Source organism: Emticicia fontis (assembly GCF_054779675.1).
The window spans coordinates 1-57,671 of record NZ_BAAGXU010000020.1; the positions used below are offsets into that span (position 1 = coordinate 1).

Sequence of the window (57,671 nt, forward strand, 5' to 3'; positions counted from 1 at the left end):
TATAGACTTACCAAAATCTATGCTTAACTTTATTCGCCCCACAGGTTTTAGGCTTGACCCAAAGTTGGGGCCAATACTATTGAATGAATCAAAGCTTCCCTTTTCGACCTGATCCCTAGTCTGCACCATTGAACAGATGTTTGTAACACCTAATAACCATTTTTAAGGGCTCCTTTATGTCAAAAATGCTTCAGATTTAGCAATTTTATTACTGATTGAATTCTATTTAATCATTGCGATTGTTATTATTAGACCCAGAACAATTTACAAAATCCATATACACACTGCTTCACAGAATTAAATTTAATTCATAAAGTACTCAACCCTTAAATCTAGTCGATTTTCCTCCTATTCTGTCCAAACATAGAAAACCTAAGCTTTCATTTTACTATTCTTTACAACTTTGCAAATTCAAGTATGGCTAAACTCATAGTTGAATAAGTCATGTTAATTTTTTATTTTCTCCCTCAAATTGGAATATTTTTTGCATATGATTAAGCTACACACATGGAAATTTAAATACTTCTGATAAAAGTAAAGCCATGAATGTTAATCAAAAATCTACTACTATTATGATCAAAACCAACATCCCTCATTTTTTTCTATCGTGTTTAACAGGTATTATTCTATTTTGTTCAAGTTGCGTTAAAATGGATATTGCTAAGCAAGAACCAGTAAAGGAATCTCCAAAATTATTTACAGATGGTGCAACAATTCCTACAGAGTTTAAATGGTCATCCGTGAAATCCATGGATTTTAAGGTGGCTGTCGATGATAAATTTAACGGAAAGTATTTTTATCGTGTAGAGTTATATGATAATGACCCGAAACTGGGTGCAAAGGCCAATTTGTTAAGTGCAGGTATGGCAAAAAAAGGACAAGATTTTACTGGGAAGATCGTAATACCTACATTATTGCAATATGTGTATCTTAAGCAGACTTCACCAGTTGGGATCCCGTCTGTTACTATGTTAAAGGTTGCTGGAGTTACTTCATTAGTTGCCTTCCAGAATCCCTCACAAAATAATCTTAGAGAAGATAATATACGTGGAATATCTACCTCTAATAGCATATTTTCTTCTGCCAGAATGGCCTCACCAACCGACGTTGTGGTTCCTCCTGCAGCATTACCATTGACTGGTGGTGCAACGGTTGTAGTAGAGTCTGGTAAATCTTATGTGATTAAGGCCGGAATAACTTTTACAGGACAAATTGATGCTAATAACGGCACAAATGGTGCTAAAATATATGTAGAAGGAACGTGGTCTAATCGTAGCTATACAATTACACTTGGCAATAATAACGCGCTTTATACTACTGCTTCAGGTAAACTTGACTTAAACAATGTAGTGCAGAATACGGAAGGTGCTTTCTTAAACTATGGCACTGCTGTTCTGGCAGATTTGAGTACCTCAAATGAGGCTTTATATGTAAACTATGGTACTTTATCAGCCACAAAGGCTACTTTCTCTAATGGTAGCTTTACTAATTATGGTACGACCGTATTTCAGAACCTGACAAGTACTACCGCATCTACGAAAATCCGAAATGAAGGAAGTTTGACAGTAACAACGGCAAATCTTACAAATGCTACACTGGATGCAGCCTGTTATACAAAAATCGGAACACTAACTACTAATAGCGCAATTGTGAATGTAACTGATAAAGCTATATTGAGTATCAATAATGTTGATGGTGCCGGAACGCGATATAACCTTGCTTCTGGCGGTATTCTGGAAGTAACCGGAACAGCTAAATTTAATAGTAACAGAAACTATATGGCTGGCCCGTCGACAGGTAAAGCATTGGCAAGATTGAAAAAGGTAGATGTAGCAAACCAATGGCAGGCAATTACGTATTCAGGAAGTCTGGAAATTGCTTGTTCAGACCATACACCTAATGAACAATGGAGTACGTATTATATCATTGAAAGCCCGGCAACTATTGTGCCTTATGATAAATCAACAGTCGTGATTGCCGGTACAACCTGTAATGCAGGCGGAAATAATGATAAAAGCGCTGGTACTACCCCTACTGATCAGACTGTAACGGATATTGATCTTGGAACCTACTCATATGCATTTGAAGATAACTGGCCTCAATTGGGTGATTATGATATGAATGATGTTGTGGTTAGTATGAATATCATTAAGACTCAGAATTCAGCTAATAAGATAACTAAGGTGACATTGAAAGGAAACCTGCTTTCTGTCGGAGCTAATAAACGCAATGCAGTTGCTGTTCAATTGGATGGTATTCCTACCGCAAACGTAAAATCGGTTACTTATTCACGTACGAATTTAGTGGGATCTGTTTTAAAACTAGGTTCTAATGGTGTAGAATCTGGACAAACTTATGCAGTAGCAACCATTGCTGATGATGCACATAAAGCTTTCGGTGTTTCTGATACACCATTTATTTCTACGCAAAATGGCGGTAGCTACAAACCTGTAGATGTGGCGATTACAATAGAATTTACTACACCACTGGATAATTTTACCTATCAGACATTAAATATGTTTATTGCAAATACCAGCCAAAACAGTAGCGGACGAAGTGAAGTACATATGGTTGGCTATGCTGCGACAAATCTAATAGATAAAAGCTTGATTGAGAGCGCGACAGGTAGTAAATTATCAACTACAGATCCATTCAAATCGGTTAATAATGAGCCATGGGCATTGAGTGTTCCTGTTATTTTTACTTACCCATTGGAATCAAAGAATATTAAGGATGTATATCCTAAGTTTGGAAGTTGGGCAACAAGCGGAGGTACGAAAGATATGGATTGGTATTTAGCAAAATAATTACTAAAATATTTTAATCTATTTATAAATGCCTTTTCCTGCTGTTTGCGGGGAGAGGCGTTTTTATTTATGGGTTAAAATATCAAATTGTTGGTTGCCACAAGAATAAAAGTAAGCTAATCAAACCATTTCTTTGCAAAATTTTGTTATTGTATTGGTTTCCTAATTAAATCCTCTTTTTTCCAGAAAAATCCCCGACATCATCGCTTTTAATAACCTATTAATACTCAGTGTATCTGTCAGTTTTCCATTTTTGATTAATACAAAAAGGGTTTTAAGCTTATTTATATCGATAAGATGAACAAACCTTTGGTTTTTGGATAATACACTTATCCATTCTTCCATTTGTGGCAAATCCTGCTGTATTCTGAAATAAATATCTGCTGATTGCTTTCCTGTTTTCGTTTCACGCAAAACCATTTGAGGTAATCTGCCTTGCATAACTTTGCGTATCAGCGCTTTGTTTTGTCCTCTTGAGTTAAAATGTATCTCGTTTGGTACAGATAAACAGAATTCCAGTAGGCGGATATCGGCGGTGGGATCTCTGTAACTAAAACCGTAATAATTACTTATTTCTCCTATTAAACGATAACGGCGGCAAAGGTCTATTAATTTAAGCATATGATGCTGATGATTATTTAAAGATACAGAATACATATCTGGATTATTCTCTATATCTTCATAAATTCCTGATTCTTTTAAGGCATCCTCATTTACTACTCCATCATTAATTTGGAAATTTATACTTTTAGTATGCCGACGTTGAGTAAGAAATTTATTTAATAACGGACTTACCAACTTTTTTTTTAAAAAAAGCTGAGGGCTTGAAAGGTAATAAGGATGATAAAAAGGTAGTAAATCCGCGATTCCTTTATATGACATCCCCGCGTTGCCATTCTCGCCGGATAATAAAACGCCGAATCCCTGATGAGAAACATTCTCATATAAATCAATAAACCAATAAGCATTACTGGCACCGTGAATAATATTATCAAACGCATCAATAAATTTTTCTATTCCCTTCAGCGGTGAAATACTCCTTGAAGTGAGTTTTACCGAATGAATATTTGGCATTGCTGAAGCATTTGCATCAATGTAGGGTGTTTCATCAAAAAAAACATTTTTTGTCGGAGGGGGTAATTTATCGGGAAATTGAGGAATATGGCTAAATGTAGTAAGCCTGGCTTTTCCTAATAGCTCAGCAGCCAGGATACTGACTGTACCTGAATCGAAGCCTCCGCTTAGCATAGAAGCAAATGGCCTATTACTCCTTAGCCTGCATCTGATTGACTCTCTGAGTATTTCGAAAAATTCATCGGTATAGTCCTGCAAATTGTGATAATTTCTGAGACTTATATTTTCGGGAAACCAGTATTTCTCAAATTGCAATTGCTTATTCCGATAGCTCAGCGTATATCCGGCAGATACTTTATAAATAGAGTCGAAAATTGTTTCATGTTTTTCTTTACGATTCCATTGGCATAGCCTGCCTACAATAAACTTATGATTGGGCTCAGGTTTTGACAGATGAATAAGATGCCTGATTGACGAAGAAAAAGCAAAGATGTTCTCATCCTGATAAACATACAGAGAGGTATAACCATGCTGGTCTCTGGCCAGAAAAATATCCTGGGTTCGGGCATTGTAAGCCACAAATGCCCAATCACCTATCAGCTTATGAATGCATGCTCCTGACCACTTTTTATAGGCTTCATAAATCAGGTGTGAGTCTGGGCAGGAGGGTGGTAGATTCAGAATAGCGGATAATTCAGAACGGTTATCAATCCTTCCCTCTGAGACGAAGAGCAGTTCGTCGGAATAATGAATAAACGATTTCTCTTCCTGATCAGAGATGCCAAATTGAGCATTCCTGCAGGAAATTTGTTCGAATACTCTACTATTAAAAGGCGGTTCTAAATTTAAAAAAAAAGAATTTACCTTTTGATTTACTAACTCAGAAGAAAGGCTGACTAAGCCAAGAATCATGACTGGCTTCCTCCGAGATCACCATAAGCTCCATTACTAAGATTAATCTCAAAGGTAGTAGACTGAGGTTTTATCCACTCTTTTTTTTGATTCGCTTCAGATGCTGAGATTTGTTCAAGCTGTGAATTTTCGTCCATAATATTAATCGTTGAGTTATTATAGTATTTCGGGGTATATGAAAAAAAAGTTTACGTTTTGAATCAGAATTATTCAGAAACAACGCTAAAAAAAATTATCAAATCAATACCAAACCGAGGCCTTTAAATAGATTTTTAGAATGGGTTAATTGCAGTGATTTTTGTCATTTCCCGGTTTCTTTTGCCCAGGTATCTTTCAAACCAACTGTGCGATTGAAAATTAACTTATCCGCAGATGAATCTTTATCCAGACAGAAATAACCCTTGCGCAAAAATTGAACTCTGGTTCCTGCGGTTGCTTCTTTTAAAGAAGGCTCTACATAAGCCGTAATAGTTTGTAAAGAATCACTATTGATATATTCTTTAAAATCACCTTCTTCATTACTTGGGTCTTCTACTTTGAAAAGCCTGTCATATAATCTAACTTCTGCTTCAATCGCATCGGCAATGGATACCCAGTGAATCGTACCTTTTACAGATATACCCGAAGTATCTTGCCCACTCTTAGAGTTTTCTATATATGAACAATGAAGCTCAATTACTTCACCATTTTCATCTTTAATTACCTCATCACATTGAATAATATAGGCGCTTTTCAAACGCACCATTTGCCCTGGAGCCAAGCGGAAATATTTTTTGGGTGGATTTTCTAAGAAATCTTCTTTCTCAATATAAATTTCCCGGCTAAACGGAATATTACGCGTACCTCCCTCAGGATCTTCTGGATTATTTTCAGTAGTTAAAATCTCCGATGATCCTTCAGGATAATTCGTAATTATTACTTTTAGAGGGTCAAGCACGGCCATCACTCTGGCAGCGGCTTTATTCAAATGTTCTCTGATACAAAACTCCAATAGACCTACGCTTATCAGGTTATCACGTTTAGCTACACCAATTCTCTCACAAAAATCACGGATAGCCTCTGGTGTATAACCCCTACGACGCAAGCCCGAAATAGTAGGCATACGAGGATCGTCCCAGCCATTTACATGACCTTCATTAACCAATTGGAGAAGCTTACGCTTGCTCATCACTGTATAGGTCAGATTCAAACGAGCAAACTCATATTGTTTCGATGGGAAAATCTCTAAATTCTCAATGCACCAATCGTATAATTCACGGTGAGGAACGAATTCTAAAGTACAAATAGAATGCGTAATGCCTTCAATAGAATCTGATTGTCCGTGAGCAAAATCATACATCGGATAAATACACCATTTATCGCCTGTACGATGATGTTTCGCAAATTTGATGCGGTAAATGATAGGGTCACGCATCAACATATTCGTTGAGGCCATATCTATTTTTGCTCTTAATACATGAGTGCCTTCTGCAAATGCACCATTTTTCATTTGCTCAAATAAGCTCATGTTCTCCTCAATGCTGCGATTTCTATACGGGCTGTTGATACCTGGTTCTACAGGAGTACCTTTCATAGCTGCCATCTCTTCCGAAGTACTATCGTCTACATAAGCCAACCCCTTATTAATCAGTTTTTTAGCAAACTCATACAATTGCTCGAAATAATCGGATGCATAAAATTCATTGGCCCAGTTAAAACCCAGCCATTGTACATCATTTTTAATTGATTCTACATATTCTGTATCTTCCGTAACCGGATTTGTATCATCAAAGCGCAAATTTGTTTGTCCACCATATTTCTGGGCAGCGCCAAAATTTAAACAAATAGATTTTGCATGCCCAATGTGAAGATATCCATTGGGTTCGGGAGGAAAACGAGTCAATACTCGTCCATCATATTTTCCTGATTCGAGGTCATTTTCAATGATTTGCTCGATAAAGTTTAAAGATTTTTCTGTCGCTTCTGCCATAATCAATGGTGGTATTGTTGCTATGTCTGCGAATTTAATATTTTTTTATTGTAAAGAATTTGAGTTTTATGCCTTAAAATATATTTTATTTATTAAATGTTAAAAAAAATTGGAATCATTATATTTTATATTATTCTTTAATGCTATATCAATTGGGTATTTATAAGCAATAATCTTGCGAAAAGCCGGATTAGTATTAGTATACAATGACCTTGCTTAAGATTATCCTAAGAATGCAATAACTACCAGACAAAAAATATACACCGCCAAAACTATGCTTCGCCAATGCGGCTTTAGTTTTTTTGAAGACTCACCAACCCATACTGGCCGTCGGCGACTGGCTGTCCGCGACTGGCCATTTTACTAAAACTTATGTTATTACATGACAAGATAATTACTATCTATTCTCAACAGTCTGATTTTATTAAAAATCTCGTTGAACACTTTGAAAATACAAGTCAAAGTCGGAAATTTAGAGAACGCTTAGTATTGCATTATCATTCGAAAAACAGCTATTAAAAAGGTAGACGCTACGGTGACTACCTTTTTGCCAGAAGACAGCAGCGCAGGGATATTGTACTGTTTATCAATTGAGATTCCCGGGATACAAGGCAGCCGCAAGGCAGCCGCAAGGCGTCATTTTATAGTTGATCAATTTATACGAATAATAGCTTAAAGCATTTAAAAAATTAGAGCCGTAGCATTTGAATCCCAGATTTAAGAATAAAGATTATTGGTAGCTCTGACTTTTGAGGCATTTTGAATTTTTGTTTTTTCAATTGAAAATCTAAACAACTTTTAAAAAAAAGCCAAATAAAACAATTTGTTAATTCTATTTGATGTATTTTAAGCATTTGTTTAACTACCATAAAATCTTTTCTTTATGAGTCTTAAGGCCACAGCTAATCGTTTTTTTTCTAATAAATATGTAGCTCTTGCTATTACTTTGGTTATTTTTATTTTATGTAGTTTCCCAAATACCAGTCTTCCGGTTATTTCTAGCCTTAGTGATAAAACAGAACATTTTCTAGCGTTTGCCGCATGGGCTTTTTGTTGGCAGGGCGCTTTTGGTAAATATACCCAAACTATACTTTTGGGCTTTCTTTATGGAATACTGATAGAATTCTGGCAAGGCATTTTACCTGAGTCATTTCATAGGAATTTCGATTGGTATGATGCTTTAGCTGATGGCATTGGCGTAGTTATAGGAGTTGCTATATGGAAAATCAAGAGCCTGCTGAACTTATAAAATATCGTCACTTAATTGCCTGTTCATGATTGGGGTATTAATTCCTCATTTAGCTATTACGTATATTTTGAAGCCTTTATTATCAAGGTATGGAACGCTTTTTTCATAAGTATCAGGGATTGAACCCCTTATAAACTTTACTATTATGAAAAATTTCGTTAGCACTTTGATGCTATTGTCGTTGTTTACAACGGCAGTCACAGGTCAGTCCCAACGAGGTACTACCAAACGTTTCAGCCAGGATTTTGTACTTCAAAATACAATATCTGCTTCTACGCCGATGTTACATGTATTTACTAATTATGAGCAGATGAAGTATTTCTTTAAACCTGCTATCATTAATGATGCAAATGCTGCTCCGGTTATTAGTAGCAAAGATTTTGTAAATCATTTTGTAGTGGCTATATCAGGCGCAAAGTCAAGTAAAACCAAGCCTGTTATTACGACCGTGCAACCTAAGAATAATAGCTTATATGTATACTATGAAGAAGTAAAATCTTTGGATGACGATAAATCGGCAGTGATGGCAATAGGAAAAGAAGAATTTAAAGAAGTTGTGTTTGTAGATAGAGTTTCTAATAACCAGAAGCGAATCTACTATAATGATGTACCTCCAACAGTCTCCAAGATTGTATTATCCTATTTAGATATGCCAGCCTCAGATGCATATAAACATGAATACCAGATTTCGATAGATGAAATGGGTGAGGTGATAGTGGTAAAAGATGAAAATGGTGAGATTACAAACCGAACCAATTTTACGGTTCCAGAAAAAACTTTTGAAAACTTGTTAGCCAGTACAGTCAATCTGGATAATGGAGGTGAGAAAGTGGACAGAAGTTTGATTAGAGGTAAAAATTATAGAGAAATATTATTATTGGATGATTCTAATCGGGTAGTTTATTCATTAACCTGGGATAATAAAAATCAGGTAAGTGAATTGACTCAGAAATTTGTACAGGCAATTGAAAACCTGGTACCTGAAAGAGCTATTAGCTTTAACAAAACCAGAGAAGCAGAAGTTGCCAGAAATTAACAGATAAATAATAGATTTTAGCAACTAGGTTTATTGACCATTTAAACTCATACAACTATGGAAAACGAGAAAATAGTAAGAGAAGTGAATTATATTATTATTCACAATCTAGATGCCCAGGAAGCATATACCGATGCAGCAGGCAATGTGGAAAATGACAAATTGCGCAAAGCAATGCTCGATGAAGCAGACAGGAGAGGAAGTTATGCAAGAGAACTACAAAGAGAGATTCAGAACTTGGGTGAGGATGTGGCTGAAGATACAAGTATAGAAGCTGCTTGGCGTAGAATCTGGCTTGATCTTAAAGGGATATTTACTACAAAAGATGATATAACTATTGTAGATGAATGTAAAAAAGCAGATGATGAAATGATTATTGCCTATGATACTATATTGCAAATGGGAGATGGCTTTTTGCCTTCACGCGTATACAATATTATTAGCAAGCAAAGAAAAGAAATAGGCTTGACTTATCAAGCCCTTTTTAAGTTTCACGAATTGCAGGTTGAGCATTAATCAGGGTTTAAAAACAATCTTCCCAGTTTGTACTTTCTCAATTTCGGCTCTGTTCATTAGTTCAGCACGCGCCCCCCCCTCTACGAAAAGGCTGGCCTGATCGGCATAGTGTTTACTCATGATATTACCAGACTGGCCTGTTGGTAATACGCTTCTGCCGTTTTCAGGCTTACCAAAGTCAACAATGCGACGTAGAGCGGGACCATAACTTACTTCATAGATTCCTGTAGAATCAATCGGAAAATCCAGGTTATTAATGGTTTCTCGCCCACCCGGAGCAGGAAATGGTCCGACATTGAAGAATTTACCAACGACAGGCAAGATGCCTAAAGGGTGCTTATGAGTAAGCGTATGTACTTTTTTCCATTGCCATAGGTCTATATCTTTGCCTAATTGCTTTTCAAGACTTGCTGCTGCTTCATTCAATGATTTAGTCAGCATTTGTCGGCGAGTTTCTCGTTCTTTAGTATGAATATTATCCCACCATGGCGAATCCTCTTTCTTGATTAAGGCAATCATATTTCTTTTAAAATTGGCATTATGTTCAAAAGCCTTAAAAACCTCGTCTCCTAATTCGTCCTTAACCGTATTCACAAAGATATAATAAAGGAATCTATAAAAGATAGTGGGTTCTACCTCTTCCAAACCATGTGTGCCCTCCCATGGAATAAGTTTTTCAATAGATTTTTTGGCCAATGGTGATAGTTCTTCGGCAAAAATGATAGGGATAATATCTTTCAATAACCCTTTATAACTTGGAGAAGTAATATCATTGATTACCTTACGAACTTCTTCCGGTGTCCAGTCCTTTTTATCTGTAAATAATAACTGTTCAATACGTTTGGCTCTATTTCCGGGTACATAATATCCCGGCACAAATCCAGTTCCCATATCAGCAGGCTGATTATTAGCTGTATATAATACACCTCGTTGAGGGTTCATAATCTGTGGATTTTGTGAAAAGTCATACCATCCTGCTGGATCATCATTACCTGTAGAACCATCTAAAATTACCATAGGGTTCACATGAGGTGGGCGCTTAGGTAATTTTGCCGCCGCCCACCAGGCAATATTTCCTTCAGTATCGGCCCACATAAAATTCAGCCCTGGCGCAGCTAATTTACTAACGGCTCTGCTGGCGTCTGTTGCATTTTTTGCATGAGCCATATCATAGAAAATTTCTAAAAAATGACTTGGAAATTGGTTAAATACCCACCACATGGCAATAGGTTCTTTCTGATCAGCCATTTGATCAAAACTATCATTCATCAAAATTCCGTGACGAGAACTTTTGATTGCGATTTTTACCTCTGCCGCATCTTTTACTTTGATTGTTTCTTGGTATACTTTCAAATCTTCCCAATGGTCTTTATACCACACTTGATTCGGATTCTTTGGATTTGCTTTTTCTCTGAAAAAATCCACATCATCATTCTCAAACATGGTCAACCCCCAACCACCATATTGCGAATGCCCTAAAGTTGCCAGAGGTGTTCCTGCCAGAAAATTGCCATAGAATTTGAAGTTTGGGCATTCAAGATGTGCTTCATACCAAACCGATGGTTGAGAAAACCCGATATGTGTATCATTAGATAAAATTGGCTTTCCTGATTTTGTTTTAGTACCACTAATCACCCAACCATTAGACCCATGGTAGGGTGGGAAAGGAGCGGCGTGCTCAATAATGGCCAATTGATTAGCCATCATTGCTAAAGTTTTAGCCACCTTTATAGTCGAGTCTTTTGTTTGTACCGGAATAGTGGGCTCGCCTTTTGGCCACTGCGACCAAACGTCTTTCAGGTATGTATCACCATATTTACTATAAATAAGTGTAGCAATAGATTCAGACCTGAACGCTTCGGCAAAAGTAAAACCCATATAGCCTGCAATAAGATACGTATCTTCTAACGTAAAAAGAGTTTTCGGAATATTTGCCAAAGAAAACTCAAGCGGTGTTTTACCTTGTTGGATATATTCATTAATACCTTTAATATAGGCTTGTGAAGCTTTTACATAAGGTGCCTCAGGACTTTTCTTTACCAGAGAGTCAATTGTCCATTTAGCATGTTTGCGAAGACCTAATGTACGGAAGAATTTATCTGAGGGCACCGCTTTCTCCCCAAAAAGTTCAGCTAATCTACCATCGGCTAATCGTCTTAGAAGTTCCATTTGAAATAAACGATCTTGTGCATGTGCATATCCGAAAGCATAAAATAAATCCTCTTCGTTTTGCGCATAGATGTGTGGAATACCATAGTCATCATATAAAACCTCAACTGGGTTTTTAAGGCCTTTCAAATGTAATTCGGCATTCAAGTCAGGCTTGAAACTGTTAAGCCAGAGGAAAATGCCAATTCCTGCCAAAACAACAAGTATTAATATGCCAATCAGTATTTTTTTGAAAAGTTTCATAGATGTAGAGGTAAAGGTTTGTTGGACAATAGTCGAAGTTGTCTAGAGTTATTTGGGTTTAAATAAATAAGGTTGACAAGTGTTAAGTTTGTAATCACTACAAAACAATCAAAACACTATCAACCATATTCAAATTAACGAAAAAAATAATTAATTGTGAACTCATTTCTCATCTAAGTGAAGGACACAAAGAGGGCCAAAATGTAAAGTAAGTTTATGGCTTATTGTGCGGGCAATTTTCAAACGTTTAAAGACTGGTTGACAATGGCAAAAATTACCCATCACGGATTTATTTGGAAAACATAGAATTAGCTGGTAGACAGTGTTTTATTATTATTCCAAGTGGACTGGGCGTTCCCGTGCAAGAACGGTTCGTGGTATAAATTATTTACAGCTTTACTGAACTATAATCGGCACCTATTAAATATGTCAAGTGTAGCTCTTGATGGCTCTCATACCTTAGTAAAAGAGGTGGTTCTGAAGTTAGCTATCAAGGGAGAAAAGTGGTAAAACAACTAATTTCCTTCTTTTGACTGACAAAAAGGGTATTTCTCTTGGATGTTCAGAAACTATTAGTGGTCAGCATAACGATTTATTTGAGATTGAAAAAAATGTCAGCAAAATATTAAATACCCTAATTGATGCTAAAATTAATTACAAAGGATTATTTCTGAATGCTGATGCGGGTTTTGATAGCTTGTCTCTAAGAGGTTTTCTAAATCAGCATGAGATACACGCTAACATTGATCATAACAAAAGAAATAAAAAAGAAGACAATTAAGATGGCTATTTAGTTGATGAAGAGCTATATAGGGACGCCTAGTTAAAGAACGATTCGTTATTGAAAGAACTCATGCTTGGCTAGATGGATTTTAAAATTTACTCATTAGATATGAGCCTAATGCTAAGCACTGGCTAGGGGTAAATTATTTTGCATTTACTACTATTATTCGAAGAAAAAAGTATCATTTGAAATAAACTTTAAACAACTTCATAGTAAAATCTTGAGAAGTGGAAAAAATGATTTTAATAATTGTTGTGCTTGTTAGTTCAGTTTGATTGCCTTACAAAGCTAAAATAGCTAAAATTAAAATAAAATCCCTAGAAGTAGTGATTTTTTTAAATCTTTGGTTGACCATATTTACATGGAAGGAATCTTCATAATATTTTGATTGCATTTCAAAATTCGTTTACTATCTTTGGTTGTCATCAATAAAAACCAAAGATTATTATGCTGAGTCGTGTTGCCAATTCAATTTATTGGATAAATCGCTATATAGAGCGAGCAGAGAACTATTCCCGTTTTGTGAGTGTAAACTTGCATCTTGCCCTCGATGCCCCTGGTATTTTAACAGAGCAATGGGAGCCTCTATTAATTGCTACTGCTGATAACTATGGTTTTTATGAGCATCATAGTCGAGCCAATCGAAACAATGTGATTGATTACATGACATTTGATAAACGTAATCCTAATTCTATCTATAGCTGCCTGTCTGCAGCTCGTGAGAATGCACGTACGATACGGGAAAGTATTACCAAAGAAATGTGGGAGCACATCAATATTTTCTATCTGAAAATTAAAGAAACACAATCAGCTAAAAACTGGGATGTGGAACAACTCCAACAATTCTTTACCGAAATAAAAGATGGTTGTCAGCTTTTCTGGGGAATTGTTGATTCAACAGTAACCCGTAATGAAGCATTCCATTTTGGTCGTATGGGGCGTTTCCTAGAGCGCGCTGATAAAACCTCCCGTTTTTTGGATGTACGTTATTTTACACTATTACCTGACGATGAAGCTTTCGGATCTCCACAAGAACTGTTAATCTGGACATCAGTTCTGAAATCGGTAGGAGCATTTAATATGTATCGCCAGGAGCATCGGGTTATTAATCCTTCACATATTGTTGAGTTCCTGATTTTAGACAAAAGCTTTCCGCGTTCTGTTTTTTATTGTATTCGTCAGGCTGAGCTTTCTCTATACGAGGTTTCGGGTCATAAAATGACAGAAGGATATTCAAATCCAGCTGAGAAATTTGTGAGTAAACTACGCCATGAAATAGAATTTACTGAAGTAGAGGATATTTTCGAGAAAGCGCTACATCCATATTTAGATGAGTTTCAGATAAAAAATAATAATGTAGCAAAAGCTATTTTTGATACCTATTTTGGTTTAAAACCAATTGAAGATTTTGGATATAAACCGGTTGAACAATAAATTTTAATATTTGGTTATAGTAGTTACTATACTGGCTTTTTATACTTTTGTATTTGTTTTTTGTAAATCGGTAATGAATGCTGCTTTCATTGCTAATAATCGAAGCGGCGATCCGCTCAACCTTATGATATGACTTTTTGTCTTGGAGTAAAAGTTGCTAAAGGGCTTGTAGCCATAGCTGATACACGCATCACTTCTGGAAGCGAAGTTTCTACGAATAAAAAGGTGTTTATTCATCAGTCTAATAATCATTCAATGTTTATTATGACGGCCGGATTACGTTCGGTCAGAGATAAAGCAATAACCTATTTTAAAGAAGTATTAGAACAGCAAGACCATAAATTTGATAAAATGTATAAGGCTGTAAATGCGTTTGGTGATCAGGTGAAAAGGGTAGCGAGCGAAGATAAGTTTTCTTTGAAAGAAGCAGGACTAGCTTTTAACTTGTCTGCATTAATAGGCGGACAGCTTGAAAACGACGATGAACATAAATTATATATGCTTTACCCTGAAGGTAACTGGATTGAAGTTACAGAAGGATCACCGTTTATCATTATAGGGCAATCCAATTACGGAAAGCCCATCTTATATCGTAATCTTAAATATACTACTTCGCTTCAGGAGGTATTGAAATTAGGCTTTTTGGCTTTCGACTCTACGCGTGTCAGCGCTAATGATGTTGATTTTCCGATTGATGTGATTCTCTGTGAAAAGAATAGTTTTAATATGGTTGAACATCGTTATGAAAAACAAGATCTGGAGCAAATTTCTTATCAATGGAATGCACTATTGAACGCTTCTGTACAGAAACTTTCAACTGATTGGATGGAGCCTATCTTTAGCAAATCTTTAGAAATAGGGGAGTAAATTACTTCTCAATCCAGATATTCTTTGTTTCTGAAAACTTTCCGTTTTGCAATCGGATTATGTACTTTCCGTTTTGGAGAAATGCTAGATTTATTGTCCTGCGCTCTGTAAGAGATGGTACTAAAGTAGAGTAAACGAATTTGCCACTTACATCAAAAACAGATAAGAGCAAGTCGCTTAAATCATCGCGAGCTTCCAGATATATCACACCATCATCTACCGGATTAGGATATACAATCAGATTAGCAATTTCAGTATTAGGAATATAAGAAAAAGCTTTTGATGTAAGCGAACGACATCCTAAGGTCTGACTACTGCTAAGGGTATAGTTTTTAATAGCAGTTGCCGTAAAAAAACCTGGCTTCGCCGATTTTATTACAGCTGATCTAGTAGTAAGGAATGCATCGTCTTTTTTCCACTCATAAGCGTCAACCTTTTCAACGATTTGTTCTGCTTCCAGACTAAAAGCACCTATCTGTGCTATAGTGGGTTGTTCAGGGCGAGGTTTAATACTTGTTTTAACAATATCAGAACTAGGAGATACGCAACCATTGTCATCCCGTACTTTTACCGAAACACTATAATCTCCTGGCTTTGTAAATGAAATACTACCAGTACTGTCATTAGTGCTCCAGAAACTTTTTCCGAAACCAGAAGCATAAAGAAGAATAGAGGTACCTTCACAGACAATCGGGCCACTTCCAATAATAATATTGGGTTTTGGAGGAAGAGACAACACTCTGGTAATTACTTCATTAGATGGTGGAGAATAACAATCCAGTGAGTTAATTCCTCGAACTGTAAATACACCGGAAGTATTAATACTGATTTCTTTATTCGTTGAGCCATTACTCCAACGGAATCGGTTATAGTGTGTATCATTGGTAATCAATTCTGTACTACCTCCCTCGCAAAAATTAGTACTTTTTTTCGAGGTTGCAAACGGAACAGTAGTAGGTGCTAAACCTTTAATAATGACCGTATTCGAAAAGTAATAATTACCTATTCCATCACGGGCGATAGCACTAAAACTACCATTATTAGCCGTTAAAGATGTAGCCTCGGTATTGTCTGACCACCGTTGAGAACTAAAAGTACCTGGTATGCTTAATCTTGCTGTTTCAGAAAACTGACAACTGGCCTGCAAAGTAAGAAGAGGTGATGATAGAAAAGGTGTAGATTTACTGAAAAAATTATTGTTTAGCTTTGTATCCCATGCTTTCGCTAAAGCAGAAATACCTTCACTACCGCCTACATTCTTAAAGTGAACGCCTTCTACACGAGGTACCTGAATAGAATCAGTATAAGGTCCTTCAAATACATTATTGATACTGCTGATTATTCTATCTTGTGCCTTGATAACAGCGGGATTAATATGCACCACAGCGAAGTCGTTAAGAGATGTACGGCATACAACCCAACTTAAGTTTTTATTGACATCAGTACGGCTTTTTTCAATAACCGTCTTTAAATTATTATAGTATGTATCTTCGCTTGTTTCAGAATCGTCCTCTCCTTGTTCCCATAAAACTGCACGTACTCCCAGGTAAGAAGCATAAAACTGTAAAGTGATTCTGAGGCTTGAATAAGGTGCCCCACCAATATAAGGTAGATGAAAAGCATTTTCTGTAGGTCTGCCAAGTGCACTACTGTACCAGTTCTCAGAAGAACTGCCACCATAGGCAGCGTTTAGAAATAAAATGGGTACATTTAGACGTTTAGCAAGATAATCACCCAGTTCGCCCCAACACCATGCTCCTTGTCCTTTAGGGCCAACCATTGTATTGGCATCAATATGTGAAAAACTTGTGAAATAGGGGTAATCCCACAAATTTTCGGGTGCTCTATTATTAAACGAGTTAACACGATCATCAAGTGAGGGCTTGGCACCATAATCTAGTACGCCTTCTGCATTTGATTGACCTGCAACTACAAAAACTTCTCCAATACCCACTCTGCTTACTGAACCCTGAATAACAATGCTTTCATTTAACCAGCCTCTTACCTGTAAGGTATACCAGCCACCTTGTCCTTGTAAGGAACCCACAAAATACCCTCCTTCGGGTTTTGTAGCAATAGTTATCCAGTTTGTTAAAACACCCTGATCGGGTTTTACAGGTACTAGCCTTGCTTCAATTTTATCCAGTTCTCCATCAAAATTTCCTGAAACATTTACTAACGCAGTGTTCTGATTGTTTCTTTGAAAAACACTCCTTTCCAGAGGGAAACTCAATTGTATTTGACTAAAACAGGTAGATGTTAACGTTAACAAAATAGCAATTAAACTCAAACTTCGCATTTCAACAATTCATTCAAATTTAGGTAATAAAGTACAAAAATAATTAGGAAAAATTGAAATTAAAAATCCTTACTTAATTAGCTGTAAGTAAGGATTTTATAAGTTCTATTTTTTATGCGGTCTTGCGCAGCGAATATATGTTTTATTCAACTTTTCTGAAATCAACCCTTACTGCGCCATGGCATGGACGATAGGTGGCAAATACTCCTGGTTGAGCCTGAATATGCGCAGGGAAGGCATTAATACGACCTACCATAGTCTTATTATTCTTCGATATTAGGGTTACATTTTCGTTATACCATTCTAAAGTCTGGTCAGGAATTAACTCACCAGTCCAGGTAGCAGTAAAAGTATCGCCTTCATTATAATAATCTTTATCCAGTATAACCCGAGCATTATTTTCCGGACAATTGATAGGAGCACCATCATGTTCGCACGTACTGGTATAACCCTCCACCACGAAATCTTTGAAACCATTACGGGAAATTGTCAGAAGATAATATGCATTTCGATTATCAGGTACATTATTTTTTGTAATTAATGTATTGCCAGAGAATTTGAACTCAATTGATGGGTCGAGATTCTGTATAGACATACGATACTGCGACAAATCGCCGTCAGGTGTATATGGGTGGAAAACAAATTTCATACCTCCTTCTCTACACTCATTATTAGTTTGCAACTGAATTGGTACTCCGCTTATACCCGAAGTTCCATTAGTACAACCCTGAAGATTTATTTCTAATACACTTCCGGGTTCTATATTAAATCCGGTTGTAAGATCAATATTTTTGTTAGCCGAATAACGTACTGACGAGTTCTGACTAATTCTGTCTGAACTATGTATACTTTCAGAAGCAATTACATCCGTATTAGCCGAAACTAAATCAATATCCGTTGTTATCTCAGGCTGACAAGCATAACTTAATTTTACTAACCAAATATCACGAGGGTCTTGCGAGCTTGGATGGTTGCCGTCTACATCGCCATTAAAAGATTTTGTAGTTCCTAATGTAATTAATGTTTCATCAGGTGTTTCTATTAAACCATTACCTTCATCATCTTCTGATCCACCCATAGTTTTTGACCAGATAATATCAAAATTCGGATTGGTTTTCGTTAAGAATACATCATATCTATCGTTGTTATTACTCGGGATTCTGTTTCTATCAGTTATAGTTCCGTTGTTAGAAGTAGTAGAACCAATAAAAACATAATTACCATCACGAGTCAGAATTAAATCATTTACAAAATCTCTTCCTGAACCTCCGAATATTTTAGAGTTAATCAAATCGCCTCCTGAATTTAATTTGAATAACCATGCATTTTCTTGATAATTATTAGGGAAGTCATTAGTAGGCTCTTTGAAAAAATTATCCGACAAAGAGTTAGATACGATACCTACCACAAATTCACCATTAGGTAAAGCAATCACGCTCCGGGCTTCATCGTTCTGATTTCCGCCATACGTTTTGCTCCAGATACTATTAAGAGATTCATTGATTTTAAGGGCAAAAATGTCTTTCGCTCCTTTATTTGGGCCTAGCGATCCATCATCAGAATTAGTACTCCCTACTATTATGTAGCTGCCATCTGATGTTTTTTTCATGTCGAATGGTAGATCGTCATTATTACCACCAAAGCATTTTTTAGACATAATATCTCCAGTCTGACTGATTTTTGCTACCCAGACATCACGATTGTAAGAAGAAGTATTTTTGCCAGAATCACTCATATCTTGATCTGAAGAAGTGGTATATCCAAGTAGCATAATATTGTTATCTGAGCTAAGCAATACTCTGATTGGCATATCTTCGCCCGAACCTCCTAGGATTTTAAACCACTCTCTCTGCCCCTGGGCATTTAGTTTGGTTATCAGAATATCGTAATAACCCTTTGTGTAAATATTGTCTATATTTCTAAGGTCAGTACTGACAAAATTAAGTTTTTGGACATTAATTACTTTGGCTATCAGAATAAACCCACCATCAGGATTTTGAATGGCATCAACTCCTCTGAATCCGGTATAAACCTGATTATCAAAAATAATAGTTTCCCAAAGTAGTTCACCCTTAGAGTTTACTTTTGAAGCCACAATTGATTCATAACCATTCAGCGTTTTTTTGCTGGTTGTTATGTAGTTTCCATCCTGAGTAGGGGCAATCCGCAAGCCTTCATCTCCATACCAACTATCCCATCCATAGCATCTTTGCCATTCAATGGCAGTGGCTGAACTCTGGGCATTCGTTTGTAAAAAAACGGAAAGGGTAAAGAGGCACGTAATGAGTAATAGAGCTGTTTTTTTTCCTGACATGACAATATTAACTTGTAAAATTTTAATTGTATGAATTAGGCTGATTAAGGCTTTAGCGAATACCTCAATGAAATCCATACTTTGCTAAAGTGCAATTTTAAGAAAATAGGCAATCTTCTAAAATTTATAATTTACTGACGTAAACAATAATGTCAAAAACTATACAATTGTTTTATGAAAGTATATATTATTTTCTAATGGTACCATTTGTCGTATATTTTATTAAAACATAGAATCTGGCTAAATATTGATTTTGTACAATATTCTCAAGAAAGTATAGGATGTGCTTTCTTGTATTATTTATATTTTAATTGCATAGATACAAAGAAAAATTCCCTTTGTAAACAAAGGCATTAGTTTTATTTTCTTGAGCAGTGCAATAGTTCAAATGCCTCTTAAACCTACTGGCACAAAATTAATGCCAAAAGTAAAGGACTTGTTTAGCAGAGTATAGATGGTTGTAAGAAGTGAGAGAAACAATAATTAGGACGCGCCGCAAAGTTAATGAAAAAAGTGAAGTAAGTGTTTAAAAAACGATTAAAATCGTGGTAATTGCTGTAAAATTAGCCAGAACTACCACGATTCATCATTAGACTCTTTGCGAGATTAATTCTTTAATATCTCTGATGATTTTATCGGCCAGATTAGAGGCTGTAGTTTCAAACTCTGATTCGGCGTAAATACGGATAATCGGTTCTGTGTTCGATTTACGTAAATGCACCCATTCTTTCTCAAAATTAATTTTTACACCGTCTTCTGTATTGATTGGATAACGGTCATATTTTGTTTTAATATCTTCTAAAACCTCGTCGACATTAATCTCTGGGGTCAACTCGATTTTCTTTTTAGCGATATGATAATTCGGATAAGTTTTTCTTAAGAAACCAACCGGTTTGCCAAACTTTGCCAATTGAGTCAGAAATAAAGCAATACCAACCAGAGCATCTCTACCATAATGTAGTTCTGGATAGATGATACCTCCATTGCCTTCACCTCCGATAATAGCTCCGATTTCTTTCATTTTAACCACCACATTCACCTCTCCTACAGCTGCTGACGCGTGCTCACCACCTGCTTTCACGGTAACATCTTTTAAGGCAAGAGTCGAAGAAAGATTTGAAACAGTTTTCAGACCTTTTTTCTTTTTGCTATTAGATAAAATATAATCAGCGACTGCTACAAGTGTATATTCTTCGCCAAATGGCTCACCATCTTCACAAATAAAGGCCAATCTGTCTACATCCGGATCAACTACTATACCTAAGTCATAATTGCCTTTACGGGTTTCTGAAGATATTTCTCTGAGGTTTTCAGGCAAAGGTTCTGGATTATGTGCAAAAACACCAGTGGGTTCACAATTGATTAGTTTGATTTGTGTAACTCCCAGGGCTTCCAGTAACATAGGTACTGCAATACCACCTGACGAATTAACAGCATCTACTGCTATTTTAAAATTAGCTTTTTCAATGGCTTTTTTATCTACCAAAGGCAAGTCTAATATTAAATCAATATGTTTTTTCAGATAAGAGTCATCATACGTTACTTTTCCTAAATGCTTTACATCGCAGAATTCAAATGCTTCTTTTTCGGCAATTTGAAGTAATTCTGTTCCATCGCTTCCCGAAATGAACTCACCTTTTTCGTTAAGTAATTTCAGCGCATTCCATTGGATTGGATTATGGCTGGCTGTAAGAATAATACCTCCTAAGGCTTTTTCCAAAGGAACTGCTATTTCAACAGTAGGTGTAGTAGATAGGCCAAGGTCTATGATATGAAACCCCATGCCTACCAATGTAGAACAAACAAGGTCCGAAACCATTTTACCTGATAAACGAGCGTCTCTTCCAAGAACAACTTTAAGGGCGGCATCAGGATTTTTTTTCTTAAGCCAAGCCCCATAAGCAGCAGCAAACTTTACAATATCTAAGGGAGTTAAGGCATCACCACTTTTCCCGCCAATAGTTCCGCGGATACCAGAAATAGATTTAATAAGGGTCACTTTAAATGCGTTTTGGGAATTTTAGGAATATAGGTAATACATTAAATCGAAGATAATTCCGAACTAATATAGTGATTGACTAAGGTTAATCACGGACAAAGATAAAAAAAAACTGAATTTTTTCTATTCTTTTATTTTTCGCCCAAATTAAAATCTATTCTAGCAAACGAAATATCAGAGACGTTTAATATTCACATTGGCATATAATTGTGATTTCGCACTACCTCTGAACCCTCCAGTAATAGGGTTAATTAGCTCAGGTTGTGCTGAAGAGGCTAAAGAAATATAATGGTCATCAACAATTTTACCTTCAGTCGGGTCAAAACCGCGCCAGCCGGCTCCGGGTAGATATACCTCTACCCATGCATGTAGTTCATGCTCCTGCAATAGGCTTCCATAGCAATAGCCACTCACAAAGCGAGCCGCAATACCTAAGGCTTTACAACTCGCAATCATTAATATGGCATAATCTCGACAAGTCCCTTTTCTACTTAATAATGTCCTTTCAGCAGCATTAGCGGGGCCTTCTATCCGTTTTTCGTATACAAAACTCTGCTTAATATATTTTGAAATACGAGCCAAGAAATCGGTTGTTTTCCAGTTTGCTTCTGCCGCCAGTTGGCGGGAAAATTGATGAATAAGCGTCGTTACACCTGTCAGATTCAGATAAGGATGCAGGAGTAAGGCCTCTTTTTCTGGGTAATTAAAAGGCAGCTTCTCGGCACTAAAGGGGAAATAAATGAAATGATAGGGCTTGGTTGGAGCCGATTCTATTTCAAAAGTCGCCTTAAAAATCAGTTCTTGGCAGGAAGAGTTAAAGTAGGCAATGTATTGTGCATTGCCTTCTACATCAACATTTTTATAGATAATATCCGCTACCGGATTAATTTCAAGCTCAAAATCGGTTATCTCCTGATGAGGATAAGCCTTAGGTGACAGATAAATATAATGGGGTGTCAGGAAAACAGGTTGTGAATATGTATAATGTAAGGTATGTTCAACGTTTAGAATCATAGTTTGCTTAATATATTTGATAACCTGAACTCTGAACAAAATTTTAATCTTCAACAGTTCCAGCCATGCTTGATAAAAAATGCCCCTTATCAATAACAATTGAAGTACTATAACTTAAATCGTCTGCTAGGTGTACTTCAATAGTATGTCCCTGAACTGCGCCCAATTTAACAGGTATTTTTCTAAAAACTACCTCTTTGTTATTTTGTTTTTCCAATTCAATGATAAAATTCCCTTCTGGTTTTCTTAAAATAGCGCTTTCTGGCAAAGCCTTAACCATATGGGTTCCTGTTAAAATTCTTGCGTTAACAAACATACCCGGAATGAGTTTTTGCTCTATTTGTTTGTTATCCAGGTGAGCATGAATATTAATTGCTTTTGTTTCGTCTTCAAATGTTTGGCCTACTATAAATACAGTCGCAGTTACGTTTTCACCTAATCGCTTATCATCTATCACTATCTTTTGCCCCTTTTGAATTTTATGAGCGTCTTTTTCCAGCACTTTTAATTCTAGGTGCAAGTCATCTTTGCTGATTAATTCAAATAGAACATCATTTTGAGTAATGGCTTTACCCGTATTAATATGCGCTGCTCTAACATATCCATTGATAGGCGAAATAATATTAATTACTGACGAAATATCGCCTTTTTTTAATGTAGATACATTCACACCCAATAATTTCAGTTTAGCCTCCAAAGCTTTTATTAATGCCTGATTACTGTTAAATTCGGCCTCTGCCTGTTGTAATTTTTTCTTAACACCAACCTCTTCTGAGTTTAAAGTCTGCTGACGTTCCAATTCTTTTTCCAGAAAAGTAGCATGAGCAATTGCCTGAAAATAATCCTGCTGCATTTGTATAAATTCAATAGATTCAACAGTAGCCAAAACCATGCCTTTAGTCACAAATCGACCGGATAATGTAGTATTAGAAAAGATGTTTTTTATAAACCCATTGGTAGGTATGCTAATAAACACCAGATTCTCCGATGGAATCTCTACCGTACCTGTAACTTTTATTTCTTCATTCATGGCGATCTCAGTAAAGTTGCCCAAACCCAGATTCAAATTTTTGAACTGTTCGGCTGTTATTTTTATTTGTTCAGTTTGAGATTGCGCCGCAGTTGTATCAGGTGCAGCCGTCATAGCAGGCTTTTCTGATTTCTTTGAGCAGGAGCCAAGTCCTGCTAATACTAAAATAGAGATAAAAAAATATGTTTTCATAAGGATGTTCATTTATTCAATTCCTAAAAGTGTTTCTATCTGAATGATAGTCTGGTTAAAATCTAAAACCGTTGAGTAATAATGTTCTTTAATCTGCCACGCCTGTTGATTGGTTTGTATCAGTTCTACATACTCAATCTCACCACTCTGGTAACTTTTGATGGCATTCTTAATCATTAGATCAGCTTGGAGTAAGGCAAAGCTTTCATAGAACTGAAGTGAACTTCGGTGTTTTTGATATGCCATTAGAAGGACAGTCAATTGACCATTCAGTTGCAATTCTAAATGTTTTAATTGAGAGTCCGCTATTTTTTCATTTACTTTAGCCGCTTCAATTCTTGCTTTTTGCGCTTTGTTGAAAATAGGTAAACCAATACCTGCTGATAGTATCATCTGGTTGAAATGATGTTCAATACTCTGATTAATTAAGCCAAGCCTGAAATCAGGCTTTAATCTTTGTTTCTCGACATTGGTTACTTGATGGTTAATAATCGTTTGCTGCTCAAATACAGAAAGAAGTGGGTTATTTTTCAGCGATAAGGCGTTTACTACAACAGAGGTATCTTTCTTCAAAGGAATACTAAAATCAAGTTTTAAATCCTGGTTACTATTTACCAGAAGTTTGAAATTCTGATAGGCTGTTTCTTCATCTTTTGCCAAAATCCTCAGCCGATTCTGAATTTCCCGTAGGCGTACTTCGGCACTTATTCGTTCTAAAGAATTCGTTTCTCCTGCTTTATATCGCGCCTTTGCAATCTGTAAAGTGCTTCTGTATATACTATCTTGCTGAGTTATTGCCTGTCTTAGGTGTTGATAATAAAAAAGCTGATAGTATACCTGTTTCAGATTGCCTATTACTTCATTCTTCTGCAACGCTTCATTTTTCTGACTAGCCACTACACGACTTTTCTGCAAATCTGTTTGTGCCGAATAGAGTTTTGGATGATTGAATTGCTGCATTAGGTTAAATGTATAATCATTTGTATAAAAGGTCTGTGTTCTACCTAATTGTACATCCAAATTAGTCTTGGCTAATTCTCTTGTCGTTCTTACCAATAATTGCTGTCCTTCAGTCTCTAAGCCACTGATTTTTAGCAGATAATTATTTTTATAAGCTAAATCAATACTTTGTTGCAAGGTAAGTGTCTGGGCAAAAATGCTATTAGTAATACATGAAAGTAGTATTATCAATAATGTATGACGATATTTTATAAGATAAGCTTTCATTGAACTTTGTTTTTGTTAAATAAGGTATAGATAACTGGCAATACCACCAATGTGAGCAAAGTGGCAGAAATCAAACCGCCAATAACTACTGTAGCCAAAGGCTTCTGAACCTCGGCACCTGCTGAATGCGAAATTGCCATTGGCAAAAAGCCTAAAGAAGCTACAGAGGCCGTCATCAATACAGGACGGAAACGATTTTTGACTCCCTGAAATGTCCGCTTATAAATATCCAGATGCCCTTCTTCTTCCAACTGATTCAGATGACTTATCAAGACAATCCCATTGAGCACCGCTACACCAAACAAGGCAATAAAACCAACTCCAGCCGAAATACTGAATGGCATCCCCCGAACCCACAATGCTACAATACCTCCAATAGCGGATAGTGGAATAGCCGTAAAAATCATAAATGCTTGTCTGAATGAGTGGAAAGTGAAGTAAAGCAGCATAAAAATGAGTAGGAGTGCAACAGGCACGGCTATACTCAATCGATCTTTAGCTTTTTGAAGATTTTCAAAAGCCCCGCCATACACAAAATAGTAGCCAGATGGCAATTTGATTTGTGTATCTAATTTTTGCTGAATCTCATGTACCAGACTCTCCACATCACGGTTTTGTGGACTGACTCCTATCGTAATCCGGCGTCGTGTATTTTCATGTGAGATTTGGGCCGGAGCTGTAATATAAGATACTTCAGCTACTTCTTCAAAATTTACGTAAGAGCCATTAGCTAATTTTACATAGAGCGCCTTTACACCTTCGATATCATTCCTATAAATAGAGTCTAATCTCAATACCATATCGAAGCGTTTTTCTTCCTCAAATACAGTTCCAGCTTTTTCTCCGGCAAAGGCTGTTTTCAGAACCAAATTCAGGTCTTCTATATTTAGCCCATATTGCGCCAACTTTTCACGCTTATACACGACAGAAATCTGAGGTAAACCAACCAGGCGTTCTATTTTTATACTGGCAACTCCTTCAATTTTTTCAATAACTTTGGCACAAGCGTTGGCTTTTTCAGCTAGCTTATCCAAGTCATTGCCGAAAATCTTTACTACAATTTCTGACCTAGATCCGGCTATCATTTCATTGAAGCGCATTTGAATAGGTTGAGTAAATTCAACACTCATGCCTGGCACTTCGCGTTCAATTACCTCAGCCATTTTCTCAAACATATCCTCCTTTGATTCAGCAGAAACCCATTCCGATTTGTCTTTCATCGAAATCATTAAATCAGACATTTCAACGGGCATAGGGTCAGTAGGCACCTCAGATGCACCAATACGGCCCACAATCTGATCTATTTCAGGAAAATGTTTTTTTAGTGCATTCTGCGCTCGGGTAGTTGCTTCAACAGTTGTACTCAATGAGGTGCCTGGAGGGGTCTGGAAATCAATCGCAATATCTCCTTCTTCCAGACTTGGGATAAATTCTCCACCCAATAAAGAGAATATACCCAGACTCAATACAAAGAGTCCAAAAGCAATACCCACTACGAGTTTCCGCTTATTTAATGCCCATTTGAATAAAGGCTGATAGGCGTTGAAAATCGTGTTAACAATAGTATCTGATAATTTGAAATGCTTATTACCTTCATTTTTCAATAGCAACGCCGATACCGCGGGCACATAAGTTAAAGACAGTACTAAAGCAGATACGATAGCCAAACTCACCGTAATAGCCATCGGCTGAAACATTTTTCCTTCAACTCCCGAAAGCGTTAGAAGTGGAAGATAAACAGTAAGGATAATAATAACCCCGAAAATAGCAGAATTAAGGATTTTAGAAGTAGCTTTAAATACAAGTCCATCCATTTCTGGTTGGGTCAGCTGAGTTTTCTTGGGCATATGACCTTTGTCTTGAAGATAATGCAGGATTCCTTCTACTACGATAATAGAACCATCAATAATCAGCCCGAAGTCAATTGCTCCTAGGCTCATCAGGTTGGCTGAAATACCAAAAGTATTCATCAGACTCAATGTTACAAGCATAGATAGAGGAATAACTGAAGCTACCAAAAGCCCTGCACGGATGCTTCCCATCAATAGCACTAATACAAAAACTACTATTAACCCTCCTTCAATCAGGTTTGTTTCAACGGTATGGATAGCCTTATCAATAAGTTTGGTGCGGTCAATAAAGGCATTAATTACCAGACCTTCGGGAAGGGTTTTCTGAATCCGGTCGATACGTTCTTTTACGCCTTTGATAGTTTTTTCTGAATCTGCTCCTTTTAGCATCAATACAACGGCGCCCACGGTTTCGCCTTTGCCATTTTGTGTCATAGCACCAAAGCGATTGGCATGCCCGAACTGAACAGTAGCTACTTCTCTTACTAATAAAGGTGTACCTCCAGCAGTCTTGATAACTATATTTTCAATATCTGAAAGACTTTTGGCTGTTCCCTCACCTCTGATAAAATAAGCCTGGTTATTTTTTTCAATATAGCTCCCACCTGTATTGGCATTGTTGCGACTTAAAGCATCATACAATTCTGAGAGGCTAATATTATTGGCTCTTAAGCGCTCAGGATTCGCACTTACTTCATATTGCTTCACATACCCACCAAAACTACTGATTTCAATAACTCCCTTTACCCCAGCTAACTGGCGTTTAATAATCCAGTCCTGAATAGTACGCAGGTCGGTTAATGAGTATTTATTTTCATAACCTTTCTTTGGAATAATTGTATATTGATAAATCTCTCCCAGACCTGTTGTAATTGGAGCCAATTCTGGTTTGCCAAATTGGCTCGGAATTTTATCTTCGGTGGCCTTTAACTGTTCGGCTACCAATTGCCTGGCTTGTAACATAGGAATTGATTCATCGAATACAATTGTAATAACTGATAAGCCTAAGCGAGAAGTAGAACGTATTTCTTCAACCCCTTGCAGGTTAGCCATTTGCTGTTCGATAGGTGAAGTGATGTATTGCTCTACCTCCTGTGCGGCCAGAGTAGGGGTTTGTGAGAGGATAACAACCTGATTATTGGTAACATCTGGAATGGCGTCGATGGGTAATTGTGTAAGTGAATAGCCTCCCCAGCCAATCAGACCCAACACCATCATACCAATAATGATTTTATTATTGATACTGAATTTTATAATGGCATCAAACATGATGATAATACTTGATAAGAATAAGCAATTGTAAAAGAATAGATAGAGAACAGTCAGCCTTAAACCGGTGTGTACAGATTTATAGACCATCGTTGTTCAGAAAAAATGTTTTCCGGAAAGCGTTCCCCGGAAGAAAATGACAATTGCTTATGCTCGGGGAGGATTCAAAAGGCATTTTTCTGCCGAGAAGAAATAGTTATTTAACCAGTTGAAATGGTCTTGTTTTTTTACTATAGACAGAGTTGGCGTCTCATTCGAAAAAGAAATAAAAGAAGGAATAACATATAAATAGCTTACGCCATTGATATCAAAAGAAGGGAGACTTGGATGTTTGGTCTTAGCATGCGGTGAGTTAGCAGAATAATGCATAACGAGAAAATCCCACATATTAAAATCTTTAGGCGCATCTCTTTTGTGTTGGTAATAATGCGTAATAAGTTCCGGAAGTTTAATGGATTGACTCCAGTTAACTTTCGGAACCAGGCTACCTAAAAAGATAGTAACAAACAATATGACTGCAATGAAGCGTCGCAAACCGTTTATAGATGTTTCCACAAATATAAACAATCTACTTACTTACAAACCATTAAAATCGACAAAAAGCATCTTTTAGGGGATTTTTGCGATAATTCATAATGATTTTAAATAGCTATCTATTTAATACTGCTTTTCTCAACACCCTCATTAGTCATGACCACAGGTTTAATAAACCCTTGCTCATCAAAGTACATTTTATCAATACAAGTCACTCTGTAGTTACCATCGGTTTCGCCCAAAGGTCTTCTATGATAAACAATGTACCAATCCTTGCTTTTTGGGTCATGAATTATGGAATGATGCCCTGCTCCATAAGCAACCTTTGGGTCTGGTTGGAGTATTTTACCAATACGCTTGAAAGGTCCGAATGGAGAATCTGCAATGGCATAAGCCACACTATAATTAGGCCCTGTCCAGCCACCTTCCGACCACATAAAATAGTATTTACCACTTTTCTCAAACATAAAAGGCCCTTCTACATAGTTTTCAGGAGTGATTTCCTTGAAAGTACTTCCATCCTCAAAAGGAATAAAACCTGTAAAATCTTTTTTAAGATGGGCTATATTGCAATGTCTCCAACCACCATAAATCAGGTAATATTCGCCTTTATCTTTATACACAAACTGATCAATTGGTTGCGCACCATTATAAAATTTATCAACCAAAGGTTTTCCAAGAAGGTCTTTGTATGGTCCCTCAGGCTTATCTGCAACAGCTACACCAATACCACCTGATTCCTTATCACTCTGAATATCGTTGGCTCCAAAAAACAGGTAATATTTTTTGTCTTTTTCAATAATAGCAGGCGCCCACATGGCGCGTTTGGCCCATTTTACAGCGGCAGTGTCTAATATTCTTTCATGCTTGGTCCAGTTTACTAAATCAGGTGATGAAAAGGCATCAAAAAATACTTGCTTTCCATAAGCGGCAGAAAAAGTAGGATATATCCAGTATTTTTTACCAAAAATAATGGCTTCAGGATCAGCATACCAGCCTTGGAAAAGCGGATTGCCTGAGGTCTTTTTAACTTGGGCATTGGCCTTCAGATAGTTAGTAAATAGCAAAAGTGAAAAGAATAAGCCTTTAATCGTAAGGTTAATAGCGTTTTTAAGCATCATGATAATAAAATTGATAATATTGATGGTGTAAATATACACGCTATAATGTATTAATAGAATTTAAGATTAGAAAAAGGTAGATAATTTGAATCTGTATAAAGTACTCTCCAGAAGTTTTCACTTAATTCTGAAATTTTGGATTATCTTTACTATTGTTTTCATATAAACAAGAAAAATTTTCATATCCTGCTAAATTGGTAAAGCTTTTGATAGACATAATCTACAAGGCATTGCTTAGATTTAGCATTACTAAATTTGTCAAGAAACAACCTATTAAACCAAGGTATATAATCTATACGTTTGGCAGAAATATCCATTATTTAATGGATACTTTTTCAGACATTTCAGATTCACATCCTAGGCATAGGTTAAAAACATCCATTTCTTTTATGAGTATCAGACTTCTATTTTTTTTCTTAAGTGCTTTCTCTTTTACCACACTACAATCAATCGGACAAAGCTGGAGTGTATCTTCGCCCAATAATAAAATCAAAGTAACACTTGAATTAAGGCAGCCGGATAAAAATCTGGTTTATTATGTTGATTATGTCGAAAATACTACCACTGATGCTATTGTAAATCCCTCAGATTTGGGTGTCAGAAGAATGGATGAGCTTTTTGTGAATAACTTTAATTTTGAGGGAATCACTACCAGAAGTATTGATGAGAGCTACCAGAATGCTACGGGTAAGAAATTAAGTCTGAGAAATCATGCCAACGAAATGAGCGTCAGTTTTAAAACCAATAATAAACTGATGAATGTGATTTTTCGTGCTTATGATGATGGTATAGCTTTCAGATATGTATTCCCGGAAACATCGGGCGCAGAATATTATGTAACAGGAGAGAATACCACTTTTCAATTGCCAACCGATGCGAGTGCCTGGGTACAGGAATATGCTAATTTTCAACCAGTCTATGAAAAGTTTTTTAGCAACGGTACTCCTATCAATCAACCTATCTGGACTCAATCGGTTTTTCCAGCCTTATTTAAAACCTCAAGATTCTGGCTTCTGTTAACAGAAGCAGATTTACAGGATAATTTCTTTGCCAGCCATTTAGATGCCTATTATGGAAATGGTACTTTCAGATTGGCTCCTCCCAGTCAGGACGATGGGAATAACTATGTTAATTTTGCCAAATCTAGCCTGCCTTGGGTAATGCCCTGGCGTGTAGTTATGATAGGCAAAGAGAGCAAAAGCATAGTAGAGTCAAATCTGGTAAGCAATTTAAGTGCTTCTTCTACCGTTGCAGACAAATCCTGGATTAAACCGGGTTTAACAACCTGGAGTTGGTGGTCTAATTTGTATAGTCCGACGAATTATATGGATTCAAAAAAATTCATTGATTTTGCTTCAATTTTTAAATTGCCATACGCCTTAATTGACGTCGACTGGAATAAAATGAGTAATGGTGGAAATATCAATGACCTTATTAATTATGCTAATACAAAAAATGTAAAAATCTGGCTTTGGTATAATTCAGGAGGGCCTTCTAATCAGATAGATGCTGGGCCAAGAGACCTGATGCATATAAGAGAAACCAGAAGAGCCGAATTCCAGCGCATAAAGAATCTGGGAGTAAAAGGGGTGAAGGTAGATTTTTTTCAGAGCGATAAGCAAGAAATAATCAAACTCTATTTAGATATACTAAAAGATGCTGCCGATTACCAGTTAATGGTCAATTTTCATGGTTGCACAGCGCCTAAAGGGTGGGAGAGAACCTACCCTAATTTAGTAACTATGGAAGCCATAAAAGGAGCAGAAGCCTATATATTTGACGGTGATAATTTCAGACCTAATGCGCCTGTTCATCATACTATTCTGCCTTTTACACGTAACGCTATCGGGTCAATGGATTATACTCCTGTAATTATTGGTGAGTTTCGTGGTGTGGAGCATTATACAACTGATGTACATGAAATAGCCTTATTAAATACCTTTGAGTCTGGAGAAACACATCTGGTAGATAGAGATACAAGTTATTTAAGCTTACCACCTATTGCACAAAAAATGGTTCAGGAATTCCCGACAACCTGGGATGAAACGCATCTGGTTGACGGCTATCCGGGTACACATGTGATTATGGCCAGAAGAAAAGGAGATAATTGGTATATATCAGGCATTAACGGGCTGAATGTAGATAAGGCAATCAATCTTAATTTCTCACTTATTTCCAATGGAGAGTATATAAAACAATCATTAAAAGATGGCAATACGCCAAGAGATATCGTTTCATCAGAAGTATCTATCCCCGTCCAAGCAGGTTTTACGATTAATGAAGTTATGAAACCTTATGGAGGATTCCTGATAGTTTTGAAGAAAAAAGGCTGTCAGGAATCCTTTACACTTACAAATGCGGAAGATGATTTAATGGATACTTATAAAGCTTCTAATAAAATTACATCCTCGGTAAAAATTAATGCTAATAGAAATGTGAATTATGATGCAGGCAAATCTATAGATTTATTAACAGGCTTTGAAGTAAGCCCGGGGGCTACTTTTAATGCCAAAATGGGAGGTTGTTCAAACTAAAAATTAAATAGAAGATAAGCTTAATAGCAAAGAGATTCGTACTGATTGCCTCATACTGAATAGGGTAATTGGTACGAATCTTGAATTTTATGCGGAGCAATTCAGAAAGGCGAAAATAAGCCTTTGAAAATTTAATTTGTTATCAATCAAACCATTTTGCTAGAATGGAAGTCATGAACTTAATACAACGTAAACAGGCTTTTATCCGTTATACTAATAGACTAAAATTAAATGCCCATATTGAAGAAACATTCACTACAACCAAACATGAAACGATCATTTCATTATCTACTCTTTTTTCTATCGCTTCTTTCATTACAGAGTTTTGCTCAACCTACCGGATTTGTTGATGAACAAGTATCAGATGGATGGACTATCCCAGTTGGAATGACCTTTGATAAACAAGGAAGAATGTATGTATGGGAAAAAGGGGGTAAGGTTTTTATGGTTGAAAATGGTGTGAAAATTCCTATTCCGATTATTGATATCAGTAAAGAAGTTTTAGATTTTAACGATCACGGATTGAATGGGGTAGCACTTGACCCTGATTTTTTGAACAATGGATATATTTATCTACTATATGCGGTAAAAAGGCATCACGCGCTATACTTTGGTACACCCAATTACGATCCCAACAACGGAGATGGTTTCAAAACTACCATAGGGCGCTTAACGCGTTATACATTGAATAAAGCCAGCGGATTCAAGACGGTTGATGAAAGTAGCCGGAAAGTGTTATTAGGTGAAAGTATTTCTACAGGTATTCCGATTCTGGTAGATAATCATGGAGTGGGCTCTCTGGTATTTGGTTCGGATGGTACTTTATTAGTTACTGCAGGTGATGCAGCCCTTGCTAGCGAGCCACCAAGTGATGATACACAGAACCCATGGTTTTTAGAAGCTGTATCGGTTGGTATTATCACGGCAGATCAGAATGTGAATGCTTATCGAAGTCAGATACTGAATTCATTAAATGGGAAAATGTTACGAATTGACCCTGCTACTGGAAACGGCATTTCGTCTAATCCCTTTTACGAGACTAATAATCCTCGCTCGGCTAAATCTCGCATATGGGCTTACGGCCTAAGAAATCCGTTTCGTTTTACGATTCAACCCTCCACTGGTAGCGCTAATCCTGTCGATGCTAATCCAGGGACAATCTTTGTGGGCGATGTAGGTTGGAGCCATCGGGAAGAAATCAATACTATTACCAAAGGCGGACAGAATTTTGGCTGGCCCTCGTTTGAAGGCATCAGCTATACCAACGATTCTTATCGTAATCCTGCATTTGAACCTACTAATCCAGTATTACCAATTGTTGAATGGCGTGGCCCTCTGGCTCAGGCCTTGGTTAATGGTGAGGTATATGGAGTAGGCTCAGCTCAGTTTAAGGGAAAGGAGTTTACAGGAAATTCTTCGATTGGTGGTGTATTTTATAATTTGACAGCCTTTCCAGAGGCTTATAGGAATCTTTATTTTCAAGGGGATTATGAAGGTTGGGTAAAAGCCTTTCGTTTGGATGAAAAAAACAACCCGATAGAAGTTATTGATTTTACAGATAGAGTTAATCCTACCTGTTTTGCGGTAAATCCGATTGATGGGAGTCTTTATTATGTCAGTTATCTGTATCCTGATATTCATGAAGTAAGAAAAATATCATATAATCCGAATGCTAACCTGCGACCTGTTCTGGTAGCAGAAGCCTCTCCAGTTTATGGTACCAGCCCGTTGATAGTTAATTTTAAAGCTAGTGATTCAAAAGATCCTGAAAATGGCCCATTAGGCTTCTTCTGGGATTTTGGTGATGGGCAAAACTCAAATCTGGCTAACCCTACGCATACTTATGTAGCTGTTTCAACAGAACCACAAATCTTTAAGGCAACCTTAAAGGTTATGGATAATGCAGGTAAGTCAGATACAAAAACCTTTGAAATTTATGTCAATAATACACCTCCTAAAATTGTCAGCACGAGTATTGATAAAATTAACTCCTTTGAAAATTCCAAAGACTTTACAGTGAACTTATCGGCTGAGGTAACCGATAAAGAGCAGACCTATTTATCGTATCAATGGATTGTAGTATTACACCATGATGAGCATACCCATTTTGTGAATAGTTTCAGAAAGTTAGAAGGTCAGATAACTTTAGGTCAAGTACCTTGTGATAGCCAGACGTATTTTTATAGAGTAAGCTTAATTGTTACAGACCCATTGGGTTTAAGTGCCACTTATAATAAAGATATTAAACCGCTTTGTCCAGGTGATTCGACGTCTAATCCTGACCCCGATCCCGATCCGGTTATATTAAGTGTGTATCCTAATCCAACTAAAAGTACAATTGAGTTACTAGCAAGTGAAGATTTAGATAATCATCTGATTAAGTTGAGATTATTACGGAATACAGGGCAGGTAATTAGCGAACGGGAGGGTTATTGGAAAATCCTGAAAGGGCAGGTCAACAATGATTTATCAGACCAAAGCGCAGGTATTTATTTATTGAGTGTCAAATACGGAGATAAGAACAAAGTTTTTAGGGTTTATAAGGAGTAATACAATAAAGCCGGATAGCAATTAATGCTATCCGGCTTTATTATTTTAATATTTACTACTTGTAGGCTTACAAATGTACAACCTGTCCCGTTCTTACTGATTCGTCGCAGGCGAAAGCAATTTTTAAGCTATTTACTGCATCCTGAACGTGGTCTGTCAGGTCAACATCTTCCTGAATGGCTTTTAAGAAATAAGCCTGCTCTCTGTTGCAAAGCTCCTGATGGTCTGGTTCATCAGTCAGGTTAATCCAAGTATCTTCTTTAACAAAATTATTGTTGGCATCAATATCTGCATGGTGGAAACGCAAAGATTCTGTTTTGGTATGAGAATCAACATTATCTGATTTTCCACTACCACCGGCTTCTTTAGCTACTATAGACACACAACCTTTCGGGCCAATTACGTCTTTTACAAAAAACGCAGTTTCGCTCATCATCGGGCCCCAACCGGCTTCATACCAACCCACTGAACCATCTTCAAATCTGATTTGCAACTGGCCATAATTATAATTGGTGGCAGCAATATCGTCAGTCAATCTAGCACCGATAGCCGTTACCTGCAAAGGTTTTGAACGTGTCATCTGACACATCACATCGATATAATGCACACCACAATCAACAATCGGGCTCAGGCTTTTCATTAGGTTACGATGCACATCCCACATATTGCCATGGCTCTGCTGGTTCAGATTCATTCGCATCACCAATGGCTTTCCTAACTGGTGCGACAATTCTACGAATTTCTCCCACGATGGATGGTGGCGTAAAATATAGCCAACCACTACTTTTTTACCTGTTTCTTTGGCAACTGCTGCTACTCTTTCAGCGCCTTCTACTGTATCAGCCAATGGCTTTTCGATGAATACATGCGCACCACTTTCAAGGGCTTTAATTGCAAATTCTTCGTGCGTATCAGGGTATGTCGAGATACAAACTGCATCAGGCGTAGTTGCTGCCAGAGCTTCTTCATAATCTGAAAATAATTCATATCCGCCGCCCAGGCGTTCGTTTAATACTTCTTTGCTTTTTCCGGTTGAAACAATACCGCAAATTTCAAATCCATCATTGGTATGGTATGCCATGGCATGAGAAGCCCCCATATTTCCACAACCAACTACTAATACACGAATCGGACTCATAAGTTTTGTTATACTATTTTTAGGGTTGTACAAAATTCAATTGAGGATAGTTCCTTCTGAAACAATCTTCTACAAATGTACAAATTATTCTCTTATGATTTTTCTTGATACACTTCCATGCGATGTCTCAATTTTCAACACATACATCCCTTTAGCCAACTGACTTATATTAAACGAATTATTAGCCGATAGCTTATTAGCCTGCATAGCCTTGATTCCTGTTTGACCATAGAATGTGGCTTCTTTGAAAATAATGCCTACAGGTAATTCAATTTTCAATTCATCACTGGCAGGATTCGGATAGATGCTTACCTTAATGTTTTCATCGAATTCGGTTGCTAATACAACAGGTTTTACATTAACCGCAGTAGATGCAGCACTGGTACAGCCATCATCGGTAAGCGATCTAACTGTGTAATTGCCTCCGGTATTGTTTGGCGTGATAGTTGCCTGTGTCAGACCATTTACAGCATTTCCATCAACATACCATTGATATTTTGTACCACCAGAGGCTACCAGATTATTTCCACTCGTTGTTATTTTTGGCGTAGCTGGTACAATACAAAAAGTTTGTGCAGCACTGACCGAATTAAACTGATTATTCCCTACCTGAAACGCCTGTATTTTTACTTTACCTGCTTTGGTACCCAAGGTTACACGGCTTCCATTAACGGAAGCATCACCAGATTCTATCGTATATTGTACAGGTAGTTTTGAACTGGCAGTAGCGCTAAGTGTAAAAGATGTACTTGGGTTTTTGTCGGCAATAGGACCAAAACTAATGGTCTGGTCTGTTTTAGTAGGCAAGGCTCTATTTCCTTGCGCGAACCAGACTGCCCATTTTGCATCAGTTAGCCATTCTTGTGCCTCACCTGATGGAGAAATCTTATTTTTCTGCAAGTTGATAACCATAACTACTTCCTTGTCATCATCATTGATAGCATTAAAGAGTAGTTTATCATCCAAGCGAGAATAGCCCGGGTAACCTATGTCATTATTTGTATGGATAAGGTCTATATCGTTGTTTTCAATATCTACGCCAATCTGATGGTAAGTATCGGGTTCGTCAGAAGAAAAATAATCAAATGCAATGATATTCTGATTGTTTTTTGATAATGCAGGGTTTCCAATACTTTCACCTTCTTCCAGATCAGTAAATAGTTTTTCGATTTTACCATCACCAAAAGTTTTCTTGGCTGTGTTCCAAGCTCTAAGCAGACCTACGTCCCAGTATTCAATCTCACCTGATACACTACTCAAGCGGTTAAAAGCATCATAAATAATAATTTCACCTGAATAATCCCATTCAAACGAATCAGCATAGAGTACTTCACCCGTACTTACGCCCGACGAGTAAGTAGGATTATATAGTTTTAATTTGGCACTCTTAGCATTGTTTTCAAGATCAAACACATAAATATAAGGTTCTTTATCAGCAGTCAAACCCGCTACTCTTTTCCCATCTTTTGAAATTGCCACATTATACCAGGCTGCATCAGAAGACAATTTCTCTTCTTTAAAAGCCCCCGTCAATGCAATTCGACGGATATTCTTGTCTTTCCCAACAAAATAGGCATATTGACCATCATCTGTAACACTTGGCTTACTTAAACAGCTACTTGAAGAAATAGGCTTAAATTGCAAATCACTGATTTTTGCCAGATAAAGTTTGTCGTCGTTCGGGTCAAATGCCAGCACAAAATCACCACCATTATTGACCGGGATGGGTTGAGGTGTTGGATCAGGAGTAGGGTTGCCTGTACCTGTCGGGTCTGCAATACCCACTCCATCAAACGCAGCTTTTGCAGCATTTACAATAGCTGAATTGTTGCCATATAAGTCTGTGGCTGCTTTTATAACTGCTAAGCGTGCATCAACAAATTTAGACGTCCGGGTCAAGTACTTTGTAAGTGCTCTATAATATACCTGTTCAGCTTTATCTTTGCCAACATTAGCATTAGACGCAAACAAATAGAATGCATAGTTTGGAATACCGCTATTAATATGCACACCACCATTATCCTGTTCCTCTGTATTTTCTAAAACTAAATATTGTGACATGGTTTTGGGCTGATAACCGGGGTCTTTCGTGCCTCCCTGATTTGGATTCTGTAAACTACGCAAAGCACCTGATGGATAAGCTCCGGCTTTAATTACTTCTTCGCCTATAGTCCAGTCGTCACGATCAATCATGGCACCAAAAATATCTGCAAAAGATTCATTCAAGGCTCCTGATTGGTTCTGGTATTCCAAACGTGCCGAGGCTTCTACTACACCATGCGTCATTTCATGTCCAGCCACGTCTAAAGCACCTGCTAAAGGTTTGAATGCATCGCGACCATTGCCATAACCCATAAAAGCACCGTTCCAATAGGCATTGTCCATGCCTTTACCGTCTTCATCGGCAATATTAATTACTGAGATAATTGTACTACCCTTTCCATCTAAAGAGTTACGGTTGAATTTTGTACGATAAAAATCATAACAAATACCTGCATTATAATGTGCCGAAACTGAAGTAGCATTCCAACTAGTACCCGTGCTTGATAAAATATGCGAATACTTAGTATTATTTGACGGTGTATTCTTTGCATCAATCGTTAAAATTCCTCCAATAGGTGTATCAGGTAGCTTAGAGGTATTTTTGTTATACATTGGTCTTTGAGTGTCTATCATGTAATAACTACTTCCCAATTGCTGAATATTTAGGGTACGATTGACATTATTCAAGTCTTTAGCTGTGGCTGTAAAAGGCCCATCTAATGCACAGGTATGGTTAAATTTCTTAAGAATTTCTCCACTATTGGCATCTATAAAATACACCCAACGCTCGAGTATATTAGGTCTGATAGTTAAATAATAAGTAAGGCGTGCATCAATCCCTTTTTCGTCTGTATGAAAGATCAATAACTCTGATGTATGGTCTTGCTTGATAAAATCATTAGAAATCGTTTTTTGAACGATTGATTTTTTAGATATATCAACCATTGCTAATTCTATAGCTTTGGTTTCTGATATTTGTGGCTTTACTGATGCCAGCTTTGGGGTAGGGAAGTTGCGCCCATTAAGCGTTTCAATTTTATTATTTCTTGAATGTAGCCATATTTCTCCACCATAAATTGGTAAGTTTTTATATTTCTGCTGCAATTGCATATGTGTCATTCCAATTTCATCAGTCTCAGTAGCTTGTACTACCAGCTCTGCATTCGGATCCTGAATTTGTAATGAAGTTTTTACATCAGCCAGAAAGCCAGTAGCCAATGCCTGTGCACTCATACGTGTTTTTGTATTGGGTTTTGAGAAATTCTCAATCATCAATATTCTACCTGTTTCGGGGTCTTTGGTAACTTTATATTTACTGATGAGTTTGGAAGAAAGCGCCTTAGCATTGAGTTGGCGAGCGTTTTTGTCAGCTCTCTCGCCTTGAATTTCCAGGAAATTTCCTGCTGGCCTATTGTTTTTATCTTCTGTTGATCTTTGTTTTCGCTCAAAACCTTTTTGAGCAAGGGCAGAAGTGGTAATAAATAGTAATAAGATAAAGGTTAGTCTCATGATAGGTACGTTTATTAATTTAAAGGTACTAAACTCATTAGTTGTTTGTGCAATTCTTTGGCTTTTTCGGGCGCTTGTGTATTTGGCTTGCCCCATACGACCGATTGCGTCTGATTATTCTTCTGTAACCTTACAAAATAATACATATTGCCAGGTTCATTGGAATCGGATACTTCCTGAAACAGCATTTCTGATGTTTCAAATAGCTTTTTCACAGTTTTAGAGTTTTGCTTTCCTAAATCTTTAAATGTCGAATCGTTGTTTTTTCTGAATAAAAGATGCTTGTTTTCTAAAATCCTGTACTCATTGACCTGATTAGCAAATCCACCACCACTCCCAAAAATCAATTGACTCTTGGTATAAGTTAAAGGATTGATGGGTTTGGCACAAGAACTGAGAATTAGTACTGCCGTTACCAAAAGAAATGAAGAGGGGAAAATATTTATTTTCAATTTTTTCTGAAATTTTAGTTTTAATTATAAAATTAGAATTTACAGAACAGATAATTTATTCTGTATTAATTGATAGGATTGGTTGTTTTGAACAACTAGTTTTCATTGTTTTTTTTGTTTCTAATATGGTTTTATTTTTATAGTTCTGATACTACTCTGACGCAATTTAATTAAATAGTAACAAATATCAATTGATTTGCCGAGTATAGGCTAATCGTATATTTTTTACCTGGACGAATAATTTAATAAAAGAAATAAGCAAAATCAAGCCGAATAGGAGAGCTGTATACTCAGGTTTAAATGAATTTAAACCAAAATATTTGTTCATTCCATCTACATTGGCTAAATGTGCTACTGAAATGAGTGCAAAAAGCGAATATTGTCTACTTATTAGAGCGTAAGCAAAATATAAAGCAATGGCAGGGTAGGAGTACCTTTCGTGCATTTGCGTATTCACAAAAAAGAACAGCGTAGCTATTGTGGCAGCTGTAAGCCATACGAGGGCATAATAATCAGAATCGGCTAGTTTTTTAAACCAAACTAAGATATAAGTCTGGAATAAAAGCGGAATAAACACTAAAGCAGACGAACCAAAGAATAGCAAGAAACCCCATTTTTTATAGGTCAGCCCTGCAAAAATCAAAGTGTCGTTTAAAGTAGTTGGATCATCCTGAAGCAGTATATACCAAAGATTATAGGCATTCCAAGATACTCTTGGGAAGAAGCCTACTGATTCTCTAACTACTTTGACGAAGTTCCAGAATGTCCCTCCCCAGATAAACGGACTCAATAACCATAATTGGGTAAGCAAAGAAACACCTAACATTTTTAGTAATAACCATTTATCAAATTTTTGCGAGAATTGATATATTAACAATATCACAAAGAATGGCACAAATATGATAGCTTGTAGTTTTACATAAATAGAAAGTGTGCAAAAGAAAGTCGCCCAAAGCATTTTTCGCTCATAAAGGCAGATAATTCCTAAAACTACCATAGTGGTAGGCACACTATCCAATTGCCCCCAAATAACAGTGCAATACAGGTAACCCAGATTGAATAGTAAAAGATATTCAACCATTTTAATTGTATAGTATTTCCTTAATGCCCAAGCCAATGATAAGGCACAACCAAAATCGAATAGTAAAAAGAAGTATTTTAGCTGATAGCTATTTGCATAGATCAGGTCTTTAGTGCCTTGCAGTTTACCAAACCAATAAAGCCCATGCAAATAAAAAGGCATATAATTGGTATCGGAGTTATAGATTTGGCTCAAGCCATGTTCAAAGGCATAATAAGACCAGCGAGGCCAGTCATTATTTAAATCAAACCAAAAGCCTGTGTGAGGGATAATCGCAATTAATAGAATATAGAATAAAAGATGATGCCACTGTATAGGTAAAGAATTATCGCTGAGTCTCTGAAAGATTTTCATTCTATGGGTTTTGTTTATACAAGCAATGTCTGCCGAATTTCGGGTGCTCAAATTTCAGCATTTTGTTTTATATAATAAGTAGCAAGATTAAAGAAACCTTTATATTTGACAAACAAACTTCTGATAAATGAAAAGAATAATTTACTTAATGGTTTTAGTAGGGGTTATTTCAGCTTGCCAATCAGGTAAGGAAGCAAATACGACTCTGGCACCTATTGTGGTAGACAGCGTGAGTTTTAAACAAGATAGCCCACCTTATTATACTTCGGGTGGAGATACGCTTATTTCTTCTATTGACATTGTATATCCCAAACTTATGGGAGGAGATAGTTCGGTTATTAGTAAAATTAACACCTTCATGGCATCCTTACCACTCGAAGGACTATCGGTAGTAGTTAATCCGGAAGGTGACGGAAAAATAGCCAGTAATTTGACAGATGCATCAAAAGCATTCTTTGGCGCCGTAGATGGAGCAAGAAAAGAAATGCCTGATGCCCCCAATATGGTATATACTTATGAAGCTTTAGGTGATACCTTGTGGATTTCTCCAAGTATTATTTCATTGTATTATAACGAATCTGCCTATACCGGTGGAGCTCACGGGAATTATAATACTGCTTTCTATAATTTTGATGCTACCAACGGAAAGTTATTAGAGCTAAATGAAATAATAAACGATACACTCGCTTTAAACAAACTGGCAGAAGTAAAATTTAAAGCACAAGAAACAGCAATGGCCAAAGAGAATGGTATGGAGTTTAAGATGGAAGACTATTTTTTCCCGGCAAACAAATTCATATTGCCTCAAAATATTGGTATTACTAAAGATGGCTTAAGACTATTATATAATCCTTATGAAGTGGCATCTTATGCACGCGGTATGATTATACTAGATATTCCCTGGCAGGAACTAAAGGGTATTATGGTTGAAAAATATGCAGGAAAATAAAAAATGAGGTGCAGTAATGCACCTCATTTTTTTGCTCTGATTTTCTCTATAAAATCGGTCAGATTAGCGATAACTAAATAAGCAACTCCGAAAACGATAAGAGGTAAACAACTAAAAAAGATTGACCTTTTAGGATACCCCTCAAAGAAATTTGTCCATGACCACCAATAGCTGCTGCCCAAAATAAATGGATAAGTAAAAATTGCCAGAATAAGAAGCCAGGGCAGTTGAGTTCTTAAAGGCTTAGCCGGGTTGAAAACAATAAATGATAAACCCGCCATTGAGAACCACGGAAATATCGTGATGGCCCCCAATACTTGTAAGAGGATAATTAAAATTTTCATAAACTTTTACTATAACTTTAACAGTTGACAAAGTAAATAGGAGCAGTTTAAGGGCATAATTTTTATACTAGCAAAAGTTTATAAGCAAAAGTTACATGGTTCAGAGTATTAAACTAACTCTGGCTAATTATTGTTTGGCCAATTCGCGAATTGCTAACCACGACATCAGTCCGGGACCTATTTCAAGTGCAGTTTCATCAACATCAAAAGTGGGTGTATGTACACCAGAAACGATTCCTCTTGCCTCGTTTCGAGTACCTAATCTATAAAAACAAGAATCTACTACCTGCGAATAAAAAGCAAAATCTTCTCCCGCCATCCACAAATCAAGATCAATCACATTGTCTTTTCCCATATACTCAATGGCTTCATTTTTCAAACGACGAGTGAGTTCAGGATGGTTTTTCAGGAAAGGATAACCTTTGACAATCTCAAACTCACAAGTGCCGCCCATGGCTTCTGTAATACCCTCTGCCATTTTTTTCATGCGGCGCAAGCCATCTTCTCTCCACTCTTCATCCATGCAACGGAATGTCCCCTGAATAGTTACCTCATTCGGAATTACATTCGTTACGCCATCAGCAATAAATCGTCCGAAAGACAATACAGATGGATTGGCAGGTTTGCGATTACGTGAGATAATCTGTTGGAGCGAAACAATCACATGTGAAGCTATTAATACCGGGTCTATCAATTGATCAGGCATGGCCCCGTGTCCACCTTTACCTTTAATGGTCAGATACAGTTCATCTGTACTTGCCATATACATTCCTTCCCGGAAACCAATCTTGCCGACTGGAATATTAGGTGCTACGTGTTGACCAATCATGCCTGTAGGTGCTGGGTTTTCCAATACCCCTTCTTTAATCATGATAGAAGCACCCCCTGGCGCTTTTTCTTCGGCAGGCTGGAAAACCAACTTCACTGTTCCCTCAAATTCGTCACGCAGTTGATGCAAAATTTTTGCTACACCCAATAAAGACGAAGTATGTACATCATGCCCGCAAGCGTGCATCACGCCTTCATTGATAGATTTATAAGGAACATCATTTTTTTCATGAATAGGCAAGGCATCCATATCAGCTCTTAACCCTATTACTTTACTTTCAGGTTTTTTCCCCTCAATAAGTGCTACTACTCCCGTATCCGCAATACCTTCTTGTGGAGTTAATCCAATATCTTTAAGTTTCTGCGCTACAAAACGTGCAGTATTATATTCCTGAAAAGAGAGTTCGGGGTTGGTATGCAAATAACGACGGTTAGCGATAGTTTCAGACGCATATTCCTGTGCTAAGCGTTTTATTTTAGAGTCGATTGACATGAGTAAAGTTTTCTTTGGTAAACAAATTTAAACCAACCATTGTCAAAAGTAATGGTGATTTAATATAAAATCAAGCCTTTTTCAAAGGGACTGCTAAGTTACGTATAGAATACTTTTTTGCCATAACTTTTAATAAAAAATAGTGCTACCTCTCTTTGAAGGATGATAGCACTGTCTGAAATCTGTTAATGTAACTTTATTTCTTAGGCTTCGGTTCTTCTTTCGGAGGTTCCGGTTCATTTTCTCCTTTTAGATAAGTAGGCAAATTCAATCCTGCCATATTAAATAAATCGTTTAATGGAGGTACTGTTTTCATCATGCCTGATACAAAATTGGCGGTAGAGGACCCCCCATTTTCAGATGCACCATTTCCCGAGTCCCAAACCGTAATTTTATCAATCTTGATATTTTTAACAGCTTCTACCTGTGTTTTAACCAATTCCGGTAGTTTTTCAATCAATAATAACTGGAATGCCTTGGTTGGGTCGCCACCTGCGGCAGCTACTACTTCTCTATACCCCTCAGCTTGTTTGGTCAATATCTCATATAAACCTTTCGCTTCGGCTTCCATTTTGGCATAAATAGCATCAGCTTCTCCTTTGGCGTTTTCTCTGATTCGCTCAGCATCGGCTTGGGCTTCTATAATAGCTCTTTGCTTAGCTATTTCAGCAGGAATCACAATATTGGCGATTTGTGTAGACCTTTCTCTTTCCGAACGGGCCAACTCGGCTTTTTGTTCAGCCAGATAGGCTTCTTCCAAGGCTTTAGCCTGTTGTACTTTTTCCGCTGAAATGGCTACACGAAGCGCTTCTGCTTCTTTTTCTCTTCTCAAAGCTTCAGAGTTCGCAATGGCAATTTTGGCTTCGTTTTCTCCTTTTACTGCTATGGCGTTGGCTTCTGAGGTTTTCACACGAGTATCTCTCTGAGCTTCTGCTTTACCAATGGCTTCATCTTTTCCGGCAGCAGCAATGCTGATTTCGCGGTCTTTCTGCGTAATAGCTATTTTTACGTCACGGTCTCTATGGGTTTCCGCAATCTGGGTGTCTCTTTCACGGTCTGCGATGGCTTTTCCGGTTTCTCCGATTTTCTCTTGCTCTGCTACACTGATTTTCGCTTCGTTGATGGCTTTGGCAGCAGCTTCTTTACCAAGAGCCGCGATATAACCCGATTCATCCTTAATATCAGTTACGTTTACGTTAATCAATTTCAGACCAATTTTCTTTAGTTCTGTATCCACGTTTTTCGAGATATTCTCTAAAAACTTGTCTCTATCTGAGTTAATTTCTTCGATAGTCATGGTGGCAATAACCAGACGCAACTGTCCGAAAAGTATATCCTTCGATAATTCCTGTATTTGTTCAGCCGTAAGTCCTAATAATCTTTCAGCCGCATTATTCATGCTATCAGCTTCTGTAGAAATAGCAATCGTAAACCGACAAGGTACATCGACACGGATATTCTGGCGACTTAAGGCATTAGTCAGGTTGGCTTCTATTGAAATAGGTTTTAAATCCAGAAACGCGTAATCCTGAATAACTGGCCATATAAATGCACCTCCACCATGAATACACTTGGCAGAAGTTCCTCCGGTTCTACCATAAATAACCAGAATTTTATCAGATGGACAGCGTTTATACCTTGAAATAAGGGCAGTAATTGTCACAAACAGAACAATAGCAGCCACAACAATAATGATAAGTGGAGAAGACATTTCGAGCATGGGTTATATAAAGGTTAAATTTTTTCTACGACCAGCGTATTATTTTCAACGCCGATGATTCTGACTATTTCGTTGGTTTTGATTCTTCCGCTTTCGGTAATGGCATCTAATTCATAAAAAGCCCCTTTGACACTTACCTGCACTTTGCCTTTGCCACTCTTATGTTCGGGAATGCTCAGATAAACCGAACCTACCTGATTGACCGTATTATTAATCTGAAAAGAGTTGTCTTCAGAGAGTTTTCCAATTTGCTGAATGATAAAAAAGAAAACAGCTACAAAGGCAAGACCGATAAGAAAGGCAATAGTAGTTAAGACAAAATGATTGGGTATAATCTTATAAAATGAGATACCTGTCCAACCGAATCCTAACAGGAAATTAATCAGATTCCGGAATGAAAAGAGTTGAAAGGGCTCATGTGAATGCCCTAGATCGCCATCAAAATCCGGTTCAAGACCATCGGCAGCATCAACTCCGACGAAAGTCATGATAGTCTGAATCAGAAAAATTAAACTTGTCGGAATGGCAATGTACCAGAAAGTGCGCAGCAAAGGTTCTAAACTATTAAAAAAGTCCATAAGGGTTTCATTAAGGTTATGTGCAGAAACAAAGGTTTTGTTTCACCAATATACGAAGTTTCTGAGCTATTAAGCCAATTAATTTTTTATAAAGGACACCTTTATTTACTGATAAGACAAAAAACTATTAGTATCTCGCATAGATGTAAAGATAAATTCTAGGGTAGAATCATCGAAAAAAAAGCTCACGAAAGAGGCCAGGTTTTATTAAGCGTCAAGTCTTTCTTTTCTTTTTCTTGGCCGATGGAAACAAGACATTATTCAGAATAAGCCTATAACCGGGTGAGTGTGGAAATAGATTCAGGTCAGTAGGTGTGCGGTGGAAACCTCTCCGGCCTTCGGGGTCATGACCGCCGTAAAACACCCATTGTCCCAGGCCGAGTTCTCCGTAAATATAACGATGAGAGTCTTTGCCTTCACCCATTACTAATACATTTGATTTAACTGTCTTCTTATTAAAAGCAGAAGTCTGCCCCATAAATTCTCTGATTAAATGCTCGTGATTTTGCCCCAACATAGCCGGAATTACATCCCATTTGGCAGAGAAATCGAATAAATCGAAATAAGAAGTTACCTCATCATCAAATCTGCCAGACCACACATTAATATCCGAAAACGACATCGAACCATATCCTTCACCATCATTCAGATATAAACTGAAATTCTCAAAAGCCAGAGTTTTATTAAAATCCAGTTTTGATTGAGCATGGGCATCAATATCATCCCCATCAAAACGGCTGCTTACAATATCTGTTCCATCGGCCGATAAGGCAATATCTAATGTTTCAGCACCAGAGCACATGGCAAACAAATATCCACCACCCATGCAGAATAACTTAATCATTTTAGCCACATCCAATTTCAATGCAGAAACCTTTGGATACTTCAACCGACGGGCGATTTCTTCCTGTGCTTTCATATCCAAAGCCGACATGCGGCGCATATTGCGGCCATACTGCCCCGTAAAATCTTCATGATGTAAGTGTAGCCAATCATATTTGGCCAAATCGCCTCTGATGATTTCTTCATCATAAATTACTTCGTACGGAATCTCCGCGTATTTCAATACTAGCAAAACGGCATCGGTATCTTCAAAAGAAGAAGCACTTACTTTGATAGGGGAGTACACGGCTATTTTGGCAGCTTTAAACAGACGTACTACTTCCATATTCACATCAGGGTCTGAAATCTCCTTGAGAATAACCTCAACATTGGCCGTAGAAACTACTTCAAAAGATACACCCCGCACCAAACATTCTTTCTCCAGAGCAGGTGTATAATCGAACAGAAAACTTCCGCCACGATAGTTAAGCAACCAGTCCAGTTCCGTATTTTGCTGAAGCGTATTATAGGCTATACCATAGGCTTTCAGATGATTAGACTGACTGTCGTCCATAGGTATCAGTATTGAGTTGGCAAAACCTTGCCATGAACTCAACAAGCAGAGCAGAAGTAGTAGTTTTCTTGCCATAACCCAATCTTATTTTTACCAAATATACTAATCAATTGTCAGGTTTTATTTTTTGATAACATATTTTTTATAGCCTGATAACCAGTATTTTAGAGGTCTTTTTTTGTCATGCTTCTGGATTCAAACAAAAGTATGACAGACGCTTCAACATAGTATACTATACGTAGGATTGGATTAAAATAAGAGGGAATAAACGTAGGTTTATGTTCTCACTGAAAATTATGTACTTTTCTTAGATTCTATAAAATCCCATAGGTTTCCATATAGGTCTTCAAATACAGCTACTGTTCCATATTCTTCTTCTGAGGGTTGTCTGATAAATTTAATTTCGCTGGCTATCATATTTTTATAATCCCGCCAGAAATCATCTGTAAACAGAAAAAGAAATACACGTCCTCCTGTCTGATTTCCTACTCTGCTTTTCTGCTCTTCGGTAGATGCTTTGGCTAATAATAAATTGCAACCCGAAGTACTACCGGGCGGACTTACAATCACCCAGCGCTTGGTATCGCTCAGTGGTGTATCTTCAATCAGTTTGAAATGAAGTTTTTTAGTATAGAATTCTATGGCCTCGTCGTAATCATCGACTACCAGAGAAATATGGGCTATTTGTTGTTTCATGAGTGTTTATTGAGTGATTGTGCGATTTAGTGAATGAGTGATTAAAGTTTTTAAATCTAATCACTCATTCACTAAATCACCGCAGCGGCGGCCGCTAAATTATTATTTCTTCTTGCCTAACCACAACAACGCATCAAGCAGAAATTTGTTCTGGGTTTCGTTGTTGAAAGTGAATGATAATTCTTTGTTGGTCTTGCCTTCGTAATCAATATCATTGTGCCCCATATTAGCATAGATCATCTTGTATTTTTTATTAGTCCAAACTACCGGATAATAGCCACTATGCCAGATTTCGTGCTGTTTTGGCCCTGTTCCTAATGGGAAACTTGTCGAATCAATCGATACCAGAATTTCTATATCCGGATTTGCCTTTAAGTCATTTTTCCATCTATACCATTCATTCGGAGATGATTTGAAAGTTTCAGGCATATGCTTCATAGCGGGGTGTTTTCTGGCTTCTACTCTTAAAACTGCCGAAGTTGGCCGCCATGTATTACTTCCATATTCTCCCGATCCCAAAAACTGGTTATGATACCAATCCCAATCCTGATTGAAAGCGGATTTATTTAAGGCAAAAGCCGCAAAATGAAAGCCCATCCAGCCCCCACCATTTTCCATATATTGTCTGAACGCCTCTCGTTGTGCCGGATCTTCCGGGCGGGTATCTAAGAAAAGCACTACCTGATAATTTTTCAGAAATTCGGTATTGAGATTACTCCAGTTATTAGTAGAATCATAAGTAAAATTATTCTCCTGTGCCATTTTCGGAAACCATTTATTGGCTTCGTGTACATAGCTGATATGTGCTTTGTCGTTTTTGGCTGTATAAAAAGCAATGACCTTGAATTTCGGCTTTTTATTTTGTGCCAAGGCATTCGTAAAAAAGCCAATAGAAAAAAGCAGAGTCATTAATAACGAAATACGCTTAAAAAGAATCATGGGTTTGTGAATAGATGGTATAGGTTGAAAAATGTTTACTTCTTTTCTTTCTCTTTAATTTTTTCCATTTTTGATGGGTCTAAGGTTGCATAAATTGCCATGGCATGGCCATGCCCTAAACCAAAATCTTCTTTGAGCCAGGCTACTATTTCACCTGCTTTTACACCCGGTTTTAGTAAGCCTTTTACTTCGGCCAATTGTTTAAAATCTTCAGGTGTTTTACCTGTTTTCTGCTTGATATTATCAATATATGCTTGAAATGACATGATAATAATGGTTTTGTGTGTATCAGAAAAATGAGCTCAATAATATGGAAATGCAAACATTGTCGCACAGCATCATCATCGTCTTCTGGTAAAAGGTAGTCACCGTAGCGTCTACCTTTTTAATGGCTGTTTTGCGAATGATAATGCAATACTAAGCGTCCTCTAAATTTCCCACTTTGGCTTGTATTTTCAAAGCGTTCAACGAGATTTTCGCTAAAATCAGACTGTTGAGAATATATAGTGATTATCTTGTTAGGGAATGACATAGGTTTGAGTAAAATGGCAAATCGCGGACGGCATTCTGAGAATAATCTTAACTAGGTTCTATGTATAAAATTTGTTACAAACTCTTCTTAAATCGATACAAATAAGGTGCTTTATTCTGCGCACCCGTAAATTTCTTTTCCAATCTTTCTAATACATTCAGGTCCAGAATTTTCTTCTGGAAATTGTTCATCGCAAAGGGCTTATCATATACAGCCTCATATAATGCCTGTATTTCACGCATCGTAAAAGTTTCGGGTAGTAAATTAAAGCCAATCAGTTTTTCATCCAGATTCTGTCGGAGGGCAGCAAGGGCATAAGCCAGAATTTCGTTGTGGTCGTAAGTCATTTCCGGAACATCCTTGATATTCCTCCATTCAAGGCATTCTTCAAACTCTCCATTCTGAGGGGTTACCTTATTGATATCAACCAGGGCATAATAACCGATAGAAACAAACCGACTGGTTATCCATTCTGCTACAGTAGCATCAAATCGATGCGGGTCATATTTGATCAAAGCCGCCTTGATTGCTTCTTTGTGTTGATAGTTCTGAATGCGGGGTTCATCACCAAAAACCCTGAACTGCTCTAAATAGATATTCTCCAAGCCTGTTCGCTCTCTTAATACTCTATTGGCGGCATGGTCAATCCCCTCCGTTTTCATAATATATCCACCGGGCAAAGCCCAGTCACCTATACCAAATTTAAATTTGGATATCAATACTTTTAACTCACTGTCTTTATAGCCAAAAATCACACAATCAAGCGATAGGTGAGAAATATACTGGTTAATGTCAAATTTCTCCATCAATACTAAAATTTTTCAAGCAAGCACAAATATAGGGTTTTAATGTATAAGTAAGCTATTTGTTAAATATGATTATTACAAGATAGAATGGTAATAAAATTTATTATCTATTTTTTAGATAATAAAAATTTTGTATTTACATTTGCCTGTTCTGTGATCGTTTTTAAACTAAATATTTTTTTATGAAAAAATCTTTTCAATTATGGGCTGCAATGCCTTATTTTAAAATAGTTTGTGTTTCCGTCCTTTTTTCGGGGTATTCGATGCTTGTAAAAGCGCAAACCAAAGTAGATACCACCAGCTATATTCATACCGTGGATATAAGCACAGGAAAAATTGATACGGTGCTAGCCATCAAAAAGCATTATGAAGCACCTAACTGGCATCCTGATAATTACCTGATTTTGAATAGCTTCGGAAAAATTTATACCTTAGATTTATCATCGAAGAAAATAACGCAGCTCAATACCGGATTTGCTAAGCAGAGTAATAACGATCATGGTATTTCGCCGGATAAAAAATGGCTGGTGATTAGTAATCATGATAAAAATCACCCATCACCAAAATCGTATAAGTCGGCGCTTTATATATTGCCTATAACAGGAGGTGAGCCTAGATTAGTGACACCTGAAGTACCTTCTTTCTGGCATGGCTGGAGTCCTGATGGAAAAAACCTGGCCTATTGTGCCGAGCGAAATGGCAATTTTGATATTTATACCATAGGTGTTGATGGCGGAACAGAAAAGAGATTGACCGAGACCACAGGTCTGGACGATGGACCGGATTACTCTGCAGATGGTAAGTACATTTATTTTAATTCATACCGAACCGGACATATGCAGATATGGCGTATGCTGGCAGACGGCACACAGCCCGAACAATTGACATTTGATGAAAACTCTAACTGGTTTGCACATCCGTCGCCTGATAATAAGTGGATTGTTTACATTGCTTATACTTCGGATGAAAAGCAAAACCATTTATTCGGAAAAAATGTCAAACTTCGCCTGATGGATTTAAAAACCAAAGCTATCAAAGATATTACACCAGTTTTTTTTGGAGGTCAAGGCACAATTAATGTACCTTCGTGGAGTGCTGATAGTAAAAAAATCGCCTTTGTCAGTTACTTAGTTAAATAAATCAATCAACCTTAATACAAAACATGAAAAACGATAGTTCGTCTTCCAGAAGAAAGTTCCTGCAACAAATTGGTGCTACCAGCTTGGTAGCTGCTTCGTCGCCATTTGCCTCATTAGCTGCCCAGCAAAAAGCAGAAGAACGTATTTTAACCTATGACAGAAAGATTACAGCCAACGATAAAGTAAGAATTGGCGTAATTGGCTTTGGTGTTCAGGGGCATTATGACTTAGGCAGCGCCCTTAAAGTACCCGGAGTAGAACTGGCCGGTATTTGTGATTTGTACCCGGGTAGACTTGAAAATGCGAAAGAAATGTATGGAAATGACCTTTTCGTTACCAGAGATTATAGAGAACTTTTAGAAAGAAAAGATATTGATGCTGTCTTGATTTGTACTACCGACGTATGGCATGCTAAAATGACATTGGACGCTCTGGCAAAAGGCAAGCACGTATATTGCGAAAAACCAATGATTTATAAAATCAGCGAAGGGCAACCGGTTGTGGCAGCAGCTAAAAAATCGGGTAAAGTCGTGCAGATCGGTAGCCAGCGGGTAAGTAGCCTTGGTTTGGCAAAAGCAAAAGAATTATTGGCTTCCGGAGAAATCGGTAAGTTGAACATGGTTAACTCTGTCAATGACAGACAAAGCTCAATTGGTGCATGGGAATACACGATTCCGAAAGATGCAAGTCCTGAAACGCTTGATTGGGATAAATTCATTTCTATTACAGGCAAGAAAATACCTTATGACCCGAAGAAATTTTTCTGGTGGAGAGCTTTTAAGGAAGTAGGTACGGGTGTTGCCGGTGATTTGTTTATCCACTTATTGAGTGGTACACACTTCATGACCAATTCTAAAGGGCCGGAATCTATCGTGAGTACCGGACAATTCAGCTATTGGAAAGATGGCCGTGATTTGCCTGATGTAATGTCTGGTGTGATGCAATATCCTGATACTCCTGAGCACCCTGCTTTTCAGTTGACTTTACAGGTAAACTTTATCAGTGGTACAGGTGGACAGGAACTAACCCGTCTGATTGGCTCAGAAGGAATAATTGATGTAAGAGGTAATACGATTACCGTAAAGCATAGCATTATGCCGGAAGCTCCGGGTTTTGGCGGATATGATTCTCTTTTCACTTTCTCGAAAGCAATGCGCGAAGAAATGCAGAAAGAATACGATGCCAAATGGACACCTGAACAAAGAAAGAAAAAAACAAAAGAAGACATCGTTTTCAATCCACCGGCAGGGTATAGCGAGCACGTAGACCACTTTACCAATTTCTTTGATTCAATAAGAACCGGAAAACCTGTGGTTGAAGATGCCGAATTTGGTTTCAGGGCAGCAGCTCCGGCTTTGTCTTGTAACGAAAGTTTATTGACAAAGAAAATAATCAAGTGGGATCCCGTTGCTATGAAATTGAAAGCGTAATGCTTTGAACAATAATGGATTAACATTCAAGAAATAAGCGTTATTAGATCTTTGTTAAATCGGGCCTTCGGCCGTGGGATAGCCTATTTTTGCACAAATGCTATGACAAAATCCAAATAATGTCTAATAACGCTTATTTATTGAATCCTAATCATTACGTCTCTACTTTTTACAATGGTATAATTCGTACAAATGCCCTTAAAAAATAAACCCCTCTACGCACGTGCTAAGCATAGAGGAGGTTTATTTGAATTAATCGTTGTGGGAATTTAAAAGTTGTGGATCGTAGCGGTATTCCCCTAAAGACACCTAAAAAATTTTAAGCTAAGGCCCGCTCTCGCGAGAGATAGTACATATAGTTGGTAATTGGTGGATCTGTCAGCCCGATGTGGCGGGCTATGTTAGTTATTTGTACCCGGTGGTAGGTACTGTGGTCAAAACACATTTGTATGAGTTCAAAGCGTGGAATGTCACAGTCTAAAACATTCGGAATATATACGTGTGTGGTTTCAATCAATTCATTTTCTTCAAGGGCTAAGGTATAATCAGCAAATTTTTCTGATTGCTCCAGTAAACCCTCAAATATCTCATCAGCCGAAGCACTATAAGTTTTTTCGTAAGGAGATAGCGCAGAAGTATGCTGCAAACAGGCAAACCACGAAAGCTCTACCTGCCATATATGCACTAAGGTTTGTTTGAGGCTATTAAAACTTGAAGGAACTTCCGCATCAAGTAAATTGACAGGTTTGGTTTTCAGCCAATTGACAATTCTCTTGTTTGCCACCTGATTATAGATCGCATAATCTTTTATTATTGTGTGTAGATTCTTGTCAGTTGTTGCTGTAATTTCTTGTAGCATAGCCCGTTTCCGTTTAGTGTTACAAAGTAAATACAGGTGAGTGACAGCCCTATGTCAGCAGGAAAAAAGAAATTTTTAAAATTTTGAAGAAATATCCGCAACCATTGTTTTTAGCTTATCTTTCAGGCTTTTAGGCGTTAAAATCTCAGCCTGATCTGCAAAAGTAATATACCAACGGGCAAAAACATCTAATGAAGCACTCAGGAAAGTCATTTCCACTACCTCGCCCTTATCAGTTTCTGAGACAAAGCCGTTGAAATATTTTTGTTCCAGCAAAAAGCGCAGGGCGGGTTTATTTACCCGTATCACAACCGTTTCCAGGTTTTCATTTTCCGGCATTCGTTCTAAATATTCTTTTAGCGAATAATGCTCTTTTTTAAACGGTTCTTCTGTTAGAGCAATTTTTGAAATGCGGTCGGTTCTGAAATGTCGGTAATCATTCCTTAAATGGCAGAAAGCTATGGTATACCAATAATTAAATTCATGATAAATACCCACAGGTTCAATTTTGCGCTGCAATGGCTCGCTAGAATTAAAGCTTGCATACTCCATTCTGGCGATTTTCTTTTCGGAGATACTATTCAGAATAATTTCAAGTGTATTGTTGATTGATTTATTGAAAGGAGTTGTTCGCTGGCGCACTTCGATATTTTCTTCAATACTATCCAGCATATCTTTTTCAGCGCTTTTCAAAACTGATTTTACCTTATACATGGCCGATTTATAACTGGCTTTTGTAGAAAGGTCAGTAAAAGTTTCCATCAACTTTTCGGCTGTTATAAATGTCCGGGCTTCTTCGCGAGTAAACATAACAGGAGGGAGGCGATACCCATCCATGATAGAATACCCGACACCCGCTTCGCCTATAATAGGTACACCGGCCTCTTCCAACGAACGCACGTCTCTATATACCGTTCTTAAACTGATATTAAAACGGTCGGCAATATCCTGTGCTTTTACGATTTTTTTCGATTGTAATTGAATTAAGATAGCAGTGATTCTGTCGAAGCGATTCATAAGTATGGGCGAAAATTGCTACAAAAGTCTGAAATAATTAGAATATCTGATGAAATTTTCTCTTTTTCTTCTCTTTAACCTAAAAAATACGCCATTTAATCAATTAATATTTTCTAAAACCTTGATTGATAGCAACTTAAAAAAATATTAAGAAAAAATAAAACTGTTTTTCAATCCAAGTTTATGATAATCCCGTTAGTTGAGGTATAATACGAAAATTACAATAAATAACTCAATTTAAAAACAGTAGTAACCATGAAAACTCTAGCAATCAGCTTTATAGCTGCCTTCATTTCTATTGCCTCTTTTGCACAGGAAAAAACTGTAATGGTTGGTGGTGCCCCGATGTATCCATCGAAAAACATCATTGAAAATGCAGTAAACTCTAAAGACCACACCACATTAGTAGCAGCAGTAAAAGCAGCAGGTTTAGTAGAAACTTTACAAGGCGCTGGCCCTTTTACAGTATTTGCTCCTACTAACAAGGCATTCGACAAATTGCCTGCAGGAACAGTAGAAACTTTGGTAAAGCCTGAAAACAAAAAAATGTTGACAACTATTCTTACTTACCACGTGGTATCTGGTAAATGGAGTGCAGAAGATTTGATGAAGAAAATCAAAGAAGGCAATGGTAAAGCGATGTTGACAACCGTACAAGGTGGAACTTTGACAGCCTGGATGAAAGGCAAAAATGTTTGGCTTACTGATGAAAAAGGTGGAATGGCAAAAGTAACGATTTCAAACGTAAACCAAAGCAATGGCGTAATACACGTGATTGACACTGTGTTGATGCCTAAGTAATGTAACCCCATCCCAGCCTTCCCCAACAATGGGGAAGGGGTTAAAGTCCCTCTCCCAATTGTTGGGGAGAGGGATTTAGGGTGAGGGGTAATTTACCTCTTCAAAGCATTATCCACCGAATAACTATTATAATTCAGATAAGATAATAGCACTGCAAAAAAGAAAGTATGAATCATCTGCGACGGAATTGCTCCCCATTCTTCAATCATACTTGAGCCGAATATTAAGAGTATCATCGTTATTCCTCCGATAATCAAGGCCTGTTTCGTAAATAATCCAATCAATAAAAGTACACCTATACCAAATTCTATAATTGGTAATACATAACTAAAAGGTATCACTAATGCCTCTGGTAACATAGATTTTTCGAATTGCCCAACCATCCATGCACTGAATTTCGGGAGTTTTACAATCCGCACCAATCCATGTCCGAACATGCTCATGCCTACTGCCAGGCGGAGTAATACAAAAGTTAGAGAGTGGTTTATCATAATTTTTCAGATTAGAGAAATGGTAAAGATGGCACACACAGACAAATCTATCATACCCCTTTTTCAATAGCAAACATTATCAGGGTTTAATAACAATCTTTCCTTTGGTTGAACCCGTTTCTATTTGCTGATGCGCTTTGCCAATTTCATCAAATGAATAAACAGCCGATACATAAGGTTTAATGGCACCTTTTTCGAGCAAATCAGCAATCTGTTTCATATCTTCTCCATTTGATTGTACCATAAAAAAGAAGCCATTAACTCCTTTCGCTTTTGCTTTTTCAACAACCCCTTCAGAGGTAGCAGACGGCAAGGTAATAACTGTACCACCTTTCTTTACTACTTCAAACGAACGCTCGATATTATCTCCGCCAATGGTATCTAATACAATATCTATATCATTAAACGCTTCTTCAAAAGGCTTTGATTTATAATCAAAATGCTCATCAGCGCCTAAGCTCAAAACAAAGTCTTTATTAGCCGCAGAGGATGTACCAATCACATACGCGCCAAAATGTTTAGCTATCTGCACAGCAAAATGCCCTACACCGCCGCCGGCAGCATGTATCAGAACTTTATTGCCCGGATGAATTTTTATATGCGTATTAAACGCCTGCCAGGCAGTTAGAGCCGCTAAAGTAGCCGCTGCGGCTTCTTCGTGTGAGATATTAGCAGGTTTTAAGGCTAAATGAGCAGCGGGAGCAGCCACATATTCAGCATAGGCTTTGCCACTACCAGGGAAATTGACCATCCCAAATACTTCATCACCAACTTTAAAATCTTTTACATCGGCACCTACCTGACTTACTACACCCGAAATATCCCAACCCAGAATAATCGGGTTTTCGTCTTTCAAACGTGCCGCCATAGCCTTACCCGAACGGGTTTTCATATCAACAGGATTAATACTCACGGCGTGTACCTGTACTAATACTTCATTCTCTTGTATGGTAGGTTGTGGAATTTCTTCAACTGCGAAATTATCTACACTCCCAAATGCTTTTAATACGATTGCTTTCATTGATTTGATTATTTTGATGGCACAAAATTAGTATGGGTTATTCTTAAATCTCTTGTATAATT

The 57,671-nt window shown here is 37.3% G+C and carries 42 protein-coding genes; 13 read left to right on the forward strand and 29 right to left on the reverse strand.

The genetic code is table 11. The annotated features are described in order from the left end of the window. Positions 1–650: 650 nt before the first annotated feature. Positions 651–2,807 (forward strand): LruC domain-containing protein, encoded by a 2,157-nt coding sequence (locus ACYVFA_RS11295; protein WP_460471925.1) that lies wholly within the window; start codon positions 651–653, stop codon positions 2,805–2,807. A 162-nt stretch (positions 2,808–2,969) separates the two neighbouring features. Here the strand turns inward: ACYVFA_RS11295 and ACYVFA_RS11300 are convergent, their stop codons facing one another. Further along, the gene (locus ACYVFA_RS11300; protein ID WP_460471926.1) at positions 2,970–4,793 is read right to left on the reverse strand and encodes an asparagine synthetase B family protein; all 1,824 of its coding nucleotides are present in this window, start codon (positions 4,791–4,793) and stop codon (positions 2,970–2,972) included. A 301-nt stretch (positions 4,794–5,094) separates the two neighbouring features. Continuing rightward, positions 5,095–6,762: a glutamine--tRNA ligase gene (locus ACYVFA_RS11305; protein ID WP_460471927.1), complete on the reverse strand. Its 1,668-nt coding sequence runs from the start codon at positions 6,760–6,762 to the stop codon at positions 5,095–5,097. An 883-nt stretch (positions 6,763–7,645) separates the two neighbouring features. Here ACYVFA_RS11305 and ACYVFA_RS11310 point away from each other — a divergent pair. The 3 genes from ACYVFA_RS11310 to ACYVFA_RS11320 all read left to right on the forward strand — a co-directional run bounded on the left by ACYVFA_RS11310 (position 7,646) and on the right by ACYVFA_RS11320 (position 9,563). Beyond that, a complete protein-coding gene (locus ACYVFA_RS11310) occupies positions 7,646–8,011 on the forward strand; it encodes a VanZ family protein (protein ID WP_460471928.1) in 366 nt (121 codons plus the stop codon). Between the two features lie 145 nt (positions 8,012–8,156). After that, a complete protein-coding gene (locus ACYVFA_RS11315) occupies positions 8,157–9,047 on the forward strand; it encodes a hypothetical protein (protein WP_460471929.1) in 891 nt (296 codons plus the stop codon). Positions 9,048–9,104: 57 nt separating this feature from the next. Further along, entirely contained in the window at positions 9,105–9,563 is a 459-nt protein-coding gene (locus ACYVFA_RS11320; protein ID WP_460471930.1) for a ferritin family protein, read from the forward strand. On the opposite strand, the gene ACYVFA_RS11325 is transcribed toward ACYVFA_RS11320, so the two are convergent. Beyond that, positions 9,564–11,975 carry a penicillin acylase family protein gene (locus ACYVFA_RS11325; RefSeq protein ID WP_460471931.1) on the reverse strand — a complete coding sequence of 804 codons (2,412 nt, stop codon included), beginning with the start codon at positions 11,973–11,975 and terminating at the stop codon, positions 9,564–9,566. A gap of 529 nt (positions 11,976–12,504) precedes the next feature. Between ACYVFA_RS11325 and ACYVFA_RS11330 the strand changes: the two genes are divergently transcribed. The 3 genes from ACYVFA_RS11330 (at position 12,505) to ACYVFA_RS11340 (ending at position 15,060) form a co-directional block, all read left to right on the forward strand. After that, entirely contained in the window at positions 12,505–12,756 is a 252-nt protein-coding gene (locus tag ACYVFA_RS11330; protein ID WP_460471932.1) for a hypothetical protein, read from the forward strand. Between the two features lie 450 nt (positions 12,757–13,206). Continuing rightward, on the forward strand, positions 13,207–14,193 hold the full coding sequence (locus ACYVFA_RS11335) for an alpha-E domain-containing protein (RefSeq protein ID WP_460471933.1): 987 nt from the start codon (positions 13,207–13,209) through the stop codon (positions 14,191–14,193). Between the two features lie 129 nt (positions 14,194–14,322). Further along, positions 14,323–15,060, forward strand: a complete 738-nt coding sequence (locus tag ACYVFA_RS11340) for a peptidase (protein ID WP_460471934.1) — start codon at positions 14,323–14,325, stop codon at positions 15,058–15,060. A gap of 1 nt (position 15,061) precedes the next feature. On the opposite strand, the gene ACYVFA_RS11345 is transcribed toward ACYVFA_RS11340, so the two are convergent. The 9 genes from ACYVFA_RS11345 to ACYVFA_RS11385 form a co-directional block, all read right to left on the reverse strand. Continuing rightward, entirely contained in the window at positions 15,062–17,293 is a 2,232-nt protein-coding gene (locus tag ACYVFA_RS11345; protein ID WP_460471935.1) for a sialate O-acetylesterase, read from the reverse strand. Positions 17,294–17,501: 208 nt separating this feature from the next. Then, positions 17,502–19,673 (reverse strand): 3-coathanger stack domain-containing protein, encoded by a 2,172-nt coding sequence (locus tag ACYVFA_RS11350; protein WP_460471936.1) that lies wholly within the window; start codon positions 19,671–19,673, stop codon positions 17,502–17,504. A 589-nt stretch (positions 19,674–20,262) separates the two neighbouring features. Beyond that, entirely contained in the window at positions 20,263–21,672 is a 1,410-nt protein-coding gene (glmM, locus tag ACYVFA_RS11355; protein WP_460471937.1) for a phosphohexomutase domain-containing protein, read from the reverse strand. Positions 21,673–21,846: 174 nt separating this feature from the next. Continuing rightward, positions 21,847–22,686, reverse strand: coding sequence for a transglutaminase family protein (locus tag ACYVFA_RS11360; protein WP_460471938.1), 840 nt, complete (start codon positions 22,684–22,686; stop codon positions 21,847–21,849). 43 nt (positions 22,687–22,729) lie between these two features. Further along, positions 22,730–23,908 (reverse strand): efflux RND transporter periplasmic adaptor subunit, encoded by a 1,179-nt coding sequence (locus ACYVFA_RS11365; protein ID WP_460471939.1) that lies wholly within the window; start codon positions 23,906–23,908, stop codon positions 22,730–22,732. A gap of 12 nt (positions 23,909–23,920) precedes the next feature. After that, on the reverse strand, positions 23,921–25,135 hold the full coding sequence (locus ACYVFA_RS11370) for a TolC family protein (protein ID WP_460471940.1): 1,215 nt from the start codon (positions 25,133–25,135) through the stop codon (positions 23,921–23,923). Further along, a complete protein-coding gene (locus ACYVFA_RS11375; RefSeq protein ID WP_460471941.1) occupies positions 25,132–28,254 on the reverse strand; it encodes an efflux RND transporter permease subunit in 3,123 nt (1,040 codons plus the stop codon). Before ACYVFA_RS11375 ends, ACYVFA_RS11370 begins: the two co-directional genes overlap by 4 nt. A gap of 147 nt (positions 28,255–28,401) precedes the next feature. After that, complete coding sequence (locus tag ACYVFA_RS11380; protein ID WP_460471942.1) at positions 28,402–28,809, reverse strand: hypothetical protein; 408 nt, start codon at positions 28,807–28,809, stop codon at positions 28,402–28,404. A 98-nt stretch (positions 28,810–28,907) separates the two neighbouring features. After that, entirely contained in the window at positions 28,908–29,909 is a 1,002-nt protein-coding gene (locus tag ACYVFA_RS11385) for a glycoside hydrolase family 43 protein (protein WP_460471943.1), read from the reverse strand. 389 nt (positions 29,910–30,298) lie between these two features. On the opposite strand from ACYVFA_RS11385, the gene ACYVFA_RS11390 reads away from it, so the two are divergent. After that, positions 30,299–32,443 (forward strand): glycoside hydrolase family 97 protein, encoded by a 2,145-nt coding sequence (locus ACYVFA_RS11390; RefSeq protein WP_460471944.1) that lies wholly within the window; start codon positions 30,299–30,301, stop codon positions 32,441–32,443. Between the two features lie 267 nt (positions 32,444–32,710). Next, positions 32,711–34,993, forward strand: a complete 2,283-nt coding sequence (locus ACYVFA_RS11395; RefSeq protein ID WP_460471945.1) for a PQQ-dependent sugar dehydrogenase — start codon at positions 32,711–32,713, stop codon at positions 34,991–34,993. 67 nt (positions 34,994–35,060) lie between these two features. Here the strand turns inward: ACYVFA_RS11395 and ACYVFA_RS11400 are convergent, their stop codons facing one another. The 4 genes from ACYVFA_RS11400 to ACYVFA_RS11415 form a co-directional block, all read right to left on the reverse strand. Beyond that, positions 35,061–36,131, reverse strand: coding sequence for a Gfo/Idh/MocA family protein (locus tag ACYVFA_RS11400; RefSeq protein ID WP_460471946.1), 1,071 nt, complete (start codon positions 36,129–36,131; stop codon positions 35,061–35,063). A gap of 84 nt (positions 36,132–36,215) precedes the next feature. Continuing rightward, positions 36,216–39,683: a M4 family metallopeptidase gene (locus ACYVFA_RS11405; RefSeq protein WP_460471947.1), complete on the reverse strand. Its 3,468-nt coding sequence runs from the start codon at positions 39,681–39,683 to the stop codon at positions 36,216–36,218. Positions 39,684–39,697: 14 nt separating this feature from the next. Continuing rightward, entirely contained in the window at positions 39,698–40,135 is a 438-nt protein-coding gene (locus tag ACYVFA_RS11410; protein WP_460471948.1) for a hypothetical protein, read from the reverse strand. Between the two features lie 187 nt (positions 40,136–40,322). Further along, positions 40,323–41,570 (reverse strand): hypothetical protein, encoded by a 1,248-nt coding sequence (locus ACYVFA_RS11415; RefSeq protein ID WP_460471949.1) that lies wholly within the window; start codon positions 41,568–41,570, stop codon positions 40,323–40,325. 127 nt (positions 41,571–41,697) lie between these two features. Between ACYVFA_RS11415 and ACYVFA_RS11420 the strand changes: the two genes are divergently transcribed. Further along, the gene (locus ACYVFA_RS11420) at positions 41,698–42,519 is read left to right on the forward strand and encodes a DUF3298 and DUF4163 domain-containing protein (protein ID WP_460471950.1); all 822 of its coding nucleotides are present in this window, start codon (positions 41,698–41,700) and stop codon (positions 42,517–42,519) included. 23 nt (positions 42,520–42,542) lie between these two features. Here the strand turns inward: ACYVFA_RS11420 and ACYVFA_RS11425 are convergent, their stop codons facing one another. The 9 genes from ACYVFA_RS11425 to ACYVFA_RS11465 all read right to left on the reverse strand — a co-directional run bounded on the left by ACYVFA_RS11425 (position 42,543) and on the right by ACYVFA_RS11465 (position 50,851). Then, positions 42,543–42,863, reverse strand: coding sequence for a hypothetical protein (locus ACYVFA_RS11425; protein WP_460471951.1), 321 nt, complete (start codon positions 42,861–42,863; stop codon positions 42,543–42,545). Positions 42,864–42,990: 127 nt separating this feature from the next. After that, entirely contained in the window at positions 42,991–44,184 is a 1,194-nt protein-coding gene (locus ACYVFA_RS11430) for a M20 metallopeptidase family protein (protein ID WP_460471952.1), read from the reverse strand. 196 nt (positions 44,185–44,380) lie between these two features. Continuing rightward, positions 44,381–45,895: a flotillin family protein gene (locus ACYVFA_RS11435; RefSeq protein ID WP_460471953.1), complete on the reverse strand. Its 1,515-nt coding sequence runs from the start codon at positions 45,893–45,895 to the stop codon at positions 44,381–44,383. 23 nt (positions 45,896–45,918) lie between these two features. Further along, positions 45,919–46,482 (reverse strand): NfeD family protein, encoded by a 564-nt coding sequence (locus ACYVFA_RS11440; RefSeq protein WP_460471954.1) that lies wholly within the window; start codon positions 46,480–46,482, stop codon positions 45,919–45,921. 214 nt (positions 46,483–46,696) lie between these two features. Further along, positions 46,697–47,953: an asparagine synthetase B gene (locus ACYVFA_RS11445; RefSeq protein WP_460471955.1), complete on the reverse strand. Its 1,257-nt coding sequence runs from the start codon at positions 47,951–47,953 to the stop codon at positions 46,697–46,699. Between the two features lie 219 nt (positions 47,954–48,172). Next, complete coding sequence (locus tag ACYVFA_RS11450; RefSeq protein WP_460471956.1) at positions 48,173–48,574, reverse strand: VOC family protein; 402 nt, start codon at positions 48,572–48,574, stop codon at positions 48,173–48,175. Between the two features lie 102 nt (positions 48,575–48,676). Next, positions 48,677–49,483, reverse strand: coding sequence for a ThuA domain-containing protein (locus tag ACYVFA_RS11455; protein ID WP_460472089.1), 807 nt, complete (start codon positions 49,481–49,483; stop codon positions 48,677–48,679). A gap of 65 nt (positions 49,484–49,548) precedes the next feature. After that, positions 49,549–49,779 (reverse strand): DUF4287 domain-containing protein, encoded by a 231-nt coding sequence (locus ACYVFA_RS11460; RefSeq protein WP_460471957.1) that lies wholly within the window; start codon positions 49,777–49,779, stop codon positions 49,549–49,551. Between the two features lie 340 nt (positions 49,780–50,119). Further along, positions 50,120–50,851, reverse strand: coding sequence for an NUDIX hydrolase (locus ACYVFA_RS11465; RefSeq protein WP_460471958.1), 732 nt, complete (start codon positions 50,849–50,851; stop codon positions 50,120–50,122). 182 nt (positions 50,852–51,033) lie between these two features. Between ACYVFA_RS11465 and ACYVFA_RS11470 the strand changes: the two genes are divergently transcribed. Both ACYVFA_RS11470 and ACYVFA_RS11475 read left to right on the forward strand, forming a co-directional pair. Further along, positions 51,034–51,990 carry a TolB family protein gene (locus ACYVFA_RS11470; protein ID WP_460471959.1) on the forward strand — a complete coding sequence of 319 codons (957 nt, stop codon included), beginning with the start codon at positions 51,034–51,036 and terminating at the stop codon, positions 51,988–51,990. A 23-nt stretch (positions 51,991–52,013) separates the two neighbouring features. After that, positions 52,014–53,420, forward strand: coding sequence for a Gfo/Idh/MocA family protein (locus ACYVFA_RS11475; protein WP_460471960.1), 1,407 nt, complete (start codon positions 52,014–52,016; stop codon positions 53,418–53,420). 319 nt (positions 53,421–53,739) lie between these two features. On the opposite strand, the gene ACYVFA_RS11480 is transcribed toward ACYVFA_RS11475, so the two are convergent. Both ACYVFA_RS11480 and ACYVFA_RS11485 read right to left on the reverse strand, forming a co-directional pair. Continuing rightward, complete coding sequence (locus ACYVFA_RS11480) at positions 53,740–54,279, reverse strand: DinB family protein (RefSeq protein WP_460471961.1); 540 nt, start codon at positions 54,277–54,279, stop codon at positions 53,740–53,742. Positions 54,280–54,354: 75 nt separating this feature from the next. Continuing rightward, complete coding sequence (locus ACYVFA_RS11485; protein WP_460471962.1) at positions 54,355–55,296, reverse strand: helix-turn-helix transcriptional regulator; 942 nt, start codon at positions 55,294–55,296, stop codon at positions 54,355–54,357. A 255-nt stretch (positions 55,297–55,551) separates the two neighbouring features. Between ACYVFA_RS11485 and ACYVFA_RS11490 the strand changes: the two genes are divergently transcribed. After that, a complete protein-coding gene (locus ACYVFA_RS11490) occupies positions 55,552–56,097 on the forward strand; it encodes a fasciclin domain-containing protein (RefSeq protein ID WP_460471963.1) in 546 nt (181 codons plus the stop codon). A gap of 92 nt (positions 56,098–56,189) precedes the next feature. On the opposite strand, the gene ACYVFA_RS11495 is transcribed toward ACYVFA_RS11490, so the two are convergent. Next, positions 56,190–56,588 (reverse strand): DoxX family protein, encoded by a 399-nt coding sequence (locus ACYVFA_RS11495; protein ID WP_460471964.1) that lies wholly within the window; start codon positions 56,586–56,588, stop codon positions 56,190–56,192. Positions 56,589–56,667: 79 nt separating this feature from the next. Next, the gene (locus ACYVFA_RS11500; protein ID WP_460471965.1) at positions 56,668–57,609 is read right to left on the reverse strand and encodes an NADP-dependent oxidoreductase; all 942 of its coding nucleotides are present in this window, start codon (positions 57,607–57,609) and stop codon (positions 56,668–56,670) included. Positions 57,610–57,671: the final 62 nt, after the last annotated feature.

Coding starts and splice junctions, on each gene's coding strand:
- ACYVFA_RS11295 (WP_460471925.1), top strand. CDS start 651: ATGGATATTGCTAAGCAAGAACCAGTAAAGGAATCTCCAAAATTATTT.
- ACYVFA_RS11300 (WP_460471926.1), bottom strand. CDS start 4,793: ATGATTCTTGGCTTAGTCAGCCTTTCTTCTGAGTTAGTAAATCAAAAG.
- ACYVFA_RS11305 (WP_460471927.1), bottom strand. CDS start 6,762: ATGGCAGAAGCGACAGAAAAATCTTTAAACTTTATCGAGCAAATCATT.
- ACYVFA_RS11310 (WP_460471928.1), top strand. CDS start 7,646: ATGAGTCTTAAGGCCACAGCTAATCGTTTTTTTTCTAATAAATATGTA.
- ACYVFA_RS11315 (WP_460471929.1), top strand. CDS start 8,157: ATGAAAAATTTCGTTAGCACTTTGATGCTATTGTCGTTGTTTACAACG.
- ACYVFA_RS11320 (WP_460471930.1), top strand. CDS start 9,105: ATGGAAAACGAGAAAATAGTAAGAGAAGTGAATTATATTATTATTCAC.
- ACYVFA_RS11325 (WP_460471931.1), bottom strand. CDS start 11,975: ATGAAACTTTTCAAAAAAATACTGATTGGCATATTAATACTTGTTGTT.
- ACYVFA_RS11335 (WP_460471933.1), top strand. CDS start 13,207: ATGCTGAGTCGTGTTGCCAATTCAATTTATTGGATAAATCGCTATATA.
- ACYVFA_RS11340 (WP_460471934.1), top strand. CDS start 14,323: ATGACTTTTTGTCTTGGAGTAAAAGTTGCTAAAGGGCTTGTAGCCATA.
- ACYVFA_RS11350 (WP_460471936.1), bottom strand. CDS start 19,673: ATGTCAGGAAAAAAAACAGCTCTATTACTCATTACGTGCCTCTTTACC.
- ACYVFA_RS11360 (WP_460471938.1), bottom strand. CDS start 22,686: ATGATTCTAAACGTTGAACATACCTTACATTATACATATTCACAACCT.
- ACYVFA_RS11365 (WP_460471939.1), bottom strand. CDS start 23,908: ATGAAAACATATTTTTTTATCTCTATTTTAGTATTAGCAGGACTTGGC.
- ACYVFA_RS11370 (WP_460471940.1), bottom strand. CDS start 25,135: ATGAAAGCTTATCTTATAAAATATCGTCATACATTATTGATAATACTA.
- ACYVFA_RS11375 (WP_460471941.1), bottom strand. CDS start 28,254: ATGTTTGATGCCATTATAAAATTCAGTATCAATAATAAAATCATTATT.
- ACYVFA_RS11385 (WP_460471943.1), bottom strand. CDS start 29,909: ATGATGCTTAAAAACGCTATTAACCTTACGATTAAAGGCTTATTCTTT.
- ACYVFA_RS11390 (WP_460471944.1), top strand. CDS start 30,299: ATGAGTATCAGACTTCTATTTTTTTTCTTAAGTGCTTTCTCTTTTACC.
- ACYVFA_RS11395 (WP_460471945.1), top strand. CDS start 32,711: ATGAAACGATCATTTCATTATCTACTCTTTTTTCTATCGCTTCTTTCA.
- ACYVFA_RS11400 (WP_460471946.1), bottom strand. CDS start 36,131: ATGAGTCCGATTCGTGTATTAGTAGTTGGTTGTGGAAATATGGGGGCT.
- ACYVFA_RS11405 (WP_460471947.1), bottom strand. CDS start 39,683: ATGAGACTAACCTTTATCTTATTACTATTTATTACCACTTCTGCCCTT.
- ACYVFA_RS11415 (WP_460471949.1), bottom strand. CDS start 41,570: ATGAAAATCTTTCAGAGACTCAGCGATAATTCTTTACCTATACAGTGG.
- ACYVFA_RS11420 (WP_460471950.1), top strand. CDS start 41,698: ATGAAAAGAATAATTTACTTAATGGTTTTAGTAGGGGTTATTTCAGCT.
- ACYVFA_RS11425 (WP_460471951.1), bottom strand. CDS start 42,863: ATGAAAATTTTAATTATCCTCTTACAAGTATTGGGGGCCATCACGATA.
- ACYVFA_RS11430 (WP_460471952.1), bottom strand. CDS start 44,184: ATGTCAATCGACTCTAAAATAAAACGCTTAGCACAGGAATATGCGTCT.
- ACYVFA_RS11435 (WP_460471953.1), bottom strand. CDS start 45,895: ATGTCTTCTCCACTTATCATTATTGTTGTGGCTGCTATTGTTCTGTTT.
- ACYVFA_RS11440 (WP_460471954.1), bottom strand. CDS start 46,482: ATGGACTTTTTTAATAGTTTAGAACCTTTGCTGCGCACTTTCTGGTAC.
- ACYVFA_RS11445 (WP_460471955.1), bottom strand. CDS start 47,953: ATGGCAAGAAAACTACTACTTCTGCTCTGCTTGTTGAGTTCATGGCAA.
- ACYVFA_RS11450 (WP_460471956.1), bottom strand. CDS start 48,574: ATGAAACAACAAATAGCCCATATTTCTCTGGTAGTCGATGATTACGAC.
- ACYVFA_RS11455 (WP_460472089.1), bottom strand. CDS start 49,483: ATGACTCTGCTTTTTTCTATTGGCTTTTTTACGAATGCCTTGGCACAA.
- ACYVFA_RS11460 (WP_460471957.1), bottom strand. CDS start 49,779: ATGTCATTTCAAGCATATATTGATAATATCAAGCAGAAAACAGGTAAA.
- ACYVFA_RS11465 (WP_460471958.1), bottom strand. CDS start 50,851: ATGGAGAAATTTGACATTAACCAGTATATTTCTCACCTATCGCTTGAT.
- ACYVFA_RS11470 (WP_460471959.1), top strand. CDS start 51,034: ATGAAAAAATCTTTTCAATTATGGGCTGCAATGCCTTATTTTAAAATA.
- ACYVFA_RS11475 (WP_460471960.1), top strand. CDS start 52,014: ATGAAAAACGATAGTTCGTCTTCCAGAAGAAAGTTCCTGCAACAAATT.
- ACYVFA_RS11480 (WP_460471961.1), bottom strand. CDS start 54,279: ATGCTACAAGAAATTACAGCAACAACTGACAAGAATCTACACACAATA.
- ACYVFA_RS11485 (WP_460471962.1), bottom strand. CDS start 55,296: ATGAATCGCTTCGACAGAATCACTGCTATCTTAATTCAATTACAATCG.
- ACYVFA_RS11490 (WP_460471963.1), top strand. CDS start 55,552: ATGAAAACTCTAGCAATCAGCTTTATAGCTGCCTTCATTTCTATTGCC.
- ACYVFA_RS11495 (WP_460471964.1), bottom strand. CDS start 56,588: ATGATAAACCACTCTCTAACTTTTGTATTACTCCGCCTGGCAGTAGGC.
- ACYVFA_RS11500 (WP_460471965.1), bottom strand. CDS start 57,609: ATGAAAGCAATCGTATTAAAAGCATTTGGGAGTGTAGATAATTTCGCA.